The sequence below is a fragment of the Streptomyces sp. NPDC056883 genome (assembly GCF_042788835.1).
Classification (GTDB): domain Bacteria; phylum Actinomycetota; class Actinomycetes; order Streptomycetales; family Streptomycetaceae; genus Streptomyces; species Streptomyces stoeckheimensis.
In genome coordinates this window covers 167,928-224,343 of record NZ_JBHUBS010000008.1, presented here as the reverse complement: position 1 = coordinate 224,343, position 56,416 = coordinate 167,928, and the positions used below count along the sequence as shown (strand labels likewise).

General features: G+C 71.1%; 54 protein-coding genes (2 of these 54 only partly in view). 14 read left to right on the top strand and 40 right to left on the bottom strand.

Features of this window, described 5'->3' with window-relative positions:
- The 7 genes from pheT to infC form a co-directional block, all read right to left on the bottom strand.
- Positions 1-1,995, bottom strand: partial view of a phenylalanine--tRNA ligase subunit beta gene (gene pheT, locus ACFRU2_RS21630; RefSeq protein WP_382974372.1) — the 5' portion only. The gene continues 534 nt to the left of window position 1, outside the view; the window shows 1,995 of its 2,529 coding nt (coding positions 1-1,995); the start codon lies at positions 1,993-1,995; its stop codon lies beyond the left edge, outside the window.
- Positions 1,995-3,122 (bottom strand): phenylalanine--tRNA ligase subunit alpha, encoded by a 1,128-nt coding sequence (gene pheS, locus ACFRU2_RS21625; protein ID WP_382974369.1) that lies wholly within the window; start codon positions 3,120-3,122, stop codon positions 1,995-1,997. Before pheS ends, pheT begins: the two co-directional genes overlap by 1 nt.
- 151 nt (positions 3,123-3,273) lie before the next feature.
- Positions 3,274-4,527: an ATP-binding protein gene (locus ACFRU2_RS21620; RefSeq protein ID WP_382974366.1), complete on the bottom strand. Its 1,254-nt coding sequence runs from the start codon at positions 4,525-4,527 to the stop codon at positions 3,274-3,276.
- 56 nt (positions 4,528-4,583) lie between these two features.
- A complete protein-coding gene (locus ACFRU2_RS21615; RefSeq protein WP_266910209.1) occupies positions 4,584-5,444 on the bottom strand; it encodes an RNA methyltransferase in 861 nt (286 codons plus the stop codon).
- 135 nt (positions 5,445-5,579) lie between these two features.
- Positions 5,580-5,966: a 50S ribosomal protein L20 gene (rplT, locus tag ACFRU2_RS21610; RefSeq protein ID WP_214948116.1), complete on the bottom strand. Its 387-nt coding sequence runs from the start codon at positions 5,964-5,966 to the stop codon at positions 5,580-5,582.
- A 103-nt stretch (positions 5,967-6,069) separates the two neighbouring features.
- Positions 6,070-6,264: a 50S ribosomal protein L35 gene (gene rpmI, locus ACFRU2_RS21605; protein WP_030157249.1), complete on the bottom strand. Its 195-nt coding sequence runs from the start codon at positions 6,262-6,264 to the stop codon at positions 6,070-6,072.
- 104 nt (positions 6,265-6,368) lie between these two features.
- Positions 6,369-7,142: a translation initiation factor IF-3 gene (infC, locus tag ACFRU2_RS21600; protein ID WP_382974362.1), complete on the bottom strand. Its 774-nt coding sequence runs from the start codon at positions 7,140-7,142 to the stop codon at positions 6,369-6,371.
- Between the two features lie 323 nt (positions 7,143-7,465).
- Here infC and ACFRU2_RS21595 point away from each other — a divergent pair, with 323 nt between their 5' ends.
- A complete protein-coding gene (locus tag ACFRU2_RS21595; RefSeq protein WP_382974359.1) occupies positions 7,466-7,855 on the top strand; it encodes a DUF1844 domain-containing protein in 390 nt (129 codons plus the stop codon).
- 78 nt (positions 7,856-7,933) lie between these two features.
- On the opposite strand, the gene ACFRU2_RS21590 is transcribed toward ACFRU2_RS21595, so the two are convergent.
- Genes ACFRU2_RS21590 through ACFRU2_RS21580 form a run of 3 tightly spaced genes read right to left on the bottom strand, consistent with a single transcriptional unit; the run spans position 7,934 to position 10,755 of the window.
- Positions 7,934-8,674: an SseB family protein gene (locus ACFRU2_RS21590; protein WP_382974356.1), complete on the bottom strand. Its 741-nt coding sequence runs from the start codon at positions 8,672-8,674 to the stop codon at positions 7,934-7,936.
- A 12-nt stretch (positions 8,675-8,686) separates the two neighbouring features.
- Positions 8,687-9,871 (bottom strand): type VII secretion-associated serine protease mycosin, encoded by a 1,185-nt coding sequence (mycP, locus tag ACFRU2_RS21585; RefSeq protein ID WP_382974354.1) that lies wholly within the window; start codon positions 9,869-9,871, stop codon positions 8,687-8,689.
- Positions 9,868-10,755, bottom strand: a complete 888-nt coding sequence (locus ACFRU2_RS21580) for a hypothetical protein (protein ID WP_382974351.1) — start codon at positions 10,753-10,755, stop codon at positions 9,868-9,870. Before ACFRU2_RS21580 ends, mycP begins: the two co-directional genes overlap by 4 nt.
- Positions 10,756-11,009: 254 nt before the next feature.
- Between ACFRU2_RS21580 and ACFRU2_RS21575 the strand changes: the two genes are divergently transcribed.
- Positions 11,010-12,212 (top strand): amino acid deaminase/aldolase, encoded by a 1,203-nt coding sequence (locus tag ACFRU2_RS21575; RefSeq protein WP_382974349.1) that lies wholly within the window; start codon positions 11,010-11,012, stop codon positions 12,210-12,212.
- 32 nt (positions 12,213-12,244) lie between these two features.
- Here ACFRU2_RS21575 and ACFRU2_RS21570 read toward each other — a convergent pair whose 3' ends face one another.
- The 4 genes from ACFRU2_RS21570 to ACFRU2_RS21555 form a co-directional block, all read right to left on the bottom strand.
- Positions 12,245-13,543, bottom strand: a complete 1,299-nt coding sequence (locus ACFRU2_RS21570) for a haloacid dehalogenase-like hydrolase (RefSeq protein WP_382974346.1) — start codon at positions 13,541-13,543, stop codon at positions 12,245-12,247.
- Between the two features lie 126 nt (positions 13,544-13,669).
- Positions 13,670-14,464, bottom strand: a complete 795-nt coding sequence (locus tag ACFRU2_RS21565) for a 3-oxoacyl-ACP reductase (protein ID WP_382974344.1) — start codon at positions 14,462-14,464, stop codon at positions 13,670-13,672.
- 5 nt (positions 14,465-14,469) lie between these two features.
- Positions 14,470-15,834 (bottom strand): aldehyde dehydrogenase family protein, encoded by a 1,365-nt coding sequence (locus ACFRU2_RS21560; RefSeq protein WP_382974341.1) that lies wholly within the window; start codon positions 15,832-15,834, stop codon positions 14,470-14,472.
- 106 nt (positions 15,835-15,940) lie between these two features.
- Positions 15,941-17,320, bottom strand: a complete 1,380-nt coding sequence (locus ACFRU2_RS21555) for a glutamine synthetase family protein (RefSeq protein WP_375956639.1) — start codon at positions 17,318-17,320, stop codon at positions 15,941-15,943.
- 77 nt (positions 17,321-17,397) lie between these two features.
- Here ACFRU2_RS21555 and ACFRU2_RS21550 point away from each other — a divergent pair, with 77 nt between their 5' ends.
- The 3 genes from ACFRU2_RS21550 (at position 17,398) to ACFRU2_RS21540 (ending at position 20,485) form a co-directional block, all read left to right on the top strand.
- Entirely contained in the window at positions 17,398-18,144 is a 747-nt protein-coding gene (locus ACFRU2_RS21550) for a FadR/GntR family transcriptional regulator (RefSeq protein ID WP_274552721.1), read from the top strand.
- A gap of 118 nt (positions 18,145-18,262) precedes the next feature.
- Entirely contained in the window at positions 18,263-19,750 is a 1,488-nt protein-coding gene (eat, locus tag ACFRU2_RS21545) for an ethanolamine permease (RefSeq protein WP_382974338.1), read from the top strand.
- A gap of 39 nt (positions 19,751-19,789) precedes the next feature.
- Positions 19,790-20,485, top strand: a complete 696-nt coding sequence (locus ACFRU2_RS21540; RefSeq protein ID WP_382974335.1) for a gamma-glutamyl-gamma-aminobutyrate hydrolase family protein — start codon at positions 19,790-19,792, stop codon at positions 20,483-20,485.
- Between the two features lie 396 nt (positions 20,486-20,881).
- Here ACFRU2_RS21540 and ACFRU2_RS21535 read toward each other — a convergent pair whose 3' ends face one another.
- Positions 20,882-21,823: a LysR family transcriptional regulator gene (locus tag ACFRU2_RS21535; RefSeq protein ID WP_382974332.1), complete on the bottom strand. Its 942-nt coding sequence runs from the start codon at positions 21,821-21,823 to the stop codon at positions 20,882-20,884.
- 70 nt (positions 21,824-21,893) lie between these two features.
- Between ACFRU2_RS21535 and ACFRU2_RS21530 the strand changes: the two genes are divergently transcribed.
- A complete protein-coding gene (locus ACFRU2_RS21530) occupies positions 21,894-23,051 on the top strand; it encodes a TDT family transporter (RefSeq protein ID WP_382974330.1) in 1,158 nt (385 codons plus the stop codon).
- Here the strand turns inward: ACFRU2_RS21530 and ACFRU2_RS21525 are convergent.
- Positions 23,048-23,770 carry a helical backbone metal receptor gene (locus ACFRU2_RS21525; RefSeq protein ID WP_382974327.1) on the bottom strand — a complete coding sequence of 241 codons (723 nt, stop codon included), beginning with the start codon at positions 23,768-23,770 and terminating at the stop codon, positions 23,048-23,050. The genes ACFRU2_RS21530 and ACFRU2_RS21525 overlap by 4 nt on opposite strands.
- 4 nt (positions 23,771-23,774) lie before the next feature.
- A complete protein-coding gene (locus ACFRU2_RS21520) occupies positions 23,775-24,428 on the bottom strand; it encodes a helix-turn-helix domain-containing protein (RefSeq protein WP_382974324.1) in 654 nt (217 codons plus the stop codon).
- Between the two features lie 214 nt (positions 24,429-24,642).
- Here ACFRU2_RS21520 and ACFRU2_RS21515 point away from each other — a divergent pair, with 214 nt between their 5' ends.
- From ACFRU2_RS21515 to ACFRU2_RS21500, 4 genes are all read left to right on the top strand, one after another.
- Complete coding sequence (locus ACFRU2_RS21515; RefSeq protein ID WP_382974642.1) at positions 24,643-25,548, top strand: 5'-3' exonuclease H3TH domain-containing protein; 906 nt, start codon at positions 24,643-24,645, stop codon at positions 25,546-25,548.
- Positions 25,549-25,609: 61 nt separating this feature from the next.
- A complete protein-coding gene (locus tag ACFRU2_RS21510; protein ID WP_382974321.1) occupies positions 25,610-26,458 on the top strand; it encodes a siderophore-interacting protein in 849 nt (282 codons plus the stop codon).
- Between the two features lie 294 nt (positions 26,459-26,752).
- Positions 26,753-28,297: a serine hydrolase gene (locus ACFRU2_RS21505; protein ID WP_382974319.1), complete on the top strand. Its 1,545-nt coding sequence runs from the start codon at positions 26,753-26,755 to the stop codon at positions 28,295-28,297.
- 53 nt (positions 28,298-28,350) lie between these two features.
- Positions 28,351-29,322: a pseudouridine synthase gene (locus ACFRU2_RS21500; RefSeq protein WP_382974317.1), complete on the top strand. Its 972-nt coding sequence runs from the start codon at positions 28,351-28,353 to the stop codon at positions 29,320-29,322.
- 15 nt (positions 29,323-29,337) lie between these two features.
- Here ACFRU2_RS21500 and ACFRU2_RS21495 read toward each other — a convergent pair whose 3' ends face one another.
- From ACFRU2_RS21495 to ACFRU2_RS21435, 13 genes are all read right to left on the bottom strand, one after another.
- Complete coding sequence (locus ACFRU2_RS21495) at positions 29,338-29,988, bottom strand: helix-turn-helix domain-containing protein (RefSeq protein ID WP_382974314.1); 651 nt, start codon at positions 29,986-29,988, stop codon at positions 29,338-29,340.
- A gap of 90 nt (positions 29,989-30,078) precedes the next feature.
- On the bottom strand, positions 30,079-32,916 hold the full coding sequence (locus ACFRU2_RS21490; RefSeq protein WP_382974313.1) for a DEAD/DEAH box helicase: 2,838 nt from the start codon (positions 32,914-32,916) through the stop codon (positions 30,079-30,081).
- Between the two features lie 65 nt (positions 32,917-32,981).
- Positions 32,982-33,932 (bottom strand): diacylglycerol kinase, encoded by a 951-nt coding sequence (locus tag ACFRU2_RS21485; protein WP_382974310.1) that lies wholly within the window; start codon positions 33,930-33,932, stop codon positions 32,982-32,984.
- 37 nt (positions 33,933-33,969) lie between these two features.
- A complete protein-coding gene (gene tatC / locus ACFRU2_RS21480; RefSeq protein ID WP_382974307.1) occupies positions 33,970-34,935 on the bottom strand; it encodes a twin-arginine translocase subunit TatC in 966 nt (321 codons plus the stop codon).
- 61 nt (positions 34,936-34,996) lie between these two features.
- Complete coding sequence (gene tatA, locus ACFRU2_RS21475; protein WP_243334040.1) at positions 34,997-35,296, bottom strand: Sec-independent protein translocase subunit TatA; 300 nt, start codon at positions 35,294-35,296, stop codon at positions 34,997-34,999.
- Between the two features lie 169 nt (positions 35,297-35,465).
- The gene (locus ACFRU2_RS21470; protein ID WP_250740369.1) at positions 35,466-35,666 is read right to left on the bottom strand and encodes a hypothetical protein; all 201 of its coding nucleotides are present in this window, start codon (positions 35,664-35,666) and stop codon (positions 35,466-35,468) included.
- A gap of 26 nt (positions 35,667-35,692) precedes the next feature.
- Positions 35,693-35,905 carry a hypothetical protein gene (locus ACFRU2_RS21465; protein ID WP_356507732.1) on the bottom strand — a complete coding sequence of 71 codons (213 nt, stop codon included), beginning with the start codon at positions 35,903-35,905 and terminating at the stop codon, positions 35,693-35,695.
- A gap of 23 nt (positions 35,906-35,928) precedes the next feature.
- The gene (locus ACFRU2_RS21460) at positions 35,929-36,942 is read right to left on the bottom strand and encodes a helix-turn-helix transcriptional regulator (RefSeq protein WP_382974303.1); all 1,014 of its coding nucleotides are present in this window, start codon (positions 36,940-36,942) and stop codon (positions 35,929-35,931) included.
- A gap of 92 nt (positions 36,943-37,034) precedes the next feature.
- Positions 37,035-37,997, bottom strand: a complete 963-nt coding sequence (locus ACFRU2_RS21455; RefSeq protein WP_382974300.1) for a helix-turn-helix transcriptional regulator — start codon at positions 37,995-37,997, stop codon at positions 37,035-37,037.
- A 171-nt stretch (positions 37,998-38,168) separates the two neighbouring features.
- Positions 38,169-38,546, bottom strand: a complete 378-nt coding sequence (locus ACFRU2_RS21450) for an FKBP-type peptidyl-prolyl cis-trans isomerase (RefSeq protein ID WP_250740366.1) — start codon at positions 38,544-38,546, stop codon at positions 38,169-38,171.
- Positions 38,547-38,596: 50 nt separating this feature from the next.
- Positions 38,597-39,535, bottom strand: a complete 939-nt coding sequence (locus ACFRU2_RS21445; RefSeq protein ID WP_382974299.1) for an FKBP-type peptidyl-prolyl cis-trans isomerase — start codon at positions 39,533-39,535, stop codon at positions 38,597-38,599.
- Between the two features lie 126 nt (positions 39,536-39,661).
- Complete coding sequence (gene pafA, locus ACFRU2_RS21440; protein WP_371615091.1) at positions 39,662-41,023, bottom strand: Pup--protein ligase; 1,362 nt, start codon at positions 41,021-41,023, stop codon at positions 39,662-39,664.
- 135 nt (positions 41,024-41,158) lie between these two features.
- Positions 41,159-42,457, bottom strand: coding sequence for an MFS transporter (locus ACFRU2_RS21435; RefSeq protein WP_382974295.1), 1,299 nt, complete (start codon positions 42,455-42,457; stop codon positions 41,159-41,161).
- A 143-nt stretch (positions 42,458-42,600) separates the two neighbouring features.
- Here ACFRU2_RS21435 and ACFRU2_RS21430 point away from each other — a divergent pair, with 143 nt between their 5' ends.
- A complete protein-coding gene (locus ACFRU2_RS21430; RefSeq protein ID WP_382974293.1) occupies positions 42,601-43,611 on the top strand; it encodes a LacI family DNA-binding transcriptional regulator in 1,011 nt (336 codons plus the stop codon).
- Positions 43,612-43,678: 67 nt separating this feature from the next.
- Here the strand turns inward: ACFRU2_RS21430 and prcA are convergent, their stop codons facing one another.
- The 6 genes from prcA to arc all read right to left on the bottom strand — a co-directional run bounded on the left by prcA (position 43,679) and on the right by arc (position 49,855).
- Positions 43,679-44,443 (bottom strand): proteasome subunit alpha, encoded by a 765-nt coding sequence (prcA, locus tag ACFRU2_RS21425; protein ID WP_254384775.1) that lies wholly within the window; start codon positions 44,441-44,443, stop codon positions 43,679-43,681.
- 50 nt (positions 44,444-44,493) lie between these two features.
- Positions 44,494-45,333 (bottom strand): proteasome subunit beta, encoded by an 840-nt coding sequence (gene prcB, locus ACFRU2_RS21420; RefSeq protein WP_382974290.1) that lies wholly within the window; start codon positions 45,331-45,333, stop codon positions 44,494-44,496.
- On the bottom strand, positions 45,285-45,761 hold the full coding sequence (locus ACFRU2_RS21415) for an endonuclease VII domain-containing protein (RefSeq protein WP_382974287.1): 477 nt from the start codon (positions 45,759-45,761) through the stop codon (positions 45,285-45,287). The genes prcB and ACFRU2_RS21415 overlap by 49 nt, the downstream gene beginning before the upstream one ends.
- A 157-nt stretch (positions 45,762-45,918) precedes the next feature.
- Positions 45,919-46,131, bottom strand: a complete 213-nt coding sequence (locus ACFRU2_RS21410) for a ubiquitin-like protein Pup (protein ID WP_133898495.1) — start codon at positions 46,129-46,131, stop codon at positions 45,919-45,921.
- A 194-nt stretch (positions 46,132-46,325) separates the two neighbouring features.
- Positions 46,326-47,837 (bottom strand): depupylase/deamidase Dop, encoded by a 1,512-nt coding sequence (gene dop, locus ACFRU2_RS21405; RefSeq protein ID WP_250740358.1) that lies wholly within the window; start codon positions 47,835-47,837, stop codon positions 46,326-46,328.
- A 251-nt stretch (positions 47,838-48,088) separates the two neighbouring features.
- Entirely contained in the window at positions 48,089-49,855 is a 1,767-nt protein-coding gene (gene arc, locus ACFRU2_RS21400) for a proteasome ATPase (RefSeq protein ID WP_250740357.1), read from the bottom strand.
- A 264-nt stretch (positions 49,856-50,119) separates the two neighbouring features.
- Between arc and ACFRU2_RS21395 the strand changes: the two genes are divergently transcribed.
- Positions 50,120-50,452 carry a ferredoxin gene (locus ACFRU2_RS21395; RefSeq protein WP_382974282.1) on the top strand — a complete coding sequence of 111 codons (333 nt, stop codon included), beginning with the start codon at positions 50,120-50,122 and terminating at the stop codon, positions 50,450-50,452.
- 4 nt (positions 50,453-50,456) lie between these two features.
- Here ACFRU2_RS21395 and ACFRU2_RS21390 read toward each other — a convergent pair whose 3' ends face one another.
- From ACFRU2_RS21390 to ACFRU2_RS21380, 3 genes are all read right to left on the bottom strand, one after another.
- Positions 50,457-51,083 (bottom strand): hypothetical protein, encoded by a 627-nt coding sequence (locus ACFRU2_RS21390; protein ID WP_382974280.1) that lies wholly within the window; start codon positions 51,081-51,083, stop codon positions 50,457-50,459.
- A 263-nt stretch (positions 51,084-51,346) separates the two neighbouring features.
- Positions 51,347-52,303, bottom strand: coding sequence for a tRNA (adenine-N1)-methyltransferase (locus tag ACFRU2_RS21385; protein WP_382974277.1), 957 nt, complete (start codon positions 52,301-52,303; stop codon positions 51,347-51,349).
- 18 nt (positions 52,304-52,321) lie between these two features.
- Positions 52,322-53,521, bottom strand: a complete 1,200-nt coding sequence (locus ACFRU2_RS21380; RefSeq protein WP_382974274.1) for a site-2 protease family protein — start codon at positions 53,519-53,521, stop codon at positions 52,322-52,324.
- A gap of 176 nt (positions 53,522-53,697) precedes the next feature.
- Between ACFRU2_RS21380 and ACFRU2_RS21375 the strand changes: the two genes are divergently transcribed.
- A complete protein-coding gene (locus tag ACFRU2_RS21375) occupies positions 53,698-54,645 on the top strand; it encodes a RecB family exonuclease (RefSeq protein WP_382974271.1) in 948 nt (315 codons plus the stop codon).
- A 75-nt stretch (positions 54,646-54,720) separates the two neighbouring features.
- Positions 54,721-55,395, top strand: coding sequence for a response regulator transcription factor (locus ACFRU2_RS21370; protein WP_250740353.1), 675 nt, complete (start codon positions 54,721-54,723; stop codon positions 55,393-55,395).
- Positions 55,396-55,527: 132 nt separating this feature from the next.
- On the opposite strand, the gene ACFRU2_RS21365 is transcribed toward ACFRU2_RS21370, so the two are convergent.
- A protein-coding gene (locus ACFRU2_RS21365; protein WP_382974268.1) for an ABC transporter substrate-binding protein crosses the window boundary here: on the bottom strand, positions 55,528-56,416 show its 3' portion. 692 nt of this gene lie beyond the right edge of the window; only the last 889 of its 1,581 coding nucleotides appear in the window; its start codon lies beyond the right edge, outside the window — the gene reads right to left on this strand; it ends in the stop codon at positions 55,528-55,530.

The following is a 56,416-nucleotide window of genomic DNA, read 5'->3' as shown; positions in this document are numbered from 1 at the left end:
AGAGCGCGCCGCCTGGACCGCGTCCGCCCAGTCGGCCGGACGGCCCTTGCCCCACCAGCCGGCCTGCTCGCGGGCACCGGCGAGCACGACCGCGGCGTAGCGCGGCTGCGCGGGCAGGGCCGCGTTCAGGGTGGCGATCTCCTCGTCGGTGGGACGCCGGTCGACGCCGAGGCGTACGGCGACGCCCGGCTGCGCGGCGGCCCGGAAGACCGAGCCGGTCTCGAAGAGGGCGAGGTCGTGGCTGCCCCGGCTGTCGTTGCGGCGCAGCGCGCCGAGCAGACCCGGCAGCAGCGTGGTGCGCAGCGCCGGCTCCTCGTCGGAGATCGGGTTGACCAGCTTGACGACCTGGCGGGAGGCGTCGTGCGCGGGCAGCTGGAGCTGGTCGAAGACGCCCTCCCCGATGAAGGGGTAGCTGAGCGCCTCGACGTAGCCCGCGCCGGCCAGCGCGCGGCCCACCCGGCGGTGCAGCTGCTGCCGGGCGGTCAGACCGCGGCCGGAGGGCACCTGCGGGAGGGTGGAGGGAAGGTTCCCGTAGCCCTCCAGCCGGATGACTTCCTCGGCGAGGTCGTTGGGCTCGGCGAGGTCGGGCCGCCACGAGGGCGCCGTGACGACGAGCTCGTCCTGGCCGTAGACGTCGCAGCCGACCTCCTGCAGGCGGCGTACGACGGTCTCCCGGCCGTACTCCATGCCCGCGACCTTGTCGGGGTGGTCCGCGCTCATCGCGATGGTGCGCGGGGCGCCCGGGGCGGTGAGCTCGGTGACGCCGGCCTCGGCCGTGCCGCCCGCGAGCAGCACGAGCAGGTCGACGGTGCGCTGCGCGGCAGCGGCGGCGGCCTGCGGGTCGACGCCGCGCTCGAAGCGCTTGGACGCCTCGGAGGACAGCTTGAGGCGGCGGGCGGTGCGCGAGATCGACACGGAGTCGAAGTGCGCGGCCTCCACGACCACCTCGGTGGTGCCGGTGACGGCGCCCGTCTCGGGGTCGGTGACGGAGTCGGCGATCTCGGTGTTGGCACCGCCCATGACACCGGCGAGCCCGATCGGGCCGCTGTTGTCGGTGATCACCAGGTCCTCGGCGTCGAGCGTGCGCTTGACCCCGTCCAGGGTGGTGAACTTCTCGCCCTGCTCGGCCCGGCGGACGCCGATCGCGCCGTCGATCCGCGAGCGGTCGTAGGCGTGCAGCGGCTGGCCGAGCTCGAGCATCACGTAGTTGGTGATGTCGACGGCGAGCGAGATCGGGCGCATGCCCGCCTTCTGGAGGCGGCGCGTGAGCCAGATCGGGGAGCGCGCCTCGGGGTCGAGGCCGGTCACCGTGCGCGCGGTGAAGCGGTCGCAGCCCTGCGGGTCGTCGATCTTGACGGCGTAGCCGTACGAGTTCGGCGCGGGCACGTCGAGCAGCGCCGGGTCGCGCAGCGGCAGGCCGTACGCGGTGGCGGCCTCGCGGGCCACACCGCGCATGGACATGCAGTAGCCGCGGTCCGGGGTGATGTCGATGTCGAGGACCTCGTCGACGAGCTCCAGGAGCTTGATCGCGTCGGTGCCGACCTCGTGCTCGTGCGGCAGCACGATGATGCCGTGCGTGCCGTCGTCGCCCATGCCCAGCTCGTCGCCGGAGCAGATCATGCCGTGGGAGGTGCGGCCGTACGTCTCGCGCGCGGCGATCGCGAAGTCGCCGGGCAGCACCGCGCCCGGCAGGACCACGACGACCTTGTCGCCGACGGAGAAGTTCCGGGCGCCGCAGACGATCTCCTGCGGCTCGCCGGTGCCGTTGGCCGAGCCGACGTCCACCGTGCAGAAGCGGATCGGCTTGCGGAAGCCTTCGAGCTCCTCGATGGTCAGCACCTGGCCGACGACGAGCGGGCCCTTGAGCCCGCCGCCGAGCTGCTCGACGGTCTCGACCTCGAGGCCGGCGTCGACGAGCTTGTGGGCCACGTCGCGACCGGTTTCACCCGCGGGGAGGTCGACGTACTCCCGCAGCCAAGAAAGCGGGACGCGCATCAGATCTCACTCCCGAACGGCCGGGTGAAACGAACGTCACCCTCGACCATGTCTCGCATGTCTTCTACGTTGTGGCGGAACATCAGCATCCGCTCGATGCCGAAGCCGAAGGCGAAGCCGCTGTACTTCTCCGGGTCGACACCGCAGGCGACGAGCACCTTCGGGTTGACCATGCCGCAGCCGCCGAGCTCGATCCAGCCCTCGCTGGAGCAGGTACGGCACGGGCGGTCGGGGTTGCCCACCGACTCGCCGCGGCACACGTAGCACTGCATGTCCATCTCGGCGGACGGCTCGGTGAAGGGGAAGAAGTGCGGGCGCAGGCGCGTGGTGGTGCCCTCGCCGAACAGCTCCTGGACCATGTGGTCCATGGTGCCCTTGAGGTCCGCCATGGTCAGGCCCTCGTCCACGGCGAGCAGCTCGACCTGGTGGAAGACCGGGGTGTGCGTCGCATCGAGCTCGTCGGTGCGGTACACCCGCCCCGGGCACACGATGTAGACGGGGGGCTTGCGCTCCAGCAGCGAGCGCGCCTGCACCGGGGAGGTGTGGGTGCGCAGCACGACGCCGGACTCGTCGCCTTCGGTGCCCTCGGGGCCCTTGACGAAGAAGGTGTCCTGCATCTGGCGCGCGGGGTGGTCGGGCGTGAAGTTGAGGGCGTCGAAGTTGAACCACTCCGCCTCGACCTCGGGTCCCTCGGCGACCTCGTACCCCATGGCCACGAAGATGTCCGCGATGCGGTCCATCAGCGTGGTCAGGGGGTGCCGGGCGCCGGCGGGCACGCGGTCGTAGGGCAGCGTGACGTCCACCGCCTCCTCGACCAGCACCCGCTCGTCGCGCTCGGCTTCGAGCGCGACCGTGCGGGCCCCGAACGCCTTGTTCACGGCGCCGCGGGCCTGGCCCACGATCTTGCCCGCCGCGGCCTTGGCCTGCGGGGGCAGCGCGCCGATCTCTCGGTTGGCGAGCGCCAGGGGCGAGCGGTCGCCCATGTGCGCGGTCTTCGCCTCGCGAAGTTCGTCGAGGTCGCCGGCGGCGGCGAAGGCGGCGAGCGCCTCGTCCCGCATGCGCTCGATCTCTTCCGGTTTCAGTGCCTCGACCTCGACAGGGTCGTACGACTTGTTCGGTGCCGACATCTCTTCCCGTACTTCCGATGGCTGGCTGGTGGTCCCCCGCGCGACGCGCAGGACGCGCTCGGCACTCGGACACAAAGGTGCCAAAGGTCGAGTCTAAAGGTCGCCGGGGGTGAAGGAGCCCGTGGGCCGCCTGGCGAGACGCTCCGCAGGTCTACTGCGTGAGGTAGGCCGGGGCGCCGACGGGCAGGATAAATCGGAACTCGGCGCCGCCGCCGGGGCCGCGGCCGACCGTGATGGTGCCGCCGTGGGCTTCGACGATGCCCTTGACGATGTAGAGGCCCAGGCCCGTGCCGCCGCGCTTGCTGCCGCGCCAGAAGCGGGTGAAGACGCGCTTCATCGACTCTTCGGGGATACCAGGGCCTTCATCGGTCACGGTGACGGCGGTTCCCTTCTCGGTCTTCCCCGCGGCGTTCGCGAAGCTGGTCGGCGTCACGTCGATGGTGACGGTTCCCTCGCCGTGGCGCACCGCATTTTCGAGCAGGTTGCCGAGGATCTGGTCGATTTTGTCCGGGTCCGCCCACAAGTCGGGCAGCGGTCGGCTCACACTGACCAGGAACCGCTCCGGGGCCTGCCCGTTCGCGGTGAGTGCCTGGACGTGGCGCCCCACGGCCGTGGTGATGTCGACCGGCTGGCGGCGCACCTCAAGGCGGCCCGAGTCGATGCGGGAGATGTCCAGGAGCTCGGCGATGAGCCGGGTGACGCGGTTCGCGTCGGCGTCGACGGTCTCCAGCATCAGGCGCTTCTGGTCGTCGGTGAACCGCTCCCACTTGGCGAGCAGGGTCGCCGTGAACCCCTTCACGGAGGTGAGCGGGGAGCGGAGCTCGTGCGCGACGGTGGCGATCAGCTCGGCGTGGCTGCGCTCGGTGCGCCGCCGGGCCTCGGTGCCCCGCAGGGTGATCACGAGCCGGCGCACGGGGCCCTTGGGGTGGGTGCGCACGTACCGGGCGGAGACGAGCACCTCGCGGCCGCCGGGGAGCAGCAGGTTGCGCTCGGGCTGTCCGCGCCGGGTGGCGAGGCCTCCGTAGGGGTCGGTCAGCGCCCACCAGCGGCGGCCTTCGAGGTCCTCCAGCGGGAGGGCGCGCTCGATGCCCAGGCCGAGGGCCTCGCCCGCCGGGAGGGCGGTGATCCGGGCGGCGGCGGAGTTGAAGCAGACGACCCGGCCGGCGGCGTCGGCGATGACGAGCCCGTCGGGCAGGTCGTCGGGGTCGATCCCGAGCGCGGCGTACTCGCCGTGCCCGTCCGAGTCCTCCGGCACGCTCCGGTCCCGTGAGGGCGGGGCAGAGGCTCCCTGGGGCTGCTGCACGGGCACCCGGGCGGCGGGGGCGGCCAGCTGGGGCACGGTCGCCAGGACCGGTGCACCGGCCGCCCTGGCGGCACCTGGCGAACTGTTCGTACCGACGGTCATGTCCCCGTACCCCACATCTCCGAGTACCACAGTGGGCCCCCCGGGCCGCCACATTACTAGCTGGGGGTCACGGAGCGGCACCCTCCGGGCGCCCGCTGTGCACGCGCGGAGGCGTACAGGCACACGGCGGCGGCCGTGGCGAGGTTCAGGCTCTCGGCCTTTCCGTGGATCGGGACCCGTACGACCGCGTCGGCGAGCGCCCTGGTCTCCTCGGGCAGGCCCCAGGCCTCGTTGCCGAAGATCCAGGCCGAGGGGGTGCCCATGGTGCCCGCGTCGAGCTCGGCGTCGAGGTCGTCCGTGCCGGCCCCGTCCGCGGCGAGGATCCGTACGCCGGCCGCGCGCAGCCCCTCGACGGCCTGCTCCACGGGCACGCCGACGGCCACCGGGAGGTGGAAGAGGGAGCCCACGGAGGCGCGTACCGACTTGGGGTTGTACAGGTCCACGGAGGCGTCGGTCAGCACGACCGCGTCGGCTCCGGCGGCGTCCGCGCAGCGCAGCACCGTACCGGCGTTGCCGGGGTCGCGGACGTGCGCGAGGACGGCGACGAGCTTGGGCCGGGCCTTGAGGATCTCCTCGAACGGCGAGTCGAGGAAGTGGCAGACGCCGACCAGGCCCTGCGGGGTGACCGTCTGCGAGACCTCCGCGAGCACCTCGTCGGAGGCGTAGTGGACGCGGGCCCCGGCGGCGTACGCGGCGTCGACGATGTCGGCGTAGCGCTCGGCGGCCTCCACGGTCGCGAACAGCTCGATCAGCGTGGACTCGCCGCCGGCGCCGCGGTGCTCCACGGCCTCGCGCACGGCCTGCGGGCCCTCGGCGATGAAGCGGCGCTCCTTGGTGCGGAAATTGCGTCGCGCCAGGCGCCTGGCGGCGGCCACCCGGGTGGACCGGGGGGAGATCAGCTCGGCGGGGGTGCCCATGCGGTCGGCTCGCTTCCGTACGTACAGCGGGTGGAACTCAGTCGAACTCGGTGATCAACGCACCGGACCCGCAGGCTCGAGGCCTGCGGGTCCGGGCAAAGTACTGCGGTTACTGCGGCCTTGAAGGCGTGCTGCTTAGGCAGCGACCTTCGGGGCGTTGACGTCGGCCGGGAGGGCCTTCTGCGCGACCTCGACCAGCGCGGCGAACGCGTTGGCGTCGTTGACGGCCAGCTCGGCGAGGATCTTGCGGTCCACCTCGATGTTGGCGGCGTTCAGACCCTGGATGAGGCGGTTGTACGTCATGCCGTTCTGGCGGGCAGCCGCGTTGATGCGCTGGATCCAGAGGCGACGGAAGTCACCCTTGCGCTTCTTGCGGTCGTTGAAGTTGTAGACCAGGGAGTGGGTGACCTGCTCCTTGGCCTTGCGGTACAGGCGCGAACGCTGACCGCGGTAGCCCTTGGCCGCCTCGAGGATTGCCCGGCGCTTCTTGTGCGCGTTTACTGCCCGCTTGACGCGTGCCACTTTGTACTCCTTGTAGCGGGGCCGTGGATGACTTCACACGACCCGAATTCGATGGGGTCCCGGTCTTGACGTGCTCCCGCTCCCGGAAGGGGAGCGGAGGACGTCACTTGCCGAGAAGCTTCTTGATCTTCGCGGCGTCGCCGGGGGCCATCTCCGCGGTGCCGGTCAGGCGGCGGGTGACACGGGACGACTTGTGCTCGAGCAGGTGGCGCTTGCCGGCGCGCTCGCGGAGCACCTTGCCGGAGCCGGTGATCTTGAAGCGCTTCTTGGTCCCGGAGTGCGTCTTGTTCTTCGGCATAGCGCCGTTATCTCCTCGTCGGTGGCGCCCCCACCGGCCCTGGTGGGGGCCGGCTCGCGGGAGCGTCATGTTGTATCGGTGATCCGAGACGGGCTGCCTCGGAATCAGGCCTGGGCAGAGGCCTCGTCCGAGGCGGCTGCCTCGTCGGTGCCGGCCTCGGCCACGTCGGCCGCTTCGTCGGAAGCGTCCTCCACGTCCTCGGCTTCGAGTGCGGCGTTCTCCGCCTCGAGCGCGGCGTCGGCGGCCAGGGCCTCGTCACCACTCTCGTCGCTGACCGCAACACCCTGGCGCTCGGCCTTGCGGGCGGCCTGCGCCTCGCGGGCTTCGGCCATCGCCTCGGTCTTCTTCTTGTGCGGACCGAGAACCATGATCATGTTTCGGCCGTCCTGCTTCGGGTTCGACTCGATGAAGCCGAGCTCCTCGACGTCCGAAGCGAGACGCTGCAGCAGTCGGTAGCCGAGTTCCGGCCTGGACTGCTCGCGACCACGGAACATGATCGTGATCTTGACCTTGTCGCCCTGCTTGAGGAACCGAACGACGTGACCCTTCTTGGTGTCATAGTCGTGCGGGTCGATCTTCGGCCGGAGCTTCATTTCCTTGATGACCGTGTGCGCCTGGTTCTTGCGCGCCTCACGGGCCTTCATGGCCGACTCGTACTTGAACTTGCCGTAGTCCATGAGCTTGCAGACCGGCGGGCGTGCGGACGCCGCGACCTCGACCAGGTCGAGGTCGTACTCCTGCGCGAGCTCAAGCGCCTTGGCAAGCGGCACGATGCCGACCTGCTCGCCACTCGGGCCGACGAGTCGTACCTCGGGAACGCGAATCCGGTCGTTGATGCGGGGCTCGGTGCTGATGGATCCTCCTCGGTAGCACCACACGGCTGCCTGGAGGGCAGCCGCTGACGTTTTTCCGTCAGACCGACCGCGGCGGAGAATCAAAAAAGCCCCGCCGGGCACAGACGAGGGCTCCAATACAACCGGAGCACCGTCGCGTGCGAACCGCGGGGCGCAAAATCGGGCAGCTTTCCATCGTCCGTACGGAACGATGGATACCACCTGACCGGTGACCCGCCTCCCGCGAGGGTGGCTGGGTGGGAGAATCGGAGCCTCCACTTGTGGGCCGGGCACATAAGTGTCCGGCCGGTCGAAGTACATACTAGCACCCGCGTTGCAAGCCCGCCGCACGGCATATCGTGTGGCACATGACTGACGCGACACCCTCCGGTTCCACGCCCGAATCCGCTGCATCTTCAGCAGCCCCCGACTACGACGACCTGACCCGCGACATCGCGGACGTGCCGGCCGTGGAGGTCATCACCACCGTGGCCGTCCACCTGCTCAGCGCGGCGGCGGTCAACCTGGGCCTGGACAAGCCGGACTCCGAGTACAAGGACCTCGACGAGGCCCGCAAGCTGATCACCGCCCTGGCCGGGCTGGTCACCGCGAGCGCCACCGAGATCAGCTCCTTCCACGCCGCCCCGCTGCGCGACGGCCTGAAGTCCCTCCAGCTCGCCTTCCGCGAGGCCTCGCTGGTGCAGGACGAGCCTGGGCAGGGCCCGGGCGAGAAGTTCACGGGTCCCGTGTACGCGTAACTCCCGTGCACGCGTGACTCCGGAAACAGCAGGAAGGGCGCCTCCCGATGCCGGGAGGCGCCCTCGTGCGTTCCGCGGTCAGCGCGTGAAGAGCGGCTCGCCCGGCGGGACCGGGGCCCCCTCCGGGAGCAGCGCCAGGTCCAGTCCGCCTACGAGGCGTGCGCGCAGGGTCTCGTCGGCCGCCAGGGCCTCGGCCACCCGGCGGGCGGCCGCCGCGGCCTGCGGGCCGGCCGCGAGCACGATCGCCAGGGTTCCGTCGGCGTCGGCGCCGCCCGGGCCCAGGTGGGCGCCGAGCACGGCCGGTTCGGCGGTCACGACGGCCCGTACGGCCTCCCGCACGGCGGGGTCGGCGAGCGGACCGGCGTCCGTGCGGCCCTCGGCGAGCGCGAGCAGCGCGGGGCCCGCGAGCTGATACGGGACCGGTCCGGAGAGGTCGAGGACGATGGTGTCGGCCTTCTCGTGCGCGGCGGCGGCCAGCGCCTGGTGCAGCGGCACCGCCACCGGGCGGGCGGCCGGGTCCCACAGGGCCAGCGAGGCGATGGAGGTGAAGGCGGGCAGGGCCCGCCGGTCGCCCGCCCGCAGGGTGGGGACGGCCATGTCGCTGGTCTTCTCGCGCTTGAGTCCGGTCTCGGGGTCGGTCTCGACCTCACCGAGGACCGCGACGACGGGAACCAGCAGGCGGGCGTCCTTCAGGGCCGCCAGCACCTCCGGCTCCTCGGCTCTGTCCACGGCCCAGGCGGCCAGGGCCGCGCTCAGCCGGGGATCGGCGGAGCCGTCGTCGTCGGAGAAACCGGGGTCGGGAATGTTTTTGTTCGCCACAGTTCCCCGAGCCTATCCCGCATCGGGATCCCACCGTCCGGCCCGGGGCCGCCGGGCCAGTACGCCGGCCACCACGAGCAGGACCAGCCCGCCGGCCACGCCCGCCGGGGCTCCGAAACGGCCCCAGGGCCCGCGGTCGGGCACCGGGTCGGGGCCGGCACCGAAGTAGCGGCTCGCGGCCGCGACGGGAACGGGCAGCACCGGTTCGGGGGCCATCCCGTCCGCGGCCTGGAGGGCGGCGGCCGGGTCCACCAGGCCGAAGCCGCGGGAGTCGTCGCGGCCGCCGGGCGGGGAACTGGAGGCGGTGTCCTCCAGCAGGTTCTTGATCTGCGCCGGGGACAGGTCGGGGTGGGCGGCCTTGAGCAGGGCGACGGCGCCGGAGACGAAGGCGGAGGCCGCGCTGGTGCCCCAGCCCTCGTAGTAGGAGCGGTTGGGGTCGGCGATGACCACGTCGACGCCCGGGGCGCTGACGGTGGCGTACCAGCTGCGGGTGGAGAAGGGCGCCTTCTTGTTCTTGCGGTCGACGGCCGTGACGGCGATGACCCCGGGGTAGGCGGCCGGGTACGAGATGCGGTCGCCGTCCTTGCCGCCGTTGCCGGCGGAGGCGACGACGACCGCGCCCTTGCCCAGGGCGTACTGGACGGCCTCGTCCTCGGCGGCCTCGTGGTGGGCGGAGCTGCTGTCGTCGCCGAGCGAGAGGTTGATCACGTCGGCGCCGTGGTCGGCGGCCCAGCGGATGCCCTCGGCGAGGGCGCCGCCCTTGTTCTCCCGGGCCTGGTCCCGGCTGGGGTCCTTCTCCTCCAGGATCACCCGCACCGGGAGGATCTTCGCCTGGGGGGCGATGCCGAGGACGCCTCCGAGGCCGAGGGAGCCGTGGCCGTGCCCGGCGATGATCCCCGCCATGGCGGTGCCGTGGCGGGCCCAGGCCTGGTCGCCGCGTCCGGCACCCATGCCGACGAGGTCGGCGCCCTCCAGGACCTGGCCGACCAGGTCGGGGTGGGTCGGGTCGACCCCGGTGTCGAGGACGGCCACGGTGACCCCGTCGCCCTTGGTGGTGCCCCAGGCCTCCTCGGCGCGCAGGGCCGTCAGCCCCCACTGGCGGTCGCGGATGGCGTCGGCGGCGGCCGGCGGCGCGGCGGTGACGACGAACAGGGCTCCGAGCGCGAGGGCGGCCGGGAGCAGGGCGCGGCGGGTCATCGAGCGGCCTCCCGGGTCGCCGTCGGGGCCTGCTGGGTCTGTGATGTCTGCGGTGGCTGCGGGTCCGATGCCTGCGGATCCGTGGGCGGATCCTGTGACGTCGGTGACGTCTGCGGGACCGGCCGGCCCTGCGGGGAGACCGCGAGGCCGCGCAGGGTCCGTTCGATCAGGTCGGCGACGGCCTTGGCCTCGTGCCCGAGGCCCGCCTTGGCCACGCGCCCCCTGGCGTCCTCGGCCATCTTGTCCTCGGCGGGGCTGGGTGCACCGAGACGGCGCCCGTCGGCGAAGGCTGAGACGGTGTAGACGACGACCGGGGCCTCGGCGAGCACGGAGGCGGTCCAGGCGGCGCGGCGGTTGTCGGGGAACCCGTAGCCGGTCGGGGCGGTCAGGCGGCCGCGCAGCGAGTCCATGGTGGTGGCGTCCGCGGGGGTGAAGACCATGCCGACCGTGACGAGGGAGCTGCGGGTGGCGTCGGTGTAGGTCGCGCGGAGCACGCGGGTGCACCCGGTTTCGGCGAGCAGCGCCTGCCAGTCGGCGGCGAGCGCCTCGGTGCAGGCGGCGTCGGCGGCGGGGGCGATACGGGTCCACGTGCGGTCGGCGCCGCCCGGCCCGGCGTCCTGTCCGTCGAGGACGGGCGGGAGCAGCGTGTCCACGGGGGTGCTGTGCCAGAGGGACGCGGCCTTGCGGTACGCGGCTTCGGGGGTCAGGGCCCGCTGGGCGGCCCGGTGGTCGGTGACGGCCTTGTAGCCGGCCGCACCGGTGAGACCGAGGCCGAGGAGGCCGCACAGGGCGGCGGCGAGGACCGTTCCGCGGCGCCGCCGTGGCGGCACCGGGTTCCGGTCGGGCGCGGTCAGGACCCCGCCGTGCGGTGTGGACGTACTCATCCGGCGGCTCAGCCCCCCGTTCCCGTCGGCTGCCTGCCCTTACTTTACGCGCCCGTCGGAGCCGCAATGTCGACCGGGGAGGAGCGAGGGCACACACACGGGCGAACCGGCGTCTCCCCGTCCCGAAGGGGGATCGGGCGGTCGAAACCGAGCCGTGACCCCGGCGACCTCCCCGGCCTCTGACCTGGCCGGCGGTCGCGCGGCCTCCACGAACCCCCTACCCACGAGTACACCCATCTGGCAGGCTGCCGCCCATGAACTCCCCCGCCGCCGACCGGGCCCGTTACGACCGGGCCACCGCCCATCTCGACGCTCCGCTCGCCCTCGTGGATCTGGAGGCGTTCGACGCGAACGCCGACGACCTCGTGCGTCGCGCCGGCGGGAAGCCGGTCCGGGTGGCGAGCAAGTCCGTACGGTGCCGCGCGCTGCTCGAACGGGTCCTCGCGCGGCCCGGGTTCGCCGGAATCATGTCCTACACCCTCGCCGAATCGATCTGGCTGGCCCGCTCGGGCTTCGAGGACGTGCTGCTCGCCTACCCGTCCGCCGACCGCGCCGGCTTCGCCGAGCTCGCCGCGGATCCGAAGCTGGCCGCCGCGGTCACCGTGATGGTCGACGACCTCGCGCAGCTGGAGCTCGTGGACCGGGCCCGCGACGGCGGCGCCCAGGAGATCCGGGTCTGCCTGGAACTGGACACCGCCCTGCACCTCTTCGGGGGCAGGATGCGCGTCGGTGCCCGCCGCTCCCCGCTGCGCGAGCCCGCGCAGCTCGCCGAGCTGGCCCGCGCCGTGAGCGCGCGGCCCGGCTTCCGGGTGGTCGGGCTGATGGGCTACGAGGGCCACGTGGCCGGGGTCGGCGACGCGCTCGCGGGCCGGCCGCTGAGGTCGCGCGCCATCCGGCTGATGCAGGGCACGGCCCGCAAGGAGCTGGCCACCCGGCGGGCCGAGGCCGTACGGGCCGTGCGCGCGGTGGTGCCGGACCTGGAGTTCGTCAACGGCGGCGGCACCGGCAGCGTCCAGCAGACCGCCGCCGAGGACGCGGTCACGGAGATCGCCGCCGGATCGGGGCTCTACGTGCCGCGGCTGTTCGACAACTACACCTCTTTCACCGGCCGCCCCGCGGCGCTCTTCGCCCAGCCGGTGGTCCGCCGGCCCGGCGTCGGGGTGGTCACGGTGCTCGGCGGCGGGTACCCGGCCTCCGGCGCGCCCGGCGCGGACCGGCTGCCGGTCCCGTACCTCCCCGAGGGGCTGCGCTACGACCCGCAGGAGGGGGCCGGCGAGGTGCAGACCCCGCTGCTCGGCAGCCCGGCCGACGATCTGCTGATCGGCGACCGGGTCTGGTTCCGGCACGCGAAGGCCGGTGAACTGTGCGAGCGCTTCGACACCTTGCACCTGGTCGAAGGCGACCGGGTGACGGCCACCGCCCCGACCTACCGGGGCGAGGGCCGCACCTTCCTCTAGGCCTCGGGCCGCGGGCCTAGAGGCATCGGGCCTTAGAACACGGAGTCCGTCTGGTCCGGGATGACGCTGGTGTCACCCCGGAGCACGGGCCCCGGGGTGCCGTCACGGCCGGTGAAGCCGGTGGTCGCGCACGGGTACGGCGCGGCCTTCTGCTTCTTGGGCTGGATGAACATCGGGTTCACGATCCACTTGCCGTCGCTGTTGTCGTACGCGCGGCACATCAGCTCGTTCTTGTTGCGGTTCACGACGAGCCGCAGCACGGTCGCGTCGCGGAGGAACGAGATGTCGGTGTCGGAGTCGCCCGCGGCGAACACCTGGCGGCGGGCGGCCGGCTGGACCTTCTCGGCCGCGGCGCCGCGGACCCCGAAGATCTCCTTGTTGATCCAGCAGCGCTTGCCGTCGATGTAGGTGATCATCGTGTCGGCGCCGTCCGCGACGGACCCACAGCCCTGCAGGTGGGAGGTGAACTTCCCGCCGTACGTGGTGGTGTTGCGGATGCCGATGACGTGCCGGGCGTCGATGCCCACGCCCTCGGCCCACACCTCGACGACCGGCTGCGGCGAGGCCGAGCTGATCCAGACGTCGAAGCCGGCCTTCTGCAGACCGGCGATGAGCTCCTTCTGCTGGTCGTAGTAGCGCACCCAGCCGGTGGCGGTGGTGGAGCCGACCTGCTGCTTGGCGTCGACCGGGGCGGCCAGGTTCTCGGCCCGCGCGGCGGCGGTGAAGCCGCGGATCTCGCGCGCGGTCCAGCCCTGCATGAGCTGCGGCAGCCAGGCGTAGGCGGGCTCGGTCGTACGCCGGTCCCAGCCGGCGAAGGCGGGGGCGGCCGCGCGGGTGGCCGCGGTGCCGTAGACGGCGTTGATCTCGTCGGCGCAGCCGGCTCCCTCGGCGGTTCCGGTGGGCAGCGGGGCGCCGGGCTTCGCCAGGGCGCCGCAGGCCTCGGCCAGGGCCTGCGCGGCGGCCGGGGTCAGGAAGCGGCTGGTGCCGGTCCAGTCGCCCCCGGCGGGCTGGCGGATCTTGCCGTTGCGCAGCAGCCAGAACATCTGTGCGTCGCCCACGTCGTTCTTGACGACGGTGTTGTCCCAGTCGAAGACCGCGACGGGCTTGTTGCGGTTCGGCCGGTACGGGTTGCAGCTGCCGTAGTCGTCGATGAGCTGCTGCAGCCGGGCCTGGTTGTCCCCGTACCAGGCTGCCTTGAGCTGGGGGGTGGTGCAGTGACTGCCGGGGCGGGCCGCCTGGGCGGCGGGAGCGGCGGCCACGAGGGTGCCGGCGGCTATCGCGACGGCGGCGCAGACGGCCTGGAGCCGGCGAACGGAACTGGGTCGGGTCACTGAGGTGGGTTCTCCTGGTTCTCTCTCACAAGATCATCACGATCAAGATCGTCGCGGACGGTAGAGCACGACAGCCGGGCGTCGTGCGACGCCCGGCTGTCGGGTGGGTGGTGGGGAGGTGAACGTTTAGAGAGGAGTGACGTACGCGCCGGAGATGCCGCCGTCGACCAGGAAGTCGGTGGCGTTGATGAAGGAGGAGTCGTCGCTCGCGAGGAAGGCGACGGCGGCGGCGATCTCGGTGGGCTCGGCGAACCGGCCCAGCGGGATGTGCACGATCCGGCGGGCGGCGCGCTCCGGGTCCTTGGCGAACAGCTCCTGCAGGAGCGGGGTGTTGACGGGCCCCGGGCAGAGGGCGTTGACGCGGATGCCCTCGCGGGCGAACTGCACGCCGAGCTCGCGGGACATGGCGAGCACGCCGCCCTTGGAGGCGGTGTAGGAGATCTGCGAGGTGGCGGCGCCCATCCGGGCCACGAAGGAGGCGGTGTTGATGATGGAGCCCCGGCCCTGGCGCTGCATGTAGGGCAGGGCGGCCTTGCAGCAGAGGTAGACGGAGGTCAGGTTGACGTCCTGGACCCGCTTCCAGGCCTCCAGGCCGGTGGTGAGGATCGAGTCGTCGTCCGGGGGCGAAATGCCGGCGTTGTTGAAGGCGATGTCCACGGAGCCGTAGGTGTCGAAGGCCGTCTTGAACAGGGCCTCGACCTCCTCCGGGCTGGTGACGTCGACCTTGACGAAGGTGCCGCCGACCTCCTCGGCGGCGGCCTTGCCCGCGGTCTCGTCGATGTCCCCGCAGACGACGTTGGCGCCTTCCGAGGCCAGCCGGCGGGCGGCGGCGAGGCCGATGCCGCTGCCGGCTCCGGTGATGACGGCGGTCCGTCCGACCAGGCGGCGGCAGACGATCTCTTCGGTGGGCTCGTTGCTCATGGTGTTCAGGCCTCCGTGCTGATGAAGACGTTCTTGGTCTCGGTGAAAGCGGTGAGGGAGTCGGGTCCGAGCTCGCGCCCGAGTCCGGACTGCTTGTAGCCGCCGAAGGGGGTCCAGTAGCGGACGCTGCTGTGGGAGTTGACCGACAGGTTGCCCGCGGCGACGGCGCGCGAGACGCGCAGCGCGCGGCCCACGTCGCGGGTCCACAGGGAGCCGGCGAGGCCGTAGTCGGTGGCGTTGGCCAGGCGTACGGCGTCCTCCTCGTCCTCGAAGGGCAGGACGACGGCGACCGGTCCGAAGACCTCCTCGGTGGCCACGGCGGCGGTGGGGTCGACGCCGGTGACGAGGGTCGGGGGGTACCAGAAGCCGGGGCCCTCGGGGGCGGTGCCCCGGACGACCGTGAGGTCATCGGTGACGTAGGACCGTACGCGGTCCAGCTGCACCCGCGAGATCAGCGGCCCGAGCTGCGTGTTCTCGTCGTACGGGTCCCCGACGACCACCTTCTCGACGGCGGGGGCGAGCAGCTCCATGAACCGGTCGTACGCGGAGCGCTGTACGAGGATCCGCGTGCGGGCGCAGCAGTCCTGCCCGGTGTTGTCCAGGAAGGACATCGGGGCCGAGGCCGCCGCCGCCTCCAGGTCCGCGTCGGCGAAGACGATGTTGGGGTTCTTGCCGCCGAGTTCGAGGGTGAGGCGCTTCACCCGGTCGGCGCACTTGGCCATGATCCGCTTGCCGATCCGGGTGGATCCGGTGAACACGATCTTGGCCACCCCCGGGTGCTCGACGAGGGCGTCGCCCGCCACCTCGCCCCGGCCGGGCAGCACCTGGAACAGGTGCTCGGGGAGTCCGGCCTCCAGGGCGAGCTCGGCGAGGCGCAGCGCGGTGAGCGGGGTGGTCTCCGCGGGCTTGAGGATGACCGCGTTGCCCGCGGCCAGCGCCGGGGCCAGGCCCCAGGCGGCGATCGGCATGGGGAAGTTCCAGGGCGCGATCACGCCGATGACGCCGAGGGGTTCGAGGAACGTGACGTCGATGCCGCCGGCGACGGGGATCTGACGGCCGGAGAGCCGTTCCACTCCCCCGGCGGCGAAGTCGAGCACGTCACGGACGTTGCCCGCTTCCCAGCGGGCGTTCCCGATGGTGTGGCCCGCCTCCCGGACCTCCAGCAGGGCCAGTTCCTCGATGTGCCCGTCGACGACCGCGGCGAAGCGGCGCAGCAGCCTGGCCCGGTCGGCGGGCGCGGCCGCCGCCCAGGCCCGCTGGGCGGCGGTGGCCCGCGCGACGGCGGCGTCGACGTCGTCCCGTGTGGCGGCCGGGACGACGGCGACGAGTTCCTCGGTGGCCGGATTCAAGACTTCCAGCGCATCGGACACGTGGTGGCCTTTCAGACGTTCGGGTGCGGTGGGTGCGGTGGTTCCGGTATGGGGTGCACGGGGATCCGCGGGGATCTCGGGGATCCGCGGGACGGCTCCCGGGCTCCTAGAGGCGTTCGAAGGAGCGGCGCAGTTCCCAGTCGGTCACGGCGGAGTCGTACGCGTCCAGTTCGACGCGGGCCATGTTCCGGTAGTGGGCGACGACCTCGGGGCCGAAGGCGGCCTTGGCGATCTCGCTGTTCTCCCAGAGCTCGGCGGCCTCGCGCAGGGTGGTGGGAACGTGCGCGAAGTCGGCCGTGTAGGCGTTGCCGGCGCAGGGCTCGGGCAGCTCCAGGCGGTTCTCGATGCCGTAGATCCCGGCCGCGACCAGGCCGGAGACGGCGAGGTACGGGTTGACGTCGCCGCCGGGCAGGCGGTTCTCGAAGCGCATGGAGCGGCCGTGACCGACCACCCGGAGCGCGCAGGTCCGGTTGTCCACGCCCCAGGCCACGGCGGTCGGCGCGAAGGATCCCGGCCGGAAACGCTTGTAGGAGTTGATGTTGGGGGCGTAGAGAAGGGAGAAGTCGCGCAGCGCGGCGAGCTGGCCGGCCAGGAAGTGGCGCATCACGGGGGACATACCGCCGTGGTCGTGCGCGTCCGGCCCCTCACCGGCCATCGCGTTGCGCCCGTCGGCGTCGTTGAGCGAGAGGTGGATGTGACAGGAGTTGCCCTCGCGCTCGTCGTACTTGGCCATGAAGGTGAGCGAGACGCCCTCCTGCGCGGCGATCTCCTTGGCCCCCGTCTTGTAGACGGAGTGCTGGTCACAGGTGGTCAGCGCCTCGTCGTAGCGGAAGACGATCTCGTGCTGGCCGAGGTTGCACTCGCCCTTGGCCGACTCCACGACCAGGCCGGCGGCCTGCATCTCGTTGCGGATGCGGCGCAGCAGGGGCTCGACGCGGCCGGTCCCGAGGATGGAGTAGTCGGTGTTGTACTGGTTGGCGGGAGTCAGGCCGCGGTAGTCGGAGTTCCAGGCCTGCTCGTAGGTGTCGAGGAAGAGCATGAACTCCAGCTCGGTGCCCACCATGGCGGTGTACCCGAGCTCGCCGAGGCGCTCGAGCTGGCGGCGCAGGATCTGCCGGGGCGCGGCGACCACGGGCGAGCCGTCGTTCCAGGCGAGGTCGGCGAGGACGAAGGCGCTGCCCGGGTTCCAGGGGATCCGGCGCAGGGTGGCGAGGTCGGGGTGCATGGCGAAGTCGCCGTAGCCCCGGTCCCAGGAGGACATCTCGTACCCGTCGACGGTGTTCATGTCCGTGTCGACGGCGAGGAGGTAGTTGCAGCCCTCGGTGCCGTGCTCGAGGACCTCGTCGAGGAAGAACTGTGCGGCGAACCGCTTGCCCTGGAGGCGCCCCTGCATGTCGGGGAAGGCCAGGACCACTGTGTCGATTTCACCGCTGGCGACGAGAGCGCGGAGCTCCTCGGGCGAAAGCGGCGGCTTGCGGTCTACCACGGGATTCTCTCCTTCGGTGAGCCGAGGGGGCCTAAGGTATTGAATAGAACCATTGCTTGGGAAGGGGAGGAGGCGAGATGACCGATACGGCGAGCGAGGACGAGGCCGCCCGGAGGCTCAATCCCGTACTGCGACAGGTGCGGGCGGGCAACGGTTTCGAGGAGGCGCTGGAGCAGATCCTCCAGGTGGTCCGGCTCGGACTGGTGCCCGGCGGGGAACGGCTGCCGCCGGAGCGCGAGTTGGCCGAGCGGATGGGGATCAGCCGGGTGACGCTCCGCGAGGTGCTGAAGGTACTCCAGGACCAGGGCCTGGTGGAGGCCCGGCGCGGACGGTACGGCGGAACGTTTGTCCTGCCCCGCCCCGACACGCCGGCCGGGGGCACCGAGGAGGAGCTGCGGCGCCGGGTCGCGGGCGTGGACATCGAGGACGTGCTGCGCTTCCGCGAGGTCCTGGAGGTGGGCGCGGCCGGACTGTGCGCCTCCCAGGGGCTGTCGGAGCGGGACACCGACCGGCTGCTCGGCGCGCTGACCGCCACCCACGACGCCCCGCTGCCCGACTACCGCCGCCAGGACACGCTCTTCCACCTGACCCTGTGCGAACTCGCCGGATCCGCCACCCTGACGGCCCAGTACGCGGCCGTCCGGGCCACCGTGAACGACCTGCTGGACTGCATCCCGCTGCTGGTGCGCAACCTGGAGCACTCGCAGCAGCAGCACAGCACGCTGGTGGAGGCGGTCCTGGACCGGGACCCGGAGGCGGCCCGCGAGGTGATGCGCGAGCACTGCTGCGGCACGGCCGCGCTGCTGCGGGGGTTCCTGACCTGATCGGACCCACCCCGACCGAGAGGCATTCGTAACCCCTGTTTAACGCAGGGGTCTTGCGCCCGCCACGCCCGAGCAGCAAAGGTACGCCCCACAACCATTGCCCTAGGCAGGAGCGCACATGGCCGACGACACCGGCGCACGGCTGGCAGCCGTACCCGAACCCACTCCGTCCCTCGAGAAGGCGGACCCCGAGAACGGCACCGACGGCTACCTGGAGCGCCGCACCCTGCGCCGCGGCAGTGCCGGCTGGCTGCTGCTGACCGGTCTCGGCGTCGCGTACGTGGTCTCCGGCGATTTCTCCGGCTGGAACATCGGCCTCGCCCAGGGCGGTTTCGGCGGCCTCGCCATCGCCACCGTCCTGATGGGCGCGATGTACGCGTGCCTGGTCTACTCCCTCGCCGAACTGTCGGCGATCCTGCCCACCGCGGGCGGCGGATACGGTTTCGCCCGCCGGGCGCTCGGCACCTGGGGCGGCTTCCTCACCGGTACCGCGATCCTCATCGAGTACATCCTCGCCCCGGCCGCCATCGCCATCTTCATCGGCGACTACGTGGAGTCGCTCAACCTCTTCGGCCTCACCTCGGGCTGGCCGGTCTACCTCGCCTGCTTCGTCGTCTTCATCGGCATCCACCTGTGGGGCGTGGGCGAGGCCCTGAGCTTCTCCCTGATCGTCACCGCCATCGCCGTGATCGCGCTGATCGTCTTCGCCGTCGGCGCGTTCACCCAGTTCGACCCCGCCAACCTCGACAACATCGCCGTCGACACCACCGCCGCGGGCGCGAGCTCCTGGCTGCCGCTGGGCATCCTCGGCATCTGGGCCGCCTTCCCCTTCGGCATGTGGTTCTTCCTCGGGGTCGAAGGCGTGCCGCTGGCCGCCGAGGAGGCCAAGGACCCGGTCCGCTCGGTCCCGCGCGCCCTGTCGATCTCCATGGGCATCCTGGTCCTCCTGGCCCTGGTCACCTTCCTCGCCTCGACCGGTGCGCGCGGAGCCGACGCCATCAAGGACGCGGGCAACCCGCTGGTCGTCGCCCTGGAGGGCGACCCCGACCTGTCCTGGCTGAAGACCTTCGTCAACTACGCCGGTCTCGCAGGCCTGGTGGCCTCCTTCTTCTCCCTCATCTACGCCGGCTCCCGCCAGCTGTTCGCCCTCTCCAGGGCCGGCTACCTCCCCCGCTTCCTGTCCCTCACCTCGAAGCGCAAGGCCCCGTACCTGGGCCTGCTCATCCCCGGCGCCATCGGCTTCGCCCTGGCCGCCGCCACCGGCAACGGCCCGCGCATGCTGAACATGGCGGTCTTCGGGGCGACCATCAGCTACGCCCTCATGGCCCTCTCCCACATCGTGCTGCGGCGCCGCGAGCCCGGCCTGGAGCGCCCGTACCGCACTCCGGGCGGCATCGTGACCTCCACGGTGGCCTTCGTCCTCGCCCTCTCGGCCCTGGTCGCCACCTTCCTGGTGGACAAGGACGCGGCATTCATCGCCCTGGCCGTGTACGCCGTCGCCCTCGCCTACTTCGCGTTCTACAGTCGGCACCACCTGGTGGCCTCCGCCCCGGAGGAGGAGTTCGCGGCACTGGCGGAAGCAGAGGCCGAGCTCTCCCGAGACTGACCCACCGCTCTCCTCGTCGCTCCCCTCGGAGGTACTCCCTTGCCCAGGCCGCTCATCGGCATCACCACCTACGTCGAGAAATCCACCCGCTACGGGGTGTGGGACGTCCCCACCGCCCTCATCCCCACCGGGTACTACGAGCTCGTCCAGGCCTCGGGCGGCACCGCCGTCCTGCTCCCGCCGGACGAACCGGAGGCGGCGGCGGAGGTGCTGAGCCGGCTGGACGGCCTGGTCGTCGCGGGCGGCCCGGACGTGGACCCGGTCCGGTACGGGGCTCCGCGCGATCCCCGTACCGGACCGGCGGCCACCGTCCGCGACGCGTGGGAGCTCGCGCTCATCACGGCGGCGCTGTCCTCCGGTACGCCCCTGCTCGGCATCTGCCGTGGCATGCAGGCGCTGAACGTGGCCCTGGGCGGCACCCTGATCCAGCACATCGACGGCCACGTGCTGAGCCCCGGCGTGGTCTCCTGGCACCCGGTCCGCCCTGTCCCCGGCACGCTGTACGCGGCCCTGGTCCCGGAGGAGTCGGAGGTCCCGACCTACCACCACCAGGCCGTGGACCGCCTGGGCCGGGGCCTGATCGCCTCCTCCCACGCCGCCGACGGCACGGTGGAGTCCATCGAACTCCCCGGCGCCCCCTGGACCCTGGGCGTCCAATGGCACCCGGAACTGGACAAGGACACCCGCGTCATGTCAGCTCTGATCACAGCAGCCTCCACCCCACCCACCGCCTGACCTGGGCGCAGCCATTCCAGCCGTCCGGCGCTTGAGCACCGGGTCCGGGCAGCGCCCGGGGCCACACCCAGCCCCGCCGGCGTTTGAGGCGCGGGCCCGGGCAGCGCCCGGGGAACGGTGGAAGGGCGGGTAGGGGACTTCGCCCCGCAGGGCCCGCCCGCCGCGCCCCGACTCGGGGACCCGGCTGCGAGGGCCGGCGCGGAACTGTCCCCTACCCACCCTTCCACCGTTCCCCGGGGCTACGCCCCGGACCCCGTGGGCGCGAGCCCCCGCCGGCCCCCGGCACTCTGGCCGGGCCCAGGACTCTGTCCGGGCCGGATCAGAGTCGACTCGGCGCCGCCTCGGCGGCGGGGCAGCGCCCGGCCCGGGCCGGACCACAGGCGACTCGGTCCCGCCTCAGCGGCGGGTCAGGGACAGGAGGTCACGTGCGGGGCCCGCCGGACGGGCCCCCGCGGGCCACACCGCCCGGAGCTCCCGCTCCAGCCCCGCCCCGAGCACCGGCACGGACACCAGCCGCCGCCCCGCCATCTCGTCCCCGACCGCCAGTTCCGACAGCACGCACGGCCCGGCCCCGCTCACCGCCGCCGCCTTCACCGCGGTGGTGGAGGCCAGTTCCAGCAGCGGCTCCGCCAGCCCCCCGCACCCGGCCAGCGCCGCGTCCAGGACCTGCCGGGTCCCCGACCCCCGCTCCCGCAGGATCAGCGGTGTCGCCGCGAGCTCCGCCGGCTCCACCCCGCGGGTGCGCCGGGCCCAGGGGTGCCCGGGGGCCACCGCCACCACGAGGCGGTCCTGCGCGATGACCACCGAGTCCAGTCCCTCCGGCACGCTCAGTCCCTCCACGAAGCCGAGGTCCGCCTCGTGCGCGAGCACCCGTTCCGCCACCACCGCCGAGTTCCCCGCGTGCAGCGACACCGCCGTGTCCGGGCGCTGCCCGCGCAGGGCGATCAGCCAGCCGGGCAGCAGGTACTCCGCGATGGTCATGCTGGCGGCAACCCGCAGCCGGGAGTCACGGCGGCCCCGCAGCGCCTGCGCGCCCGCGTCGAAGGCCTCGGCGGCCTCCACCACCCGCCGGGCCCAGTCCGTGACCAGCGCGCCCTCCGCGGTCAGCGTCGACCCGCGCGGGGAGCGGTCCACCAGTGCGACCCCGAGCCGGGTCTCCATCGCCCGGATCCGGCTGCTGGCGGCGGGCTGGGTGATCCCGAGCCGTCGCGCGGCGGCGCTCAGACTGCCCACGCGCGCAACCGCGAGCAGCAGCTCCATGGCCCCCAGGTCCGGGACCCGGTGCGCCAGGGGAAGCTGCCCCTCGACCCACTCCTCATTACCGTGCCCATTACCCATAACCTCAGTTTATGCCCTCATAGGAAGATCCCCTCTGCCGTCCGGCCCCGCCCGGCGTGATGCTGGACCCATGGCCACCACCCTCGTACGCCCCGGCCCCACCACCCCTGGGACCCCCACCGCCCCCACCGGCCCTGCACCCCTCGGCGCCGGCACCCACAAGGCACCTTCCCTGCGGCACCTCGGCCCCAACTGGTACGCCTCCGTCATGGGCACGGCGATCATCGCCAATGCCGGCGCGACCCTCCCGTACCAGCTCCCCGGCCAGCGCGTGGTCTGCCAGATCTTCTGGGTGCTGGCCGCCACCGCCCTCGCGGTCCTGCTGACCGCCCGGGCCGGCCACTGGCTCCACCACCGCGACCAGGCCCGCACCCACCTCCTGGACCCCGCCGTGGCCCCCTTCTACGGCTGCCTCTCGATGGCCCTGCTGGCCGTCGGCGGCGGGGCGCTCATCGTGGGCAAGGACCTCATCGGCCTCCCCGCCGCCATCGCCGTGGACACGGTCCTGTTCACCGCAGGCACCGCGATAGGCCTCCTCGCGGCCGTGGCCGTCCCCTACTTGATGGTGGTGCGGCACAAGGTCGAGGCCCACCAGGCCACCCCCGTCTGGCTGCTCCCGGTGGTCGCGCCCATGGTCTCCGCCGCGCTCGGCCCCCTGCTCATCCCCCATCTCCCCGCCGGCCAGGCCCGCGAGGCCATGCTGCTCGGCTGCTACGCGATGTTCGGCCTCAGCCTGCTCGCCACCCTGCTGCTGCTCCCCCTGATCTTCGGCCGGCTGATCGTCAGTGGCCCCCTGCCCCTGGCCCTCACCCCGACCCTGTTCCTGGTCCTGGGCCCCCTCGGCCAGTCCACCACCGCCGTGAACTCCCTCGCGGACATGGCTCCCGAGTCGAACGCCGGCGCCTACTCCGGCGCCTTCTCCGCCTTCGCGGTCGTCTACGGCGTCCCCGTGATGGGATTCGCCCTGATGTGGCTGGCGCTGGCCGCGGCGATGCTGCTGCGGGCCGCCCGGGACGGCATGGGGTTCGCCATGACCTGGTGGGCGCTGACCTTCCCCGTCGGCACCTGCGTCACCGGCGCCGCCGGACTGGCCCGGCACACCGGCCTCACCGCCTTCTCCTGGCTGGCCGCGGCCCTCTTCCTGGCCCTGCTGACCGCCTGGCTGCTGGCCGCGGCGAACACCCTGCGCGGCCTGGCCACCGGCCGCCTGCTGGCCGCGCCCCGCTAGGGGAGCGAGGCCCGCAGGGCCGCCCCCAGCACCTCCGGGGCCGTGGCCAGCGAGGGTCCGTACCAGGTCAGGTGGCGGCCGTCGACGAACGCCGCCGGGATGCCGGGGAAGGCCTCGGGCCCGTCCCCGGGCGTGAACCGGTACGGCTCGTCCGGGAACACCACGAGCTCGCAGCCGGCGGCGGCCAGTTCGGCCGCCGGGATCCTCGGGTACCGCTCCGGATGCCCGGCGTAGGCGTTGCGCACGCCGAGGCGGGCCAGCAGGTCCCCCGCGAAGGTGTCGCGGCCCAGCACCATCCAGGGCCGGCGCCAGACCGGCACGAAGGCCGTCCGCGGCTCTCCGGCCGGCTCTGCGCGGGCCCAGGCGGCCTCCGCTTCCGCCAGCCACCGGGGCCGCTCCAGCCCCATGGCCCCCACCAGCACCCGGTCCAACTCGGTGAACGCCTGCGGGAGGTCCCGTACCTCGGTGACCAGGACCTCCAGCCCGGCTTCCCGCAGCGCCGCCAGGTCCGGGGCCCGGTTCTCCTCCTCGTTGGCGAGGACCAGATCCGGGCGCAGCTCCGCGATCGCCCGTACGTCGGGGTTCTTCGTCCCCCCGATGCGCGCCGCGTCCCCCAGAGCGGCCGGGTGCGTGCACCAGTCGGTCACCCCGACCAGCGCCCCGGGCGCGCTCACGGCCACCGCCTCGGTCAGGGACGGCACCAGCGAAACGACCCGCATCCGGTCAGTGTCCCGGCGAGGGCGGCTCGGAGGTCGCGTGGATGTGTTCGCCGACCGCGACGATCAGGATCCGGGTGTCCTCGGTGACGGCCCGCCAGCGGTGGCGCACCCCGCCGGACAGGAACAGCGCGTCGCCGTTCTCCAGCCGGTACGCCCGCCCCTCGGCCTCCACCTGGCAGGCGCCCGAGACCACGTACATCAGCTCGTCGTTGCGGTGCTGGTACTCGCGGCCCGCGTCCTGGTCCCCCGTGAACTCCAGGGCGTGCAACTGGTGGTGCCCGCGTACGAGGGGCCGTACGCCCGGGACGGGGGTCAGCGCGGAATCGTCGCCGGCCCGTACGAGGTCCACGGTGCGCGCGGTGTCGGAGGCGGCCAGCAGATCGACGGCCGTGGTCTCCAGCGCGTCGGCGACCCGTTCGAGGGACCGCATGCTGGGCCGGGCCCGCTCGTTCTCTATCTGGCTCAGGAAGGGGACCGACAGTCCGCTGCGCGCGGACACCGCGGCGAGGGTCAGGTGCAGGGCCCGGCGCCTCTTGCGCACGGCCACGCCGACCCGGAGCGGTTCCTTGGAGTCCTTGTCCCGGTCCCGCTCCTTGTCGTCCGCGCCGGTCGTCGCGCTGGTGCCGTGCTCGCCGTCGGTGCCGTCCCTGTCGTCCATGGCGGGGCTGCCCTCCCCTTTGTTTCGGTTGGCCCGGCCTTGTTTCGGTTGGCCCGGTCCCTCGCACATCGCACATCGCACATCGGTGTGCTGTAAGCACCTTACGCAGCAACCGGCCCCGGTTTCGCGCTCACGGGCAGAGGAGGCCGTACCTGCGCCACTTTCCGTTTGCCCTCAGTGCATCATCGTGACCGTGACGACGACACGACGCCTGATGCTCCTGGACACCGCTTCCCTCTACTACCGCGCGTACTTCGGCGTGCCGGACTCCGTGAAGGCCCCCGACGGCACTCCGGTCAACGCCGTCCGCGGACTGCTCGACTTCATCGGCCGCCTCGTGCAGGACCACCGGCCCGACGACCTGGTGGCCTGCATGGACGCCGACTGGCGGCCCCACTGGCGGGTGGAGCTGATCCCGTCCTACAAGGCCCACCGGGTCGCGCAGGAGACGGAGAGCGGCCCGGACGTGGAGGAGACCCCGGACACCCTGGCCCCGCAGGTCCCGATCATCGAGGCGGCCCTGGACGCCTTCGGCATCGCCCGGGTGGGGGTCGCCGGGTACGAGGCCGACGACGTGATCGGCACCCTGACCGGCCGCGCCACCGGCCCGGTGGACATCGTCACGGGCGACCGGGACCTGTACCAGCTGGTCGACGACGCGAAGCAGCGCCGCGTGCTGTACCCGCTGAAGGGCGTGGGCACCCTCCAGGTGACCGACGAGGCGTGGCTCCGCGAGAAGTACGGGGTGGACGGCCCCGGATACGCCGACCTGGCGCTGCTGCGCGGGGACCCGAGCGACGGTCTGCCGGGCGTCCCCGGCATCGGCGAGAAGACGGCGGCGAAGCTGCTGGACGCCTACGGGAACCTGGCCGGAATCATCGCGGCGATCGAGGACCCGAAGTCGAAGCTGACCCCCACCCAGCGCAAGCGGCTGGACGAATCGAGGCCCTATCTGGCGGTGGCCCCCAAGGTGGTCCAGGTCGCCTCGGACGTTCCGCTTCCGGCGTTCGACCCGGCGCTTCCGGCCACCCCGGCGCAGCCGGATCTGGTGGCGGCGCTGGCTCACAGGTGGGGCCTGAGTGGAGCCGTTGAACGTCTGGGCAGCGCACTCCGCCCCTGAGGTGCTAACTTAGGTAATCCTAAGCTTCACGGAGTCAGGGTCGGAAAGTCAGGGAGACGTCGTGGCAGAAGGACGCGCCCGCAAGGTCGGCACCGCAGTCGTCGTGCGGACCGAGCGGTTGGGTCCGCACATGGTGCGGATCGTGTTGGGCGGTGCCGGTCTGGCCGGATTCGGTGCGGGCACGTACACCGACCACTACGTGAAACTGCTCTTCGCACCGGACGGCGTCACGTACACCACCCCCTGGGACCTGGACCGGATCCGGGCGGACCACCCCCGCGAGGAGTGGCCGCGCCAGCGCGCCTACACGGTGCGCGCCTGGGACCCGGCCCACCTGGAACTGACCCTCGACTTCGTGGTCCACGGAGACGAAGGACTGGCCGGCCCCTGGGCCGCCCGCGTCCAGCCGGGTGAACTCGTCCGCTTCCTCGGTCCGGGCGGGGCCTACGCCCCGGACCCGGTCGCGGGCTGGCACCTCCTGGTCGGCGACGAGAGCGCCCTGCCGGCAATCGGCGCGGCGATGGAGCGGATGCCCGCCGGGGCACTGGTCCACGCGCTCGTGGAGGTCGAGGGCCCGGACGACGAGCAGAAGATCGCCACTCCCGACGGCATCGTCCCGGTCTGGATCCACCGCGGTTCCCGCCCGATCGGCGAGGCGCTGACCGAGGCCGTCCAGGCCCTGGCCTTCCCCTCCGCCGACGTCCACGCCTTCGTGCACGGCGAGGCCGGCTTCGTCAGATCCCTGCGCCACCACCTGCGCATCGAGCGCGGCATCCCGCGCGAACGCCTGTCGATCTCCGGCTACTGGCGCCTGGGCCAGACGGACGAGGGCTGGCGCGCGATCAAGCGGGACTGGAACGCTGAAGTCGAAGCCGAGCAGGAACGCCCCCTGGCCTCCGCCGCGTCCTGACCCACCACCCCGGGGCCGTCCCCTACCCGCCCTTCGCCCGTTCCCCGGGCTCCGCCCGGACCCGTACGTGCGCTGCGCGGCAAAATCCAGCCCCTCCGGCGTTTGAGGCGCGGGGTCTGGGGCGGAGCCCCAGGGAACGGGCGAAGGGCGGGTAGGGGACGAGCCCACCCCGCCCGCACGGGCACCCCGCGGCGAGCGTCCACCGGGGCACGGGGCGGCCCGGCCACCGGACCCCGGCCGCCGCCGGGCGGCCCACGCGAGGCGCCCTCACCCGTTCAGCGGCACAATGGCCCCATGCGTACGCTCCGCGCATTCACGGCAGCCGGAGCAGCCGCCCTCCTGGCCACGGCCGGGACCGCGACCGCCGCGCCGAGCCCGCCGCCCGCGCCCACCGCCCAGCTCACCGACGCCCAAGTCGACACGGCCGTGCGGCGCCTCGACGCCACCGTCGCCGAGATGATGCGCCGCACCGGGGTCCCCGGCGTCTCCGTCGCCGTCGTCCACGACGACAAGGTGGTCTACCTCAAGGGCTTCGGCGTGCGCCGCGTCGGCGACCCGGCCACGGTGAACCCCGACACCGTCTTCCAGGTGGCCTCGCTCTCCAAGCCGATCTCCTCCACCGTCGCCGCCGGGGTCCTCGAGGACCCCGCCGACTTCGACCGGCACACGGAGCTGCCCGGCTTCGCCCTCAAGGACCCGTGGGTGACCTCCCACGTCAGCACCGCCGACCTGCTCTCCCACCGCAGTGGTCTGCCCGACCACGCCGGCGACCTCCTCGAAGACCTCGGCTACGACCAGGCGTACGTCCTCGACCACCTGCGCCTGGCGCCCCTGGCCCCCTTCCGCGCGAGCTACGCCTACACCAACTTCGGGTTCACCGCCGGCGCCGAGGCGATCGCCCGTTCCCGCGGCACCACCTGGCAGAAGCTCAGCGCCGACACCCTCTTCAAGCCCGCCGCCATGACGCACACCAGCACCGAGTTCCAGGCGTTCGTCGACGCCCCCGACCATGCCGCCACCCACGTGAAGAACGCGGACGGTACCTGGAGCCCCCGCTTCGTCCGCGACCCCGACGCCCAGGCCCCGGCCGGCGGGGTGAGCAGCACCGCCCGCGACATGTCCCGCTGGCTGCGCCTCCAGCTCTCCGGCGGCACCCTCGACGGCAAGCGGATCATCCCCGCCGACACCCTCGCCCGCACCCACCTCCCCGAGATCGTGTCGCAGCCGCCCGCCTCCCCCACCGGCCGCACCGGCTTCTACGGGCTGGGCTGGAACGTCGGCTACGACGACGCGGGCCGCCTGCGCCTGAGCCATTCCGGCGCCTTCGAGCTCGGCGCCAACACCAGCGTCGCCATGCTCCCGCTGGAGAAGCTCGGCATCGTCGTGCTCACCAACGGCGCCCCCGTCGGCCTCCCCGACGCCGTCGCGGCCGACTTCTTCGACACCGCCGAACACGGGAAGGCCACCACCGACTGGCTGGCCCTGACGGGCGCCCTCTACGCCCGGATCAACGCGGAGGGCCGCTCCCCCACCGACTACGCCCACCCGCCCACCGGCGCGAAGCCGGCCGGGGAGGACTCCGCGTACACCGGCACGTACGAGAACCCCTACTACGGCAAGGCGACCGTGGCGGCCACGAGCGAGGGCAAGCTGACGCTGTCCCTCGGGCCGGAGCCGATGGTCTTCCCCCTCAGCCACTACGACGGGGACACCTTCAGCTTCGAGACCGCCGGGGAGAACGCCGTCGGCCGCACCGGGGTGTTCTTCTCCCCCTCCGACCGCACGGTCCGCATCGAGTACCTGGACGCCGACCACCTGGGGACCTTCACCGGCGGCTAGGCCGTCCCTTCCGGATCGCGCCGGGCCTCGGCCGGCCGCATAGCCTGTACCCGGTGAAGCGCAGATCCCACATCCCCGACGCACCCCTGCCCCAGGTCTCCGGCATCGACCCGGTCCGCATGCGGCTGCCCCCCGACCCGGACGGGACCTGGCCGGACCTCGGCTCGTACCTCACGGCACGCTACGAGGGCACGCGCGGCTCCGAGTCCATGGCCCGCCTGCTGCGGGACGGCCGGGTGCTGGGCGTCGGCGGCCGGGTGCTGCGGCCGCAGGACCCGTACGAGCCCGGCGGCTTCCTGTGGTTCCACCGGGACATGCCGCCCGAGCCCGTGGTGCCCTTCCCCATCGGGGTCGTGTACCGCGACGAGCACCTGCTGGTGGCCGACAAGCCGCACTTCCTGGCCACCACCCCGCGCGGCAGCCACGTCTTCCAGACGGCCCTGGCCCGGCTCCGGGTGGAGCACGGCCTGCCCGCGCTGAGCCCCGCGCACCGGCTGGACCGGATGACCGCCGGGCTGGTGCTGTTCAGCATCAGGCCCGAGGACCGGGGCGCCTACCAACTGATGTTCCAGGAGCGGCGGATCCGCAAGGAGTACGAGGCGCTCGCGCCCCACGACCCGGCGGTGGAGTTCCCCCGGACCCTGCGCAGCCACATCGAGAAGGTCCGCGGGGTGATGGCGGCGACGGAGGTCGCGGGCGCCGAGCCCAATGCGGAGACCCTGGCCGAACTCCTCGCGGTCCAGGGGGACATCGCGCGCTACCGGCTGACCCCGCACACCGGGCGCACCCACCAGCTGCGGGTGCACATGAACAGCCTGGGCCTGCCGATCCTGGGCGACCCGGTCTATCCGAGGGTCCGCGATCCGGCGCCCGACGACTACCGGCGCCCGCTCCAGCTCCTGGCCCGCACCCTGGAGTTCACCGATCCCGTCACCGGGATCGCGCACCGCATCGAGAGCGCCCGCAGCCTGCGGGCCTGGGAGGACCGGCCCGGCTGGGAAGCGGGGTCCGAAGACCGCACCTAGACGGCGGGACACCCCCTAACGGTCGGCGCCCGCGATCCGCAGGGCCGCGTCGGCGGTGGCCTCCGCGAAGGCGGCCACCGGGCGCCCCGGATCGGAGCGGTGGATCAGCATGACGCCTTCGATGAGGCCGAAGACGAGGTCGTTGCGGAGCACCAGCCCGGCCCGGTCACCGGCGAGTTCGGCTCCGACGCCCGTACCGTCGAGCAACTCCCGGTAGATGTCCTTGAGTTCCTGGCGCATCCGGCGGAAGCGGGCGAAGCGGGCACCGGCGACCTCCGGCAACAGGTAGAGCGCGCCCAGGTTGTAGGGCCCCCCGCACAGCAGCATCACGTCCGAGCGGCACAGCTCCCAGAGCCGGCGTCCGGCGGGCCGCTCCGTGTCCCGGGCCAGCCGGCGGGCCAGCTCCAGGGAGGGCGCGACCGTGGACTCCAGGAGTTCGGCGAGGAGTTCCTCCTTGCCGCCGAAGTAGTGGTACATCGTGGCCTGGCGCATTCCGGCCCGTTCGGCCACCGCCCGCGTGGTGGTGGCCGCGTACCCCTTGACCGTGAACAACTCGGCCGCCGCGTAGAGGAGTTCCTCGCGCGGCGGCCGCCCGCTCGCCGGCCTCAGCTGATCGGCGCGCGGCCGACCGACCCGTCTCGGCCCCTCGTCCGTTCCCCCAGTCATGTTCCGATTTTCTCACGGGGACACGCCGAAGCGATCATGGCAAGAGGTGAGATCCGGCCACGATCACTTCTGGAGGAAGCTACAAATCGGCTAGCCCACCGAACTGTAGGCCACCACACCACGCAGCAGCGCGTCCACCGCCTTGCGGGCATTGCGGGCCACCGTGCTGCCGCCCTCGGACGAGGAGGGCGCCGCGGCGGCCACCTGCCCCAGCACGTCGATGACCTGCTTGCACCAGCGCACGAAGTCACCCGCCGGCATCTCCGCCTCGCGCAGCACCTCGTCCAGACTCTTGTCGGAGGCCCACTGGTACACCGCCCACGCGAAGCCGAGGTCCGGCTCGCGCTGGCCCACACCCTCCGCCTGATTGATGCCGTGCTCCTCCTCCAGCGCGTCGAGCCGGCCCCAGATGTGGACCATCTCGCCGAGCGCGGCCTTCGCCGCGCCGCCCGGCACCTTCGGCGCCACCGCGTCGTCGGACTGCCGCGCCTCGAAGACCAGCGCCGAAATGCAGGCGGCCAGTTCGGCCGGGCTCAGCCCCTCCCAGACACCGGCCCGCAGGCACTCCGACGCCAGCAGGTCGAGCTCTCCGTAGAGCCGCGCGAGCCGCCGCCCGTGCGGGGTCACCTCGTCCTCGCGCAGGTAGTCCAGATCCGTCAGCAGCGCGTGGATCCGGTCGAAGGTGCGGGCGATGGTGTTCGTCCGGCCCTCGATGCGCTGCTCCAGCTGCCGCGTGTCCCGCTGCAGCCGGTGGTAGCGCTCCGCCCAACGGGCGTGGTCCTCGCGCTCGTCGCAGCCGTGACACGGGTGCGCCCGCAGCGCGGTGCGCAGCCTCGTGATCTCCCGGTCGTCGGCCGCGGCCGCCCGCCCGCGGGGTGCCCGAGCAGGCCTGAAGTCGCCGGCCTTGGTCCTCAGTTGCGAAGCCAGGTCCCGACGGGACTGCGGAGAGCGGGCATTGAAGGTCTTGGGGATCCGCATCCGGTCGAGGGGCTCCACCGGCACGGGGAAGTCGATCGCGGCGAGCCGCTTGACCTGCCGCTCCGAGGTGAGCACCAGCGGGCGCGGACCCTCGGTGTACTCGTGCCCGCGGTGCCCGTTGGAACGCCCGGCCGGCACCCCCGGATCCAGCACCAGCGCCAAACCAGCGAACTTGCCCGTCGGCACGTGGATGATGTCGCCCGGCTTGAGCTTCTCCAGCGAGGTGGCCGCCTGCGCCCGCCGCTGGGCCGCACCCTGCTTGGCCAGGTCGTTCTCGCGGTCCTTGAGGTCGCGGCGCAGCCGCGCGTACTCCTCGAAGTTCCCCAGGTGGCAGGTCATGCCCTCCCGGTAACCGTCCAGGCCCTCCTCGTTGCGCTGCACCTGCCGGGAGATCCCGACGACCGAGCGGTCGGCCTGGAACTGCGCGAAGGAGGTCTCCAGCAGCTCACGCGACCGGTGCCGCCCGAACTGCTGGACCAGGTTGACGGCCATGTTGTACGAGGGCTTGAAGCTGGAGCGCAGCGGATACGTACGGGTACCCGCGAGCCCGGCCAGGCCCGCCGGGTCCATGCCCCGCTGCCACAGCACCACCGCGTGGCCCTCGACGTCGATGCCGCGCCGCCCGGCCCGGCCGGTGAGCTGCGTGTACTCGCCGGGGGTGATGTCGGCGTGCTGCTCGCCGTTCCACTTGACGAGCTTCTCCAGGATGACCGTGCGCGCCGGCATGTTGATGCCCAGCGCCAGGGTCTCCGTGGCGAACACGGCCTTCACCAGACCCCGTACGAACAGCTCCTCGACGACTTCCTTGAAGGTGGGCAGCATGCCCGCGTGGTGCGCGGCGATGCCCCGCTCCAGCCCTTCGAGCCACTCGTAGTACCCCAGGACGTGCAGGTCCTCGGTGGGGATGGAGGCGGTCCGCTCCTCCACGATCTCGCGCACCTTGAGCCGCGCGGTGTCGTCGTTGAGCCGCAGGCCCGCGTACAGGCACTGCTGGACGGCGGCCTCGCATCCGGCCCGGCTGAAGATGAAGTTGATGGCGGGCAGCAGCCCGTCGCCGTCCAGCCGGGCGATGACCTCGGGCCGCGAAGGGGTCCAGATCCGGCCGCGGGAGCGCCGCTCGCGCTCGCGGTCGGCCTCGCGGACCATCTTTCCGCGCCGCCGGTCCTTCGGGTTGTACCGGCTGCTGTTCTCCTCGCGCGCCATCCGCAGCAGGTCGGGGTTGACCTCGCGGCGCGCGGAGCCGCGGCCGCCGTGGTCGGACCCCTCCTCGAAGAGGTCGTAGATCCGCCGGCCGGCCATGACGTGCTGCCACAGCGGTACGGGCCGCTCCTCGGAGACGATCACCCGGGTGTCGCCGCGCACGGTGTCGAGCCAGTCGCCGAACTCCTCGGCGTTGGAGACGGTGGCGGACAGCGAGACCAGGGTCACCGACTCGGGGAGGTGGATGATGACTTCCTCCCAGACGGCTCCGCGGAACCGGTCGGAGAGGTAGTGCACCTCGTCCATCACCACGTATCCCAGGCCGTTGAGCGCCTGCGAGCCCGCGTACAGCATGTTGCGGAGCACCTCGGTGGTCATGACGACCACCGGAGCATCGGCGTTGACGCTGTTGTCGCCGGTGAGCAGGCCGACCTTGTCCGCGCCGTAGCGCTTGGCGAGGTCGGCGTACTTCTGGTTCGACAGGGCCTTGATGGGCGTGGTGTAGAAGCACTTGCGGCCCTGCTGGAGGGCCAGGTGCACGGCGAACTCGCCGACGATGGTCTTGCCCGAGCCGGTCGGCGCGGCGACGAGGACGCCCTTGCCGGCCTCCAGTGCCTTGCAGGCCTCGATCTGGTAGGGATCCAGGTCGAATTCGTACATCTCACGGAAAGGCGCCAGGGCCGTGGCCTCTTCGGCGGCGCGGATCCGGGCAGCGGCGTACCGCTCGGCGGGAGAAAGTTCTTCGGTCATCTTGTCTTCGAGCCTACCCGCCGCCTCTGACAACAGTCGCGATCTTTTGCGCGGGCCCGGCGGCCCTACGTCAGGAGCCGCAGGGCCGCCGGGACGCACTGCGCGGTCACCGGGAGGGGGCCCAGCGGCTCGCCGTCCGCGTAGGCGGTGATGCCGGCCGCCTCCAGGGTCACCTTCGCGGCCCGGTGGACGGTGACCTTCGGATGGTCGAGGTGGGTGCCCTTGTAGACCCGGGGGAAGACCTTCAGCAGCGTGGTGCGGGTGCAGTCGCCGACGACTATGACGTCGAACAGCCCGTCGTCGGGCACCGCGTCCGCGCAGATGCGCATGCCGCCGCCGTAGGAGGAGCCGTTGCCGACGGCCACCAGCGTGGCCTCGGTCTCCAGGACCCGGCCGCCGTCCAGGGTGATCCGGTACGGGAAGGGCCGGAAGGCGGCGAGTTCCAGGGCCATCGCCAGGTCGTACTTGAACCGGCCGAGCGGCAGCCGCATCCGGTTGCCCCGGTCGTTGACCCGCGAATCGAAGCCGGAGCACAGCACGGTCCCGTACCAGGTGCCGCCGGCACCGTCCCGGGCCCCGGCGCCTTCCCCGGCGCCTTCCCCGGCGCCTTCCCCTGCCCCGGCCACCCGGCCGAGGTCGATCTCGCGGACCCGGCCCTCCTTGAGCGCCTCGGCGGCCAGCCGGCCCGCCCGCGCGGGTTCCCGTACGGGCAGTCCCATCGCGCGCGCGAAATCGTTCCCGGTGCCCACCGCGACCACCCCGAGCGGCACCAGCGTGCCCGCGAGCGCCTGGAGCGCGAGGGAGACCATCCCGTCCCCGCCGACCGCGATCACCGCTCCGGTGCCCTCGCGCACCGCGGTGCGCAGCCGCGCCAGGGCGTCGGGGGCGTCGCCTCCGACGACGGTCCGCACCGAGAAGCCGGCCTCACGAAGCGCGGAAGCGGCCGGCTGCGCTGCGTGCGCGGCCCGGCCGCTTCCTGCGGTGGGATTGACGAAGAGGGTGATCTCAGCACTCACCCGCGGGAATGTACCCGCCCATGCGGACCCGCGTCGATCAGGTGGCGTCGTCGTAGCCGTTGATCCGCTGGCGTCCGCCGTCGGCCTGCTCGGGCAGGGCACCCGGAGCCGCCACGGGCTCGACCGCGCCCACCGCCGCCGGGGTCAGGTCCACCTCGGAGGCCTCGTCGTCGTCGAGACCCGCGTCGGGGTTGTTCCGCGCCCGCCGGCGGTCGTTGAGGTAACAGACCAGGAGGGCGATGAAGTAGAGGGCGACGATCGGCGCGGCCAGCGCCAGCATCGTCAGCGGGTCACCGGTGGGCGTCGCGAACGCCGCGAAGACCGTGATGCCCAGCACCATGGCCCGCCACCAGCTCGCCAGCCGCTTCGCGGTCAGCACCCCGGTGACGTTGAGCAGGATCAGCAGCAGCGGCAGCTCGAAGGCCAGGCCGAAGACCACGACCATGCGCGTGATCAGGTCGAGGTAGTCGTCGACCGGCAGCAGGTTGCTCGCGTTCTCGGGGGTGAACTCCAGCAGGATCACCGCGGTCTGCGGCAGGACCTTGTACGCCAGGACCGCACCGGCGCCGAACAGCGGTGCGCCGACCCCCACGAAGGCCACGGCGTACTTCTTCTCGTGGTTGTGCAGGCCCGGGGCCACGAAGGCCCACAGCTGGTACAGCCACACCGGCGCGGAGAGCACGAGACCCGCGGTGAGCGAGACCTTCAGGGCGATGGAGAACGGCGCGATGAGGCCGTTCACCGTCATCGCGGCGCAGGCCTTCCCGTTGCGCTGCGTGACCACGCCGTTGGTGCAGCCGACGGAGTCCAGGATCGGCTTCATCATGAAGTCGATGAGGTCCTTGTAGAAGAACGCGGCCACGATCGTGATCACGAGGATCGCAAGGACGGCCTTCAGCAGCCGGTTTCTCAGCTCACGCAGGTGCTCGACGAGAGGCATCCGCCCTTCGGCGTCCTTTGCCTTCTGGTCCTGCTTCTCCTGCTTGCGGGCAGACTTGAGCAACCCACGTCCCTTGTCTCGTTGCAGTTGACTGGTACGAGCGCGACCGGCGAGCCGGCCGCGGTCAGCCCTGCGTGGTGTGGTTGGGCTCGTTCACGGGGCGGGCGCTGGTGACGTCGCCGGGCGACGCCTGGATCGTGCGCGGGGCCGTGGCCTGCTGCTGGGGGGCCGGGTCGGCGACGGAAGCGGCGGTGGCGGCGTCCTCCGCCTCCCCCTCCTTCTTCATCGCCTTCGCCTCGCTCTTGAGGATGCGGGCGGACTTGCCGAGCGAGCGGGCCATGTCGGGAAGCTTCTTGGCACCGAACAGCAGGAAGATCACGGCGACGATCAGGAGGATCTCGAGGGGCTTCAGGTTGCCGATCATGTGTGTCTTCCTTCTCACCGAAACGGCTGGTTGTGGTAGTCAAGACGGCCCGACCGAGATCGGTAAGCCGTTCTGACAAGGATCGTAACCCCCGGGGGTTAACGCCGGGCAATGCCCCGGGGCATCACCGCTTGCGTGGTCAGACAGTACGACGGTTGCCCGACGATGGCTATGGCCGCACGGAGCGCCCGGCCCTGGCCAGGCCCGTCGCGGCCCGCTCCAGGTCGGCGGAGGCCTCCGAAATCCGCCGCCCGGCGTCCGCGACCTGGACGGACAGCCTGCGCACCTCCACGAAGACCCGCACGGCGAGCACCCCGAGGACGGCGAGCCCGAGGAAACCCAGAGCGATTGCGAACATCGGCCACAGCATGCGACGAGCCTAGGCCACCGCGCGGCTCACACGCTGCGCAGGGTGCTCACGCCGCCACCGGTCAGCAGTTCCACGATGCGCTCACCGGCCGGCTTGCGGACCGGAGCCCCGCACTCGGGACAGGTGAAGGAGTAGAAGGTCGTACGCCGGCTGCCGCCGATGGCCAGCCGCAGGGCTCCCGCATCCAGCTCGAAGCGGGCCCGGCAGTCGGGACAGGACGCCTTGAACGCGACCGACATCGCGCGGATCCCCCCTCGGCCCCTCAGCCCCGTTCCCCGCCGGTGCCGCTCCCGGCAGCCACGTCCACGGCCGCGCCGCCCTCGTACGCGGCGAGCGCCTCCCGCGCCGCCCGGCGGGCACTGTCCGCCAGCTCCACGGGGGCCACGATCCGCCCCTCGCGGCCCAGCCGCAGCGCCAGACGCCGCAGCGAGCCCGGGTCAGGGGTGCGCAAGGTGATCCGCAGGCCGCCCTCGGGCAGCTCCTCGGCACTGTCGTGCGGGTAGTACTCGGCCACCCAGCGCCCGCCGGGACCGACCTCCACCACGACCTCCGGGTCCTCGGCGGCCGGCTGGACCAGCCCCTCGGACAGATCACGGGGCTCGATGGCGGGCGGGTCCGACCGCTCGTCGAGCAACCGGATCTCGGCCACCCGGTCCAGCCGGAAGGTCCGCCGGGCCTCGGAGAGGTGGCACCACCCCTCCATGTAGGTGTGCCCCACGGCGAACAGCCGGATCGGGTCGACCTTGCGTTCGGTGAGCTCGTCGCGCGCGGGCGAGTAGTAGCGCAGCCACAGCCGGCGCTGCTCGGCGATGGCCCGGTCCACATCGGCGAAGACCCCGCCCTCGGACTCGAAGGTCACCGACAGCCGGGAACTGGCCCCGGCCACCTCCCCCGCGGCCGCCTCCAGCTTGGCGGTGGCCCGCAGCAGCGCCTGGCGGTCCCCCTCGCGCAGCCCGGGCAGCGTCGCCACCGCTCTGGCGGCCACCAGCAGCGCCGTCGCCTCGTCGGCGGCCAGCCGCAGCGGCTCGGCGGTGGACTCCCCCGAGGCATCGGGGTTGCGCCACCAGATGCGCTCCCCGTCGGTGTCGATGTCGAGCAGGTCACCGCCCCGGAAACTGGTCCCGCACATGGGCAGCACGTCGAGGTCCGAGATCAGCTCGTCCTCGGTGATCCCGAAGGCCCGGGCCACGTCCGCGATGTGCGCACCCGGGCGCTCGCGCAGGTAGGTCACCAGGGACAGCATCCGGCGCGTCTGGTCGATGGCGTTGGCAGCCATGCTGGTACGTCTCCCCCTCAGGGCGTTGCTCGATGTTCTTGCCCGGTCCACCCGCTCCCGCGCGGCTCCCGCACGGGTCCCGCGCGGCCGGATCAGCCCTTGGCCACGGCCCGCAGCCGGTCCACCACGTCGGCCCGCAGATCGGCCGGCTCCAGCACCACGACATCGGGGCCGAACTCCACCAGCCAGGCGTCCAGCCCGTGCCCGTACGGGATCTCCAGCTCGTCCCAGCCCTCGCCGCCGGCCCCCTCGCGCACCGCCGTGGCCTTGGACCGCAGCGGATAACCCGCCCCCGCCCGCAGCCGGATCAGCGCGGAACGCTCCGCGCTCTCCCCGGCCCAGCGCGCCACGGTCTCCCGTACGGTCACCACGTCCGGGACCTCGGCGGTGTACTTGGCCGCCCGCGAGCGGACCTTGCCCGTGATCCGGGAGAGCCGGAACACGCGCTCCGCCCCGCGGTCGCGGTCGAAGCCCGCCAGGTACCAGTGGCCGCGCCAGCACTCCAGGGCCCACGGCTCCACCTGCCGGGTCTCGGGACGGGCCGCGGTGGACTTTCGGTAGTCGAAGACCACCGGACGCCGATCGCGGCAGGCCAGCATCAGCGGCTCGAAGGCCGCCTCGTGCACCGGGATCCGCGGCTCGATGGCACTGTGCTGGCCCTCGTACGGATCCGAGGCCTCCGGCATGCCGCCGGCGCGCAGCTTCTGCAGGGCGCCACTGGCCGCCCCGGCGAGCCGCGCCTGCTGCCAGACCTTGGCGGCGAGCCCCAGGGCCGCGGCCTCCTCGGCGTCCAGCGCCACGGGCGGCAGCCGGTTGGAATCGCGGCGGGCCAGATAGCCGGTGTCGCCGTCCAGGTTCTCGACGGTCTCGATGACCAGCCCGAGCTCCCGCAGATCATCCTTGTCCCGCTCGAACATGCGGTTGAAGGACTCGTCGTTCCCGGCTTCCATGTAGGCCTCGATGGAACCGCGCAGTTCCCGCTTGCTGAGCGGCCGACGCGTCCCCAGCAGACACAGCGCCAGATTCATCAGCCGCTCGGCCTTGGCAATCGCCATCGACGCCCATCCGCCCTTCCAGACCTTCGAGTCGTGTCCCCGGTACACCCTCGTGACCGCTGACCGTACCGCCCCGACGGTCCTGGGCAAAAGCGAGGGCCCCTGCCTTCACGACAGGGGCCCCGCACGCCTCACGGCGTCACATCACAGCGTCACATCGCCGGGAACCGATCAGGCGCCCATCAGGTCGCACACGAAGATCAGCGTCTCGCCCGGCTTGATCGCGCCACCGGCGCCACGGTCGCCGTAGGCGAGGTGGGCCGGGATGACCAGCTTGCGACGGCCGCCGACCTTCATGCCCTGGATGCCGGTGTCCCAGCCGGAGATGACCTGGCCGACACCGAGCTGGAACTGCAGCGGCGCGCCGCGGCCCCAGGAGGCGTCGAACTCTTCACCGGTCGAGTAGGCCACGCCCACGTAGTGAACGGAGACCCGGGAACCGGCCTTGGCCTCGGCGCCCTCGCCCTCCCAGATGTCCTCGATCACGAGGTCCGCCGGGACCGGGAAATCGGGGAAGTCGATCTCGGGCTTCTCGAGCTTGTCGCTCACGGAACTGCTCCTCAAAAACTTACGAACAGGGGGGTACAACCCGGACAGTCTTACACCACGGCCAGGATGTCGAGGCTGAACACCAGCGTCGAGTTGGCCGGGATGGTGCCCTGCTCCTTGTCACCGAAGCCCTGGTCCGGCGGGATGACCAGCAGGATGCGGCTGCCGGCCTTCTTGCCGACGATCCCGTCCTTCAGACCCTTGACCGACAGCTCCGCCAGCGGCCACGTCACCGACTGGTCGGAGGTGTAGGTGCTCTCGAAGGTCTTGTCGTCCTTCCACGTCTTGCCGTGGAACTTGACCACCACGCTGTCGGTGTCCTTCACGACCGCGCCGTCGCCCTCCAGGACGTAGTTCGACACGAGCTTCGTCGGCGCCGCACCGTCCTTCGGGACGGTCACGGAGACCTCCTTGCCGTCCGTGTTCGTACCGACCTTCGGCAGGGCGGCGTCCGTCTGCGGGACCTCCTTGCCCGTGGCGGAAACCGGAACGGAGGTGGCCTTGACGATGTCCACGACGAAGACCAGCGTGGCGTTCGCCTTGATCTTCTCGCCCGAGCCCTGCTCGCCGTAACCGAGGTCCGGCGGAATCACGAGCTCCAGCCGGCTGCCGACCTTCTTGCCCTCGAGGCCCTGGTCCCAGCCCTTGATGACCTGGCCGGCGCCGATGGTCACGTCGAACGGCTTGCCCTTGCCGAAGCTCTGGTCGAACGGCTCCTTGCCGTCCCAGACCTGGCCCAGGTAGTTGACCTGGGCGATGTCGCCCTTCTTCAGCGCCGGGCCGTCACCCTCGCTGATGGTCACCACCTTCAGTTCCTTCGGCGGGGTACCCGCCCCCTTCGCCAGGGTGGGGGTCTCACCGAACTTGGCACCCTTCGTGATCGCGGGCGCCCCGTTCTTCATCTCGGCGGAGTCGGAGCCGCTGTCGCCACAGGCCGCTGTCGACAGCAGCAGAAGGGGTACGACAAGCAGGCCGGCAAGTCGGCGCACGTGTTCCTCAGATCTCAGACGGCACATAGGTCGTCGCCACTCTAAGGCGTGGACAGGGCCCCGTACGAGATCCGTACGAGGCCCTGGCCAAGATCAGTGCGATGTCACACGGCGCCAAGCACCGCCCTACATCCCCGCGATCAGCTTCTCCACCCGGTCGTCCACCGACCGGAACGGGTCCTTGCACAGCACCGTGCGCTGCGCCTGGTCGTTCAGCTTCAGATGCACCCAGTCGACCGTGAAGTCCCGCCGCTGCTCCTGCGCACGACGGATGAAATCACCCCGCAACCGCGCCCTCGTCGTCTGCGGAGGCACCGACTTGCCCTCGAAGATCTTGAGGTCGTTGCAGATCCGCGCCGCCTGCCCCTTGCGCTCCAGCAGGTAGTACAGCCCGCGCCTGCGGTGGATGTCGTGATACGCGAGGTCTATCTGAGCCACCCGCGGATTCGACATCGTCATGTTGTGCTTCGCCCGGTACCGCTCGATCAGCTGGTACTTCATCACCCAGTCGATCTCGGTCCCGATCCGGTCCAGATCCTCCGCCTCGATCGCGTCCAGCGTCCGGCCCCACAGCTCCAGCACCTGGTCCACGACACCCTCACGGATGCCCCGGCGCTCCGCGAAGTCCACCGCCTTGTCGTAGTACTCCCGCTGGATCTCCAGCGCGGAAGCCTCCCGACCACTCGCGAGCCGCACCTTGCGCTGACCCGTGATGTCGTGACTGACCTCCCGGATCGCCCGGATCGGGTTCTCCAGCGTCAGGTCCCGCATCACCGTGCCCGCCTCGATCATGCGCAGCACCAGATCGGTCGCCCCGACCTTCAGCAGCATGGTCGTCTCGGACATGTTCGAGTCGCCCACGATCACGTGCAGACGCCGGTAACGCTCCGCGTCCGCGTGCGGCTCGTCCCGGGTGTTGATGATCGGCCGCGAACGGGTCGTCGCCGAACTGACACCCTCCCAGATGTGCTCGGCCCGCTGACTCACGCAGTAGACCGCACCCCGAGGCGTCTGCAGCACCTTGCCCGCACCGCAGATCAGCTGCCGCGTGACGAGGAACGGGATCAGAATGTCCGCCAGCCGGGAGAATTCCCCGTGCCGGGCCACCAGGTAGTTCTCATGGCAGCCGTACGAGTTTCCCGCCGAGTCGGTGTTGTTCTTGAACAGATAGACGTCGCCCGCGATTCCCTCCTCGTGCAGGCGGCGTTCGGCGTCGACGAGCAGGCCTTCGAGAATGCGCTCGCCGGCCTTGTCGTGGGTGACCAGTTCGATCAGGTTGTCGCATTCGGGAGTTGCATACTCCGGATGCGAACCCACGTCGAGGTAGAGGCGGGCGCCGTTCCGCAGGAAGACATTGCTACTGCGGCCCCATGACACAACACGGCGGAAGAGGTAGCGCGCCACTTCGTCAGGAGACAGTCGGCGCTGTCCCCTGAACGTGCACGTGACGCCGTACTCGTTCTCCAGCCCGAAAATGCGGCGGTCCATGACTGAACATTACGCCTTCTGCTCTGTTCTGAAACCGAGTTCGCAGGCGCCGTTTCGATCATTTTCCCGAGAGACCACCCCACCGACCGCCCGCCGGCCGCCCCTCACCCGCCCCCCACCCGCACGCAGGCCCGCCTAAGACCCCGTCACCGACGCCTCCGCAGAGCCCTCCAACGGCCCCGCCGCACCCGCCGCGGACCCCGCCGCCTCACCCGGCACGGACCCCGCCACCGACCCCGCCACCGCACGGCTCGCACCCGGACGCGCCAGCACCCGCTGAGTCACCGTCAGCACCAGCAACGCCGCGGCCCCCGCCACGCTCGCCACCGCGAACCCCGCCGCCGTACCCCCCGCCTCCACCGAAGGACCCGCCGCAGCCGTACCGATCGCCGCACCCACCCCGAAGAACGTCACCAGCCACGAGAACGCCTCCGTCACCGTGCCCACCGGAGCATGCCGGTCCACCACGATGAACGCACACGCCAGAGCCGGCGCCAGGAACACCCCCGCCAACGCCGCGAACCCCGTCATCGCCACCACACCCGGCACCAGCATCAACGGCAGGTAACACACCGCCAGCAACGCCACCAGCAAACGCAGCCGCCGCTCCGGCGCACCCGCCCACTGCCGCGCCCCGTACAGCACACCACCGAACAGCGCACCCAGACCCAGCGCCGCCATCAGCCAGCCGTACACCGCCTGACCACCGTGCTCGTCCGCGTACGCCACACCCGCCACCGTGATCGACCCCAGCGCCGTCCCCACGAAGAAGAACGCCCCCAGCAACGCCAGCAGACCCGGCGAGCGCAACGCCCCCAGCCAGTGCGCCTCCCGCGGCTCCGAACGCCACGTACGCGAAGGCTCCGACACCACGACCGACAGCGCCCCCAGCACCCCGATCCCGTTGATCACCAGCAGCGCCGCCGCCGGATCCCACAGCGCCACGCACAAGGTCACCAGCAGCGGCCCCACCGTGAACATGACCTCCTGGGCCACCGCGTCCATCGCGTACGCCGCGTGGACCCGCTCCTCCTTGCCGCCCAGCACACTCGGCCACAGCGCCCGCAGCCCGCCCTCCAGCGGAGGCGTGAAGAGCCCCGCGATCACCACCGCCGCATACGCAACCGCCACCGACCCGGTACCGGCCAGCGCCAGCCACACCATGCCCAGCGCCGACACCACCGCCGCCGGCAGCTGCACCCGCGGCTGCCCGAACAGGTCCACCGCCCGCCCCAGCAACGGCTGCCCCACCGCGTTCGACACCCCGTACGCGGCCGCGAGCGCACCCGCCAGGCTGTAGCTGCCACCCTCCGCCCGGGTGAACAGCACGATCGCGATCGGCCCCGTCCCGTTCGGCAGCCGGCCTATGAGCGTGCCCACCAGCAGCCTCGCGGCATGCCGGGTCCTGAGCAGCTCCGCGTAACCCGCGGCCATGTCCGCCCCCTTCTGCCCGGAACCAGCCGGGAGTACCAAGTAATACGTATAACGTGACCGGTCATACGTACCATGACCACAGTCGGACGGTCCACCCAACCGACACCCACACCCCCCGTGACCTCGCACTACAGGAGCACCGTGTGACGAGACCCACCAGCCGCGACGTGGCCACCGCCGCCGGAGTCTCCCAGGCCACCGTCTCCCTCGTCCTCGGCGACAAATGGCGCGGCCGCGTCTCAGAACGCACCGCCGACCACGTCCGCCACACCGCCACCGAACTCGGCTACCGCCCCAACCTCGCCGCCCGCAACCTCCGCCTCGGCTCCACCCGCACCGCCCTCCTCGTCGTCCCCGCCCTCACCAACGAATTCTTCGCCCGCGTCTACACCGGCGCCGCCCGCATCGCCGCCGAACACGGCTTCGGCGTCGTCCTCTACCCCTCCCCCGACGGCACCGGCCCCGCCCGCGACCCCTTCGCCTCCGCCCGCGCCGCCCTCGACGGAGTCATCGCCTCCTCCATGGCCGCCGACGCCCTCCACGCCCTCGGCGGCGACACCCTCCCCCTCGTCATGCTCGACAGCGACCCCACCGCCGACACCGCCGACGCCCACGTCAACCTCGCCATCGCCGACGGCATGCGCCAAACCGCCGAACACCTCCTCACCCACGGCCACCACCGCTTCCTCCACCTCGCCTCGGCCATCGACTCCTGGACCTTCGACGTCCGCGCGAACGCCCTGGCCGCCCTCCTGCCGCCCGGCACCGAGCTCCGCACCGTACGGGCCGACCTCAGCGTGGAAGCCGCCCGTACGGCCATGGAAGCCGCCCTGGACACCCCCGCGGACCGCCGCCCCACCGCCGTCGTCTGCGACGACGACATCCTCGCCGCCGGCGCCTGCAAAGCCGCCCGCCGCCTCGGCCTGCGCATCCCCGAAGACCTCTCCGTCACCGGCTTCGACGACCTCGCCCTCGCCACCGCCGTCGAACCGGAACTCACCACCGTCCACCTCCCCGCCGAACGCGTCGGCGAACAGGGCATGACCGCCCTCCTCGCCGTCCTCGAAGGCAGCCCAGGCAACCTCCTGCCCCCGGTCGACATCCCCGTCCACCTCGTCGTCCGCGACTCCACGGGCCCGGCGCCCACCTCCTGACCCCGGACACGCGAAAGCGCCCCCGACCCGAAGGCCAGGGGCGCTCACACCGCACAGCGGACTTGCTCTACTCGGCTTCCTCTTCGGGAGCCTCGTCGTTCGACACGGCATCCGCCTGAGCGGCCGCCGGAACGTCCGCCTCCAGCAGCCGCGACAGCTGCCGGCCACGGATCCGCTTGAACTTGCGCTGCTGAGCCCGCGTACGGTCCAGCACCGCCACCTCCAGCCGCTCCGCCGGAATCGACTTGTCGGTCCCGTTCGCCTGGCTCGACAGCGCCTGCACCGCCAGCTTCAGCGCCTCGGACAGGGTCATCCCGTCCTGGTGCCGCTGGTCGAGGTAGGTACTGATCTGCTCGGCGTTGCCGCCGACCGCCACCGAACCGTGCTCGTCGACGATCGAACCGTCGTGCGGCAGCCGGTAGATCTGGTCACCGGCAGCGGTCGCCCCGACCTCGGCGACGACCAACTCCACCTCGTACGGCTTCTCCCCCGCACTCGAGAAGATCGTGCCGAGCGTCTGCGCGTAGACGTTCGCCAGCCCACGGGCCGTCACATCGTCACGGTCGTAGGTGTATCCGCGCAGATCCGCGTACCGCACACCGCCGATCCGCAGGTTCTCGTACTCGTTGTACTTGCCGGCGGCCGCGAAGCCGATCCGGTCGTAGATCTCGCTGAACTTGTGCAGCGCACGGGACGGGTTCTCACCGACGAACACGATGCCGTCGGCGTACTGGATCACAACAAGGCTGCGACCGCGGGCGATGCCCTTGCGGGCGTATTCCGCCCGGTCGGCCATGGCCTGCTGGGGTGACACATAGAACGGAGTCGACACCGGCTTTCCGTCCCTTTCTTCTGGACGACGAGGAGGTCAGAGCGGGCTGGTCACAGCAGAGCGGCGCGCGGACCGTCGGGCTGCTCCAGCCGACGGTTCGTGATCTTGCGGGCCAGCTCCGAGGACTCCTCGTCGGTCAGCCTGCGGAATCCCTCGTCGGTCATGACGGTGACGATGGGGTAGATGTGGCGGTAGAGGTCCGGACCGCCGGTGGCCGAGTCGTCGTCGGCAGCGTCGTACAACGCCTGCACGACGAGCGTCGTGGCCTCCTCCTCCGTCAGCTTCGAGTGGTACAGCTTCTTCATCGATCCCCGGGCGAAGATCGAGCCCGAACCGGTGGCGGCGAAGCCGTGCTCCTCCGAGCGGCCGCCGGTCACGTCGTACGAGAAGATCCGGCCCTTCTCCTTGGCCTCGTCGTACCCCGCGAAGAGCGGCACGACGGCCAGCCCCTGCATCGCCATCCCGAGGTTGCTCCGGATCATGGTGGAGAGCCGGTTCGCCTTGCCTTCGAGGGAGAGGGTCGCCCCCTCCACCTTCTCGAAGTGCTCCAGCTCCAGCTGGAACAGCTTCACCATCTCCACGGCCAGACCGGCGGTGCCGGCGATGCCGACGGCGGAGTACTCGTCCGCCGGGAACACCTTCTCGATGTCCCGCTGCGCGATCATGTTCCCCATGGTCGCCCGCCGGTCACCGGCGAGGACCACCCCGCCGGGGAAGGTGGCAGCCACGATGGTCGTCCCGTGCGGCGCCTCGATGACCCCGTCGGGCAGCTTCCGGTTGCCCGGGAGCATCTCGGGCTGGTGCGCGCCCAAGAAGTCCATGAAGGACGACGACCCCGGCGTCAGGAAGGCTGCCGGTAGACGCCCTGTGCCACGATTGTTGGCTTCCACGCGTGTCCCTCCAAGTATGAGACGACCCGACGAGCAGCGTCGGGATCGTCACCCAACTTGCCGATGGCCGTATTGCAGTTGAAGCACAGTACGCCTCGGACCTTACCCGTCGCGTGGCAGTGATCCACATGTACGGCCGGGGCCTTTAGGCAGATACAGCAGACGCCACCTTGCGCCGCGATCATCTCGTCTCGATCGGCTTCAGTCATGCCGTACGCGCGCTTCAGATGACCCGCTCGACCCTCAGCCGCGCGACACACCTTGCATCGCGTCGACAGGCCGTCCGGAGCCGTCGCATTCCGATGCCATTCCGAATGGGGCTTGACCTCGCCGCAGCGAAGGCAAACCTTGTGCCCTTCCGGCACTTCTACCCGGGGCCGAACCTTCCGGCCTTGGGCAATCTGGCGGTCACGGTGATAGTGGGCCATGCAATCGCGGCATTCACGTTGCAGGCCATCCAGGTTCGACCGCTTGATTGCGAAGGCTGTACGCGGCCGTTCCTCGCCGCACCGCGTACAACGCTTCGCATCCGACCCTCCGAGCACCCACCCCACCCTTCACCTTCGATTCGAAGGTCAAATGGCCTTACTGCCCACCTTTTTGAACGAAGGAGCGCACGAAATCCTCGGCATTCTCCTCCAAGACATCGTCAATCTCGTCAAGTACGGAGTCGACGTCGTCGGAGAGCTTTTCCTGTCGCTCCTTGAGGTCGGTCGATTCTTCGACCGCGGCCTCCTCGACCTCCTCGGTCGAGCGCTGCGCCTTCTGCTGTCCGCCGCCGGTGTCCTTGGTCGCCATGTCTAGCTCACCCCGCTCGGTTCGCACGCTCACGTGAAAGACCCCGCGAATTCGGGATCCCTCAAGATCAGACTCTACGTCGGACCCTACAAGGAGGGCCCGACATCCGTCCCGGTACTTTCATAACGTCCGGGTGTCTTCATGATTCCCGGGCCGGAGGCCTTTCAGCCCCCGCCCGGGGGGCCGGAAAGGGCCTACCGCCCCGACAGCACCCGGACCAGGTCCTCCGCCGTGCGACAGCGGTCCAGGAGCTCCTTCACATGGGCCCGGGTGCCCCGCAGGGGTTCCAGGGTCGGGACGCGCTGGAGGGAGTCGTGGCCCGGCAGATCGAAGATCACCGAGTCCCACGAGGCCGCCGCCACATCGTCCGCGTACTGCTCCAGGCACCGCCCCCGGAAGTACGCCCGGGTGTCCTCCGGCGGCTTGCTCTGCGCCCGCTCCACCGCCGGCTCCTCCAGCAGCCGCTTCATCTTGCCGCGGGCCACCAGGCGGTTGTACAGCCCCTTCTCGGGCCGTACGTCCGCGTACTGGAGGTCCACCAGGTGCAGGCGGGCCGCGTCCCAGCCGAGGCCGTCCCGGCGGCGGTAGCCCTCGAGGATCTCCCGCTTGGCGATCCAGTCGAGCTCCCCCGACAGGCTCATCGGGTCGGTTTCCAGCCGGCCCAGCACGTCCTCCCAGCGGGCCAGCACATCCTTGGTCTGCTCGTCCGCGTCGGAGCCGAAACGCTCCTCCACGTACTTCCTGGCCAGCTCGTAGTACTCCATCTGAAGCTGTACGGCGGTCAGCGTCCGCCCGCTGCGCAGCGTGATGAGGTGCTGGAGGTCGGGGTCGTGGGAGACCTGGTGGAGGGTGCGTACGGGCTGGTCCACGGCGAGGTCGACGTTGATGTAGCCGTCTTCGATCATGGACAGGACGAGCGCGGTGGTGCCGAGCTTGAGGTAGGTGGAGATCTCGGAGAGGTTGGCGTCTCCGATGATCACGTGGAGCCGGCGGTACTTCTCGGCGTCGGAGTGCGGTTCGTCCCGGGTGTTGATGATGGGGCGCTTGAGGGTGGTCTCGAGGCCGACCTCGACTTCGAAGTAGTCGGCGCGCTGGCTGATCTGGAAGCCGTGTTCGCGGCCGTCCTGGCCGATGCCCACGCGGCCGGCACCGGTGAAGACGAGGCGGGAGACGAAGAAGGGGGTGAGGTGGCGCACGATGTCCGAGAAGGGGGTTTCCCGCTTCATCAGGTAGTTCTCGTGCGTGCCGTAGGAGGCGCCCTTGTTGTCGGTGTTGTTCTTGTAGAGGTGGATGGGCTGGGCCCCGGGGAGCTGGGCGGCCCTGACGGCTGCTTCGGCCATGATCCGCTCGCCGGCCTTGTCCCAGAGGACGGCGTCGAGCGGGTTGGTGATCTCCGGGGAGCTGTATTCGGGGTGTGCGTGGTCGACGTAGAGGCGTGCGCCGTTGGTGAGGATGACGTTGGCGAGGCCGATGTCCTCGTCGGTGAGCTGGCTGTTGTCGGCGGCCTCGCGGGCGAGGTCGAAGCCGCGGGCGTCCCGCAGCGGGTTCTCTTCCTCGAAGTCCCAGCGGGCGCGTCGCGCCCGGTGCATCGCCGCCGCGTAGGCGTTGACGATCTGGGACGAGGTGAGCATGGCATTGGCGTTCGGGTGCCCCGGGACGGAGATCCCGTACTCCGTCTCGATCCCCATTACTCGCCGTACGGTCATGCGGCCCTCCTTGCCCGGCGGCGCTCCCGTTCGGGAGCGGCGCTCAAGTACCGCTGGTGCTCCGGTGCGTCATGTGCGGTGCCCGTCCCCGCACTGCGCGACCTGCGGTATGGAAGAGCCTAGAACCACTCCGCGCTGGTGGGGAGATCATTTCAGTCATTGACTTTGCCCTGTCACCGGCTGAAAAGAGCGTTTGGTAAAGCAGTCGGCTGCGGGTGCCCTTGCCGGGCGCCCGCAGCCGGCCCGCTTTGTCAGAGGTACTGACCGGTGTTGGCCACCGTGTCGATGGAGCGTCCGGTGTCCGCGCCTTGCTTTCCGGTGACGAGGGTGCGGATGAATACGATCCGCTCGCCCTTCTTTCCGGAGATTCGGGCCCAGTCGTCGGGGTTGGTGGTGTTGGGCAGGTCTTCGTTCTCCTTGAACTCGTCCACGCAAGCCTGGAGGAGATGGGCGACGCGAAGGCCCTTCTGGTTGTGCTCGAGGAAGGCCTTGATGGCCATCTTCTTCGCACGGTCCACGATGTTCTGGATCATCGCGCCCGAGTTGAAGTCCTTGAAGTAGAGGACTTCCTTGTCGCCGTTGGCGTACGTGACCTCGAGGAAGCGGTTCTCCTCGGTTTCGGCGTACATCTGCTCGACCACGGTCTGGATCATGCTGTGGACGGTTTCGGCGGTGGATCCCTGGTGCTCGCCGAGGTCGTCGGTGTGCAGGGGCAGGGTGGCCTTGAGGTACTTCGCGAAGATGTCCTTGGCGGCCTCGGCGCCGGGGCGCTCGATCTTGATCTTCACGTCGAGCCGGCCGGGGCGCAGGATGGCCGGGTCGATCATGTCCTCGCGGTTGGAGGCGCCGATGACGATGACGTTCTCCAGGCCTTCCACGCCGTCGATCTCGGCGAGCAGCTGGGGGACGATGGTGTTCTCCACGTCCGAGCTGACTCCGGATCCGCGGGTGCGGAAGAGGGATTCCATCTCGTCGAAGAAGACGATGACGGGGGTGCCCTCGCTCGCCTTCTCCCTCGCACGCTGGAAGACGAGGCGGATGTGCCGCTCGGTCTCGCCGACGTACTTGTTGAGGAGTTCGGGGCCCTTGATGTTCAGGAAGTAGGACTTCCCGGTGGGCTGGCCGGTGACTTCGGCGACCTTCTTGGCAAGGGAGTTGGCCACGGCCTTGGCGATGAGCGTCTTGCCACAGCCGGGGGGGCCGTAGAGCAGGATGCCCTTGGGGGGCCGCAGTTCGTGTTCCTTGAAGAGGTCGGGGTAGAGGTAGGGGAGCTCGACTGCGTCGCGGATCAGTTCGATCTGGTCGCCCAGGCCGCCGATCTTGTCGTAGTCGATGTCCGGGACCTCTTCGAGGACGAGGTCTTCGACCTCGCTCTTGGGGACGATCTCGTAGACGTAGCCGGAGCGGGGTTCGAGCAGCAGGGAGTCGCCGGGGCGGATGGTGACGTCCAGGAGCGGCTCGGCGAGCCTCACCACCCTTTCCTCGTCGGTGTGCCCGACCACCAGGGCGCGCTCGCCGTCCTCAAGGATTTCCTTGAGGGTGACGATGTCCCCGGCCCGTTCGAACTCCATGGCCTCGACCACGTTGAGGGCCTCGTTGAGCATGACCTCCTGGCCGCGCCGGAGGTCTTCCGGTTCGACGCTGGGGCTTACGTTCACTCGGAGCTTTCGGCCGCCGGTGAAGATGTCGACGGTTCCGTCTTCGTTCGACTGCAGGAAGACTCCGAAGCCGGCCGGCGGCTGTGCGAGCCGGTCGACTTCTTCTTTGAGGGCCACGATCTGGTCGCGGGCCTCGCGCAGGGTGTTCGCCAGCCGCTCGTTCTGTGCGGAGACGCCTGCCAGGTTTGTCTGGAGCTCGACGATCCGCTCTTCGAGAATCCTCGTGTGTCGCGGAGAGTCGGCGAGCTTACGTCGCAGGACGGCGATTTCCTGCTCGAGATAGGCAACCTGGCCGGCGGGGTCCTCAGACCCTCGCCCGGGCCGGATGCCGCGGTTGATGTCGTCGTCGTGGGCTGCCACGGTCCTCACCTCCTCCAAGGGGAGCTGGACGCTTTCTGACCCTACCTGGGCTGGTGGTGATTGAAACCCCTAGATCACAAAGACGGTAGGGGTGTGTCCGATCTTCACCCTTGCGTACTCCCTCCCGTCAAGGAAATACCCACCCATCAACATCGGAAAGCAGCCGGTTGTAAGGTCGAACTGTTCAACACCCGTCAGAGCTCGTGCGACTTGCTGCGCGTTGTGACCGGGATGGATCACTCAGAGCAGGGAACGGCAGGAGATATGACCGTGCAGCAGGAGGCAGCCACCGGGCAGGACGGGGGTGCCGCCGGCGTGGCCGGAGAGCCGCTCGAGGTCTGGATCGACCAGGATCTCTGCACTGGCGACGGCATCTGTGTGCAGTACGCACCGGAGGTGTTCGAGCTGGACATCGATGGTCTGGCGTACGTGAAGAGCCCTGCCGACGAGTTGCTCGTGGAGGCGGGGGCGACCACTCCGGTTCCGCTGGTGCTGCTGCAGGACGTGGTGGATTCCGCGAAGGAATGTCCCGGGGATTGCATCCACGTAAGGCGGGTTTCGGACAGGGTCGAAGTTTTTGGTCCGGACGCCGAGTGACGGTTCAAACACCTGTGGGGGTCGAGTCCGTAAGCTCCTGGCGGAATTTTCCGCCGGTCCAGCGCCACTTGGCGAGCTGCTTGGTGTCGGGGCTGTAGCGGGGCACTTCGGGCGAGGAGTACCCGAGGAGGCTCGCGGTGACGAGGCCGTCGCGGACGGTGAGGTCGGTCGCGGTCTGCTTGCGGCCGGCTTCGAGGAGTGTGGCGACGACGCGGGGGCTCGCGGTCTTCGCCGGGTCCTGGGCGAGGACGTAGATCGCGTGCGGCGGGGTGCCCGAGCCGGTGTCGCAGCGGACGGCCGCCACGGTTTCGGGGCGGCCGTCGCCGTCGAGGTCGCCTTCTGCGGTGGCCGTGACGGCTTGCGGGGCGCCCTTGCAGTCCAGGGGGTACGTGAGGGCGTGCGCGTCGGGAGCGGCCGCGGTGGCGGCCTGTTGGCCTTGGTCCGGGCTCGCGTGGCCCGTGGTGCGTACCGGGTCCGCGGAGGCTCCGGTGGCCGGGGCGGGTTGCAGGACTCCCGCGCCGGCTATGACGGCGGCGAGGGCCGAGGCGGTGGCCAGCCAGTGGACGGGCCGGGCCCGGTGGTGCGCCGGGGCGGGTGTGCTCGGCGCCGGCTCGGCGGGGCTGTGCGGCACGCGGGGTGTCTCCTGTGCGAAGGGTGACGGGGAGCCAGCATCGTGCCACACCTCACATCGGGGTGGAACGGGTGGGTCCGGACCGGTCGGGGCGCTCGCGCGGGACCGGCCCGTAGGGCAACGAAAAGACGCCGTGCCGCAGTTCCCGGATGGTCCGGGGGAACTGCGGCACGGCGTCTTCGTGTTGTCGGTGCGGGTCGCCCTGCCGGGTGGCGGGGCGGTCCTCAGGCCCTCGGGTCCTCGGGCCCTCAGCGGCTAGCGGCTCAGGCGGCGTCGCCGCTGTCGGCGGTCTCGACCGAGGCCGTGGCGGCCGTCTCCGCGGTCTTGGCTGCGGACTGGCTGCCGGGGCCTTCGTAGTCCTCGCCGTAGGCGCCCTTGGAGGGGCGGCGGCGGCGCATGGGCGGCTCGACGCCGTCGGCGAGGCGCCGGGCGGTGACGAGGAAGCCGGTGTGGCCGATCATGCGGTGGTCCGGGCGGACGGCCAGGCCCTCGACGTGCCAGTTGCGGATCATCGATTCCCAGGGCTGCGGTTCGGCGTAGCAGCCGAACTCGCGGATGGATTCGACGGTCCGGGAGAGCTGGGTGGTGGTGGCCACGTAGCAGCAGAGGATGCCGCCGGGGACCAGCGCCTTGGAGACGGCCTCCAGGCACTCCCAGGGGGCGAGCATGTCGAGGATCACGCGGTCGACGTCCGTGTCGGACAGGTTGTCCTGGAGGTCGCCCACGGTCAGCTGCCACGCGGGGTGCGGGCCGCCGAAGTAGCGCTCGACGTTGGCCGTGGCGATCTCGGCGAAGTCGGGGCGGCGCTCGTAGCTGTGGAGCATGCCCTGGTCGCCGATGGCGCGCAGCAGGAAGCTGCTCAGGGAGCCGGAGCCGACGCCTGCTTCCACGACGCGGGCGCCGGGGAAGATGTCGGCGAAGGCCAGGATCTGGCCCGCGTCCTTGGGGTAGACCACGGCGGCGCCGCGGGGCATGGACAGGACATAGTCGGGGAGCAGGGGACGCAGCGCGAGGTAGGCGACGTTGCCCGTGGTACGGACGACGCTTCCTTCGGGGGAGCCGATCAGCTCGTCGTGCGGGAAGGAACCCTTGTGGGTGTGGAAATTCTTCCCGGCTTCGAGCGTGAACGTGTAGTGGCGGCCCTTGGGGTCGGTGAGCTGTACCTGGTCCCCGACCTCGAAGGGCCCGCGTCGGCGGGCGGCACCGGTCGGTTCGGACATGTGACCAGTGTATTGGCTTCAGGACTGGGGCCGCGCCATGGCCTTCACGAAGGCCTTTTCGACGTCGAGGGTGGAGAGGACGCCGTAGATGGCGCCGTCGGGCTGGAGGACGAGGTATTCGGTGGCGGGGGTGGTGCGGAGGTGGTCGAGGAGTTCTTCGCCGGTGAGGTCCGCTGAAACCTTCATGCCGTCGGTGAGGTCTTGGGCGAGGGTGCCGGCGGAGACCCAGGGGCGGCGGTGTTCGGGGACGGAGGCGATGGCGCTCTCGCGGACGATGCCGGTGGGGTCTCCGAGTCCGTCGACGATGACGAGGGCGCGGGCGCCGGCTTCGTTGGCGCGGCGGAGGGCTTCGGAGAGGGGGGTGGCGTTCTCCACGGGGATGGCGCGGCGGGTGAGTTTGCGGGCGTGGAGTTCCGGGAGGTGTTCGCGGAGGCGGGCGACGCGGAGGCTGTTGCCGGCGCCGGTCCAGATGATGGCGGCGAGGATGGCGGCGAGGAGGGCGTCCATGACGGTGTCCATGCCGCCGATGTCGTCGGTGGGGTTGCCGAGGGTCCCGGTGTAGTTCAAGAGGGGCAGGCCGAGGAGGACGGCGACGGCGAGGGCGCGGCCGGCCCAGGCGGCGGCGATGGTGCCGGTCATGGGTTTGCCGGTGATGCCCCAGATGACGGCGCGGAGCATGCGGCCGCCGTCGAGGGGGAGGCCGGGGAGGAGGTTGAAGGCGGCGACGAGGAGGTTGGAGATCATGAGGCCGGCGAGGAGGACGCCGGGGACGCTGGCGGGTTCGACGGATTTCATGCCGAGGTAGAAGGCGCCGGCGAGGAGGAGGGAGAGGAGGGGGCCGACGAAGGCGAGGACGAATTCGCGGCCGGGGGTTTCGGATTCCTTCTCGATCTCGGAGACGCCGCCGAAGAACTGGAGCTGGATGCGGCGTACGGGGAGTTTGAAGCGGAGGGCGGCGATGGTGTGGGCGAGTTCGTGGACGAGGACCGAGGCGTAGAAGGCGACGGCGAAGAAGAGGGCCACGAGGTAGCGCAGGATGCCGAGGTCGGGCAGGATCCGGTCGAGCTGGTCGCCGAAGACCCAGGTGATGAGGGCGGCGACGAGGAACCAGCTGGGCGAGACGTAGACGGGCACGCCGAAGGGGCGGCCCATGAGGAGTCCGCCGCCCGGTCCTGAGCGCCGGCCCGCGCGCTCGCCGGTTTCGTCGGTGTCTGCCACGGTTGTCCTTCGTTCGCTGCTGTCCGGTGCGGTGGTGCGCCGGTGGTTCTGGTGTCTTTTTCCCGTGGTGTCGGGGTGCGCCGTTGCGCGGTGTGATGCTCCGATCATGCAGTGCGAGGGGGGTCGGCGTCGATGGTATGCGCGTGCTGTCGGTGGCGGGTCGTAGGGTTTTGTCTATGACGACGAGCCCCGGCAGCGGTCCGGACGATGCAGTGACCTCTCCCGTGCCTGGTTCCGTACCCGGTTCGGTGCCCGCGCAGGCGGTGGCCGCGCAGGCGGTGGCCGCGCAGGCGGTGGCCGTGGCGCCTACGTCGCTGTCGCCTTCGCGGGCGAGCGATTTCATGCGGTGTCCGTTGTTGTACCGGTTCCGTGTGATCGACAAGTTGCCGGAGAAGCCGAGTGCGGCGGCGACGCGGGGGACGTTGGTGCACGCGGTGCTGGAGCGGCTTTTCGATCATCCGGCGGCGGAGCGGACGGCGCCGCGGGCGAAGGCGTTGATTCCGGGGCAGTGGGACCGGCTGGTGGAGTCGAAGCCGGAGTTGCTGGAGCTGTTCCCGGGGGGTGACGAGGGGGCGGGGCTGGCGCGCTGGCTCACCGAGGCCGAGGCGTTGGTGGACCGGTGGTTCACGTTGGAGGACCCGACGCGGCTGGAGCCGGTGGAGCGGGAGTTCTTCGTGGAGACGGAGCTGGAGTCGGGGCTCCGGCTGCGCGGGATCATCGACCGGGTGGACGTGGCGCCGACGGGTGAGGTGCGGATTGTCGACTACAAGACGGGGAAGGCGCCGCGGCCGGAGTATGCCGAGGGTGCGCTGTTCCAGATGAAGTTCTACGCGCTGGTGGTGTGGCGGCTGAAGCGGGTGGTGCCGCGGCGGCTCCAGCTGGTGTATCTGGGCAGTGGGGACGTGATCACGTACGACCCGGTGATCGAGGATCTGGAGCGGATGGAGCGCAAGCTGCTGGCGCTGTGGGAGGCGATCCGGGAGGCGACGGAGACGGGTGACTGGCGGCCGCGGCAGTCGAAGCTGTGCGGCTGGTGTGATCATCAGGCGGTGTGTCCGGAGTTCGGTGGTACTCCCCCGGTCTATCCGCTGGCGTTGCCGTCCGCCGGGCGGGGCGAATCCTGATCTTGGTGGCAGGGCAGAATGGGCGGGGTTCCCCGTTGGGGTCCGACCGAATCCGATGAACGCGAGGTAGACCCCGTGGCGATCCGCGTACTGCTGGTCGACGATCAGCCGCTGCTGCGCACCGGTTTCCGGATGATCCTGGAGGCCGAGGAGGACTTGGCGGTGGTCGGCGAGGCCGGGGACGGTCTGCAGGCGCTGGATCAGGTGCGGGCGTTGCAGCCCGATGTGGTGCTGATGGACATCCGGATGCCGCGGATGGACGGGGTGGAGGCGACGCGGCAGATCACGGGTCCGGGTCGGGACGGTCCGGCGAAGGTGCTGGTGCTGACGACGTTCGATCTGGACGAGTACGTGGTGGAGGCGCTGCGGGCGGGGGCCAGTGGGTTCTTGCTGAAGGATGCGCCGGCGGCGGAGCTGGTGCAGGCGATCCGGGTGGTGGCGGGTGGCGAGGCGATGCTGGCGCCGAGCATCACGCGGCGGTTGCTGGACAAGTACGCGGGGCATCTGCCGTCGGGTGAGGACAGCGTTCCGGACATGATCGCTTCGTTGACGGAGCGTGAGGTCGAGGTGTTGAAGCTGGTGGCCCGGGGGCTGTCGAATGCGGAGATCGCGGCGGATCTGTTCGTGAGCGAGACGACGGTGAAGACGCATGTGGGTCATGTGCTGACGAAGCTGGGTCTGCGGGACCGGGTGCAGGCGGCGGTGTACGCGTACGAGAGCGGTCTGGTGCGTCCGGGGGCCGGTCAGTAGGCGGCTCGGGTCGCTGTGGGCGGGCGGCTCGGGTCGCTCCGGGAAGGCTGCTCGGGCGCCTTATCGCAGGTACGGGTACGGGCCCGCTTCCGCTGGTGCGGAGGCGGGCCCGTCGTCGTGCCGGGGGGGTGCTCAGCCCTTGCTGATCTCCCAGAAGCGGAAGACGGTGGAGGCGTCGAGGGACCACTGCAGGCCGGTCACGTTCTGGCGGGTGACGGCGTACTGCTTGCTCTGCCAGAGCGGGAGGATCGGGACCTCGTCGGCGACGATGTCCTGGAGGCGGGCGTAGTCGCCGCTGGCGGAGGAGCGGTCGGACTTGGCGGAGGTCGACGGGATGATCGTCCCGGTGATCTCCTTGTTGTCGTAGTTGTTGTGCAGCACGTTGTCGGGGCCGAAGAAGGGCTGCGTGAAGTTGTCGGCGTCGGGGTAGTCGGGGACCCAGCCCTTGACGTAGACGCCGTACTTGCCGTCCTGGATGTCCTTCTCGTACTGCTCGAACTCGACGGACTTGACGTCGGCTTCGAAGAGGCCGCTGTCGTTGAGCTGCTTGGCGATGAGCTGGAATTCCTGGTCGGTCGACGGGCCGTAGCGGGTGGGCGTCGAGTACAGGGTGATCTTGACCTTGTCCTTGATGCCGGCTGCGCGGAGGACTGCCTTGGCCTTCTCGGGCTGGGGGGTGCCGCCGTAGCGGTCGAAGAAGGCGGTGGTGTGGGAGGCGATGCCGGCCGGGACGATGGAGTAGAGCGGGGTGGCGGTGCCGTCGTAGACCTCGCGGACGAGGGCTTCGCGGTCGACGAGGTAGGCGATGGCCTTGCGGACGGGCAGCTTTCCGGCCACGGGGTCGGCCGTGTTGAAGACGAGGTGCTCGACTTCGGCGCCGGCGCCCTGGACGACCTCGACCTTCTGGTCGCCGGTCTGGGTGGCGAGGCCGGCGATGTCCTTGGCGGCGAGGCCGCGGAAGGCGAAGTCGACGTCTCCGCTTTCGAGGACCTTCTTGAGGGCGGCCTGGTCCTCGTTGAAG

Coding starts and splice junctions, on each gene's coding strand:
- pheS (WP_382974369.1), bottom strand. CDS start 3,122: ATGTCGGCACCGAACAAGTCGTACGACCCTGTCGAGGTCGAGGCACTG.
- ACFRU2_RS21620 (WP_382974366.1), bottom strand. CDS start 4,527: ATGACCGTCGGTACGAACAGTTCGCCAGGTGCCGCCAGGGCGGCCGGT.
- ACFRU2_RS21615 (WP_266910209.1), bottom strand. CDS start 5,444: ATGGGCACCCCCGCCGAGCTGATCTCCCCCCGGTCCACCCGGGTGGCC.
- rpmI (WP_030157249.1), bottom strand. CDS start 6,264: ATGCCGAAGAACAAGACGCACTCCGGGACCAAGAAGCGCTTCAAGATC.
- ACFRU2_RS21595 (WP_382974359.1), top strand. CDS start 7,466: ATGACTGACGCGACACCCTCCGGTTCCACGCCCGAATCCGCTGCATCT.
- mycP (WP_382974354.1), bottom strand. CDS start 9,871: ATGACCCGCCGCGCCCTGCTCCCGGCCGCCCTCGCGCTCGGAGCCCTG.
- ACFRU2_RS21580 (WP_382974351.1), bottom strand. CDS start 10,755: ATGAGTACGTCCACACCGCACGGCGGGGTCCTGACCGCGCCCGACCGG.
- ACFRU2_RS21575 (WP_382974349.1), top strand. CDS start 11,010: ATGAACTCCCCCGCCGCCGACCGGGCCCGTTACGACCGGGCCACCGCC.
- ACFRU2_RS21565 (WP_382974344.1), bottom strand. CDS start 14,464: ATGAGCAACGAGCCCACCGAAGAGATCGTCTGCCGCCGCCTGGTCGGA.
- ACFRU2_RS21550 (WP_274552721.1), top strand. CDS start 17,398: ATGACCGATACGGCGAGCGAGGACGAGGCCGCCCGGAGGCTCAATCCC.
- eat (WP_382974338.1), top strand. CDS start 18,263: ATGGCCGACGACACCGGCGCACGGCTGGCAGCCGTACCCGAACCCACT.
- ACFRU2_RS21535 (WP_382974332.1), bottom strand. CDS start 21,823: ATGGGTAATGGGCACGGTAATGAGGAGTGGGTCGAGGGGCAGCTTCCC.
- ACFRU2_RS21530 (WP_382974330.1), top strand. CDS start 21,894: ATGGCCACCACCCTCGTACGCCCCGGCCCCACCACCCCTGGGACCCCC.
- ACFRU2_RS21525 (WP_382974327.1), bottom strand. CDS start 23,770: ATGCGGGTCGTTTCGCTGGTGCCGTCCCTGACCGAGGCGGTGGCCGTG.
- ACFRU2_RS21520 (WP_382974324.1), bottom strand. CDS start 24,428: ATGGACGACAGGGACGGCACCGACGGCGAGCACGGCACCAGCGCGACG.
- ACFRU2_RS21515 (WP_382974642.1), top strand. CDS start 24,643: ATGCTCCTGGACACCGCTTCCCTCTACTACCGCGCGTACTTCGGCGTG.
- ACFRU2_RS21505 (WP_382974319.1), top strand. CDS start 26,753: ATGCGTACGCTCCGCGCATTCACGGCAGCCGGAGCAGCCGCCCTCCTG.
- ACFRU2_RS21495 (WP_382974314.1), bottom strand. CDS start 29,988: ATGACTGGGGGAACGGACGAGGGGCCGAGACGGGTCGGTCGGCCGCGC.
- ACFRU2_RS21490 (WP_382974313.1), bottom strand. CDS start 32,916: ATGACCGAAGAACTTTCTCCCGCCGAGCGGTACGCCGCTGCCCGGATC.
- tatA (WP_243334040.1), bottom strand. CDS start 35,296: ATGATCGGCAACCTGAAGCCCCTCGAGATCCTCCTGATCGTCGCCGTG.
- ACFRU2_RS21470 (WP_250740369.1), bottom strand. CDS start 35,666: ATGCTGTGGCCGATGTTCGCAATCGCTCTGGGTTTCCTCGGGCTCGCC.
- ACFRU2_RS21465 (WP_356507732.1), bottom strand. CDS start 35,905: ATGTCGGTCGCGTTCAAGGCGTCCTGTCCCGACTGCCGGGCCCGCTTC.
- ACFRU2_RS21460 (WP_382974303.1), bottom strand. CDS start 36,942: ATGGCTGCCAACGCCATCGACCAGACGCGCCGGATGCTGTCCCTGGTG.
- ACFRU2_RS21455 (WP_382974300.1), bottom strand. CDS start 37,997: ATGGCGATTGCCAAGGCCGAGCGGCTGATGAATCTGGCGCTGTGTCTG.
- pafA (WP_371615091.1), bottom strand. CDS start 41,023: ATGGACCGCCGCATTTTCGGGCTGGAGAACGAGTACGGCGTCACGTGC.
- ACFRU2_RS21435 (WP_382974295.1), bottom strand. CDS start 42,457: ATGGCCGCGGGTTACGCGGAGCTGCTCAGGACCCGGCATGCCGCGAGG.
- ACFRU2_RS21415 (WP_382974287.1), bottom strand. CDS start 45,761: ATGGCCCACTATCACCGTGACCGCCAGATTGCCCAAGGCCGGAAGGTT.
- ACFRU2_RS21410 (WP_133898495.1), bottom strand. CDS start 46,131: ATGGCGACCAAGGACACCGGCGGCGGACAGCAGAAGGCGCAGCGCTCG.
- dop (WP_250740358.1), bottom strand. CDS start 47,837: ATGACCGTACGGCGAGTAATGGGGATCGAGACGGAGTACGGGATCTCC.
- ACFRU2_RS21395 (WP_382974282.1), top strand. CDS start 50,120: ATGACCGTGCAGCAGGAGGCAGCCACCGGGCAGGACGGGGGTGCCGCC.
- ACFRU2_RS21385 (WP_382974277.1), bottom strand. CDS start 52,303: ATGTCCGAACCGACCGGTGCCGCCCGCCGACGCGGGCCCTTCGAGGTC.
- ACFRU2_RS21375 (WP_382974271.1), top strand. CDS start 53,698: ATGACGACGAGCCCCGGCAGCGGTCCGGACGATGCAGTGACCTCTCCC.